The following is a 57,671-nucleotide window of genomic DNA, read 5'->3' on the forward strand; positions in this document are numbered from 1 at the left end:
CCTTCCGACATGGCCTCCAGTCCTTCAAATCCATCGCTCAGGGCTGGGCCCTGAAAAATGTGTGAATCTCCTAGGGCCTCCGCCGGGGCGACGGGTTGTTCTAACGGAAGCGCGATCAATTGACACCTAAGCCCGGTCCGCTCAGCCTTCCGGGCGAAGGGGACTCGTCATGGTCGACCGCAAGCTGTTCTGTGCCGCTCTGTTCGGAAGCGTTATCGGCGGTCTGGCCGTCGGTGCGCTCCACGCCGCGGATATGCCCCCGTCCAAGGCCTATGTCGTCGCCGAGATCGCGGTGACCGATCCGGTGGGTTTCAAGACCTATGCCGACGCGACGCCGCCGGTGCTCGCGAAGTTCGGCGGAAACTATGTCGCGCGCGGCGGGAAGACCGTCGCGGTCGAGGGGGCGCCGCCGGCCGGGCGGATCGTGCTCATGGAATTTCCGAGCCTCGCTGCGGCGCAGGCCTATGAGGCGTCGCCCGATTATCGGGCGCTCGCGGATATCCGGCACAAGGCGGCGACGTCGCGGGTGTTCATCGTCGAGGGCGTGGGCGGAGGATCGGGGCTGAAGACGACGTCGTGAGCTTCTCGATCCTCCCCATGCGAAGCATGGGGAGGATCGAGAAGCTCAGAACCAGCCCCTGATTCCCGCCACCAGCGCGAAGCCGCCGGGGGTGTCGCCGGCGGCGCGGGCGAGGCGGGCGGTGGCGCCGAGTTTGCGGTCCCACGAGACGCCGACATAGGGGGCGAATTCGCGGGCGGTTTCGTAGCGCAGGCGCAGGCCGATCTCGGCGTTGGTGAGCCCCGTGCCGAGGCCGGTCGCGGGGATGCGCTGGGCGGACAGGTTGAGCTCGACGCGCGGCTGGAGGATCAGCCGCTGGGTGATGCGCTGGTCGTAATAGGCTTCGACCCGGCCGAGCAGATCGCCCTTGGTCGACAGAAAGGCGGCGGCTTCGACCTCGAACCAGTAGGGTGCCAGCCCCTCGATGCCGATCGTCGCGAAACTGCGGCCGGGGGTCGGGCGGATGTCGTGGCGGATGCCGGCCTGGAGGTTGAAATAGGGATCAATGGCGTGGGCATAGAGCGCCTGGACCTCGGCCGATTCGACCGGGCCGCGGAACTTGCCCTCGCCCTCGCTCTTGACGACGAAGCGATCGATGTCGCCGCCGAACCAGCCTTCGCCTTCCCAGCGATAGCCGCGGCCGTTCCCGACCTGGGCTTCGGCGAGGTTGACCATGATCTGGGCGAAGCGCCGGCCGCCGCCTTCGTCCTGCATCATCACGTCGCGCGACCGCGCCATCGCTACGGAGTCCCAATATATGTCCGCCAGATGCGGCATCGGCGGGACCGGGGCGGGGGCGTTGCCGGGGGGCAGGTCGGTGCCGGCCTTCTCGCCGGCTCCCATCGCCGCCATGTCGTGGCCTTCATGGTCGGCGCCCATGTCCATGTCGGGCATGGCGCCATGATCCATCTGACCATGGTCCATCGCGCTATGGTCCATCGTCCCATGATCGGCAGGGGGCTCGGGGGCCGTAGGCATCGCCATGCCCGGCATGGCGTGCATGCCGTGATCCTGCGCGAGCGCGGGGGGCGCGACGAGGAGCGCGGCGGCCAGCGCAAGCGATGAGCGGATCATGCCGCGTCTCCGCGCGGGCGGACGCTGACGATCCGCATCATCCCGGCGAGCATGTGGTAGAGCATATGGCAGTGGAACGCCCAGTCGCCGACCGCGTCGGCGGTGAGATCGAAGCTGACCTTCCCGCCCGGCTGGACCAGCACGGTGTGCTTGCGCGGGGCATGGTCGCCATGGCCGGTGACCAGCTCGAAAAAATGGCCGTGAAGATGGATCGGGTGCGCCATCATCGTGTCGTTGATCAGGTTCACCCGCACCCGCTCGCCCTCGACGAAGGCGAAAGGGATATGGGTGTCGGACATCTTCACCCCGTCGAACGACCACATGAAGCGTTCCATGTTGCCGGTCAGGTGGATGTCGAACTGGCGGCCGGGGGCGCGGATATCGGGGTTGCGGTCGAGCGCGATCAGGTCGCGATAGGTCAGCACCCTGTGGCCGACACCCTCGAGGCCCTGGCCGGGATAATCGGTGCGGTCGGCCGGCATCGGTGCGATCGTCTGGACGCCGGGACCTTTGCGGACCTGCGGCGCATTGGCGAAGTCGCGCATGCCCATCGAGCCTGCGCCCATGTCCATTGCCATGGCGCCATGGTCCATACCGGGCATGTCGGACATGTCCATCGCGCCATGGTCCATGCCCCCATGGTCCATTCCCCCCATCGCACCCATCCCCATGTCGGTCATGGTGGCGAGCGGGCGCGGGCGCAGCGGCGGGACCGGGGCGGTCATGCCCGCGCGCGGCGCGAGGGTGGCGCGGGCCATCCCCGACCGGTCGACGCTCTCGCCGACCAGGGTGAAGGCGCGGTCCTCGGTCGGGGTGACGATGACGTCATAGGTTTCGGCGACGCCGATCTGCAATTCGTCGACGGTCACCGGCCGGACGGCGAGCCCGTCGGCGGCGACGATCGTCAGCGGCAGGCCGGGGATGCGGACGTTGAAGCTGGTCATCGCCGCGGCGTTGACGATGCGCAGCCGCACCCGCTCGCCGGGCACGAACAGCCCGGTCCAGTTGTCGCGCGGGCCATGGCCGTTGACGAGATAGGCGTAGGCGGCGCCGGTGACGTCGGCGATGTCGGCGGGGTCCATCCGCATCGCCCCCCATTCGCGCCGTTCCTTGGCCGGCTGGTCGCGGCCGGCGAGCAGCCCGGCGAGGGTCTGGCGCTGATAATTATAATAACCGGGCTGGACTTTCAGCTTGCGGAAGATCGTGTCGGGGCTCTGCGCGCTATGGTCGGACAGCATCACGACATGGTCGCGGTCGCAGGCGATGCTATCGGGGCCGGCGGGGTCGATGACGATCGGGCCGTAGAGGCCTTCCTGCTCCTGGCCGCCCGAATGGCTGTGATACCAGTAGGTGCCGCTCTGCCGGACCGGAAATTCATAGACGAATTCGGCGCCGGGGGCGATGCCGGGGAAGGACACCCCGGGGACGCCGTCATATTGGAACGGCACCAGCAGCCCGTGCCAGTGGAGCGAGCTGTCGCGGTCGAGCGCGTTGATCACCCGCAGGCGGGCGGTCCGGCCCTCGCGCAGGCGGATCAGCGGGGCGGGGGCGGTGCCGTTGATGCCGATCGCGCGCGACGGGCGGCCGTCGATCGTCATCGTCTGGCGGGCGATCCGCAAAACGATCTCGTCGGTGGTTGCGGTCGGCGCGGCGAGGCCGGGAGCGATGGTCTGCGCCCAGCCGGGGTTCGCGCGGCCGAGCGCGAGGCCGGCACCGCCGAGCGCCGCGGCGCGCAGCAGGGCGCGGCGATCGAGCCGGGTTTCGGTCACATCGCCACCATGTACAGCGCCATCGCCACCATCATCAGATTCTCGGTGAGCGACACGAAACCGAGTGGCACCTTGCTCGACCCGCCGACGCAGGCGCATGTGATGTCGCGCCGGTCGATATAGACCGCCTTGACCACCGAGACGGCGCCGATCCCGCCGATGAACAGCGCGATCGGCGCCGACAGCCAGGGCAGGCGGCCGGCGGCCATCAGGAGTCCGGCGAGCGCCTCGGCAAAGGGATAGAGATAGGCATAAGGGACCCAGCGCCGGGCGAGCAGGTCATAGCCGAGGAACATGCTCGAGAAACGCTCGATATCCTGGAGCTTGAGGATCGCGAGCACGCACATGCTGAACGATATGAACCAGATCGCCGCCTGCGCGGTGACGGGCGCGCCGAGCCGCGCGGTGCTCGCGGCCAGCGCCATCAGCGCGGTCATCGCGAACAGGGCGATCACCGGGCGATAGCTGGCGGCGTTCGGATCATGGACCGGCTTGCCGAGGAAGCGGCGCAGATCGTCATGGCCGCCGATGCGGACGCCGTCGATGAAGATCTGCGGGGTGGTCTTCACCCCCTGTTCGGCCTTGAAGCCATCCGTTTCGGCGCGGGTGGTGAGCCGGCGATCGTCGACCGCATAGCCGTTGCTGCGCAGCAGATGGAGCGCCTTCACCCCGAACGGGCAGACATGGTCGGGCATCACCATGCGGTAGAGGGTGGCGGTTCTGGGCTTTGCGGGATCGGTCATTCGCGCTGTATAGCCGCCGTACCATGGTACGGAGTCAAGGCATGTCGGGAGCGATAACGATCGGGGCGCTGGCGAAGGCGGGTGGGGTCGGGGTCGAGACGATCCGCTATTATCAGCGGCGCGGGCTGGTGACCGAACCGCCGCGCGCCGGGGCGATCCGGCGCTATGACGGCGAGGATCTGCGGCGGCTGCGCTTCATCCGCTCGGCGCAGGCGGCGGGTTTCACCCTCGACGAGATCGGCGAGCTGCTGTCGCTCGACGCCTCGGAGGACCGGGCGCGGGCGCACGCGCTGGCGACCGCGCGGATCGCCGCCCTCGATGCGAAGATCGCCGAGCTCGAAGGGGCGAAAAGGTGGCTGGCGCGGCTGGCGGAGGATTGTGGGGGCGGCGTTGGAAAGGGGCCGTGCCCGATATTGACGGCGTTCGAGGGGGCGGGGGGATGCGGGGTGTCCGGCTGCGATTGAGCGCTGCCCCATAATCGTCGCTCCAGCGCAGGCTGGAGTCCATGTCTCTCTCCTCCTGAGATGGCATTTCCTGTCGAACGAGACATGGCTCCCAGCCTTCGCTGGGACGACGTGCAGGGGATGTACCTCTCCTTGCTCCGCTTGCTATGCCTCGGCCATGCCCAACCGACGGATCATGCTCACCGGCCTTGGCGCGCTCGCGGCGGCCGCCCTGCTTCCTCCACCGACCGCCGCCGCGCGGCCGGGCTGGCGCAAGCCGCCGCGGCTGCGGCCGGGGGACGTGGTCGGGCTGGTCGAGCCGGCGGGGTTCACCGACGACGGGTATGACCTCGATGCGGTCAAGGCGTCGATCGTCGCGATGGGGCTGGTGCCCAGGCTCGCGCCGCATCTGATGGCGCGCAACGGCTATCTGGCGGGAAGCGACCGCGACCGGGCGGCCGATCTCCAGGCGATGTACGCCGATGACGATGTGCGGGCGGTGTTCGCGGTGCGCGGCGGCTGGGGCTGTGCACGGATCCTGCCCTATCTCGATTTCGCCAGGATCGCGAAGACTCCCAAGCTGCTGATCGGCTTCAGCGACATCACCGCGCTGCACCTCGCCTTCGCGGCGCGAGCCGGTTTCACGACGATCCACGGGCCCAATGCGGCGAGTTCATGGGGCAAGCTGTCGTGGGATTCGTTCCGCGCGGTGGCGTTCGACGCGCAGGCGCCGCGCTGGCCGATGCCGGTGGGCGGCGAGGACCGGCTGGCACAGCGGATCGGGGTGCCGCGGGTCTTCGGCCCGGGCAAGGCGCAAGGGCGGCTTCTCGGCGGCAATCTGACGGTGCTGTCGGCGCTGGTCGGCACCCCCTATCTGCCCGATTTCACCGGCGCGATCCTGTTCATCGAGGATGTCGACGAGGCGCCGTACCGGATCGACCGGATGTTGACCCAATTGTCGCTCGCCGGGATATTGGGGCGAGTGAAGGGGGTGGTGTTCGGCCAGTGCACCGACTGCAAGGCGAGCGGGCCGTCTTATGGCGGCTTCACATTGTCCGAGGTGCTCGCGCAACATCTGGCGCCGCTCGGGGTGCCGGCGTTCCAGGGCGCGCTGTTCGGGCATGTCGCGAACCAGTATAGTTTGCCGGTGGGGATCGCGGCGGAGATCGACGCCGAGGCGGGGACCATCGCGATGCTGGAGAGCGCGGTGGGTTGAGCGATATAGGTGTTTCAAACTGCCGCATTCGCCTCTCTTGCGGGCATTCAATCGATGGTCGATGCTGGGTGCATGCCCTTATACCGATTCATGATTCACGGTAGCGACCCATGTGCATCCGAGGGGGAGCGCGGCTTCTATACGACCCGCCATGCCTATGCTGCCACACAAGCCAAGGCAGCCAACAAGGTGCTACGCCGTCTTGAGCACGAGTTCACACAGGGCGCTTCTGCTTCGATTTGGCGTAGCGATACTCCGATCATGTCAATCGAAGACGCTTGGCGGATTGGGTTTCATCAGCTTCTAGCCGCGCCGAACAAGGGAAGCACTTTCTACAGTCCATGACCGGCAGCTAGCCGCCCATTCAGCCGTTTATCAGTCCCAGATGTGCAGCCTCTGCAACCGGCGTTAGCGGTCGCCTTTCCCCGAACCAGCCCGTCAGATTGTCGACCACCAACTGCCCCATTGCGGCGCGGGTGTGGACCGAGCCCGAGGCGATGTGCGGGAGCAGCACGACATTGTCGAGGTCGACCAGCGCCTGCGGCACCTGGGGCTCGTGCTCGTAGACGTCGAGGCCGGCGGCGAGGATCGTGCCCGAGCGCAGCGCGGCGATCAGCGCGGTCTCGTCGACGACGCTGCCGCGGGCGACGTTGATCAGCACGCCGTCGGGGCCGAGCGCCTCGAGCACCGTCGCGTCGATCAGGTGGCGGGTGGCGGCGCCGCCGGGGACGATCGCGATCAGCACGTCGGAGGCTTTGGCGAGGCCGAGCAGGGTCGGGTGGCGGGGCCAGGAGACATCGGGCTGGGGATGGCGGCCGTGCCAGGCGATCGCGACGTCGAAGCCGGCGAGACGGCGGGCGATCGCCTTGCCGATCGCGCCGAGGCCGACGATGCCGATCGTGCGGCCGCGCAGGGTCGGCGAGAGCGGGAAGTTGGCGGCGGGCCAGCGGCCGTCGCGCAGATAGCGGTCGGCCTGGGGGATGCGGCGCAGGGTCGCGAGCAGCAGGCCGATCGTCAGGTCGGCGACCTCGTCGTCGAGCACGCCCGGGGTGTTGGTGACGATGATCCCGCGGCCGGCGGCATAGGCGGCGTCGACATTGTCGTAGCCGACCCCGAAGCTCGCGACGATCTCGAGCGCGGGCAGCTTGTCGAGCAGGCGCGCGTCGACCCGGCCGTAGAGGGTGCTGGTGGCGACCCCGCGGATGCGCGGGCCGAACTCGGCGAGGAACGCGTCGGGGTCGGGGGCTTCCCAGAGTCGGTGGAGGGTGAAGGCGGCGTCGAGCGCGGCGACGACCGACGGCAGCATCGGCGCGGTCATGAGGATGTCGATTCGGTCCATGGCGTCCGGCTATAGAGGCTGGGCGGGCGATGCGCGCGGGGCGTCGTCGGGTTTGGGGCACGGGGTGCCGCCGGGGGCGGACGAATAAGGCATAGTGTCCCGACATTAAGGGGTGCTTTACAGGAGTAAGGCACCGGGGCATGTTCGGGGAAATTTCAGGGGCCGAATATGCTGGAAATCCGCGATCTCACCCATGTCTATGCCAATGGCACGCGCGCGCTCGACGGGGTGACGCTCGACGTGCCGCGCGGGATGTTCGGGCTGCTTGGGCCGAACGGCGCGGGCAAGTCGACGCTGATGCGGACGATCGCGACGCTGCAGACGCCGACATCGGGGACGATCGTCTTCGACGGGCTCGACGTGATCGCCGAGCCCGAGGCGCTGCGGCGGACGCTGGGCTATCTGCCGCAGGATTTCGGCGTCTATCCGCGGGTGTCGGCCTATGACATGCTCGATCATATGGCGGTGCTCAAGGGCATCGGCGACCGCGCCGAGCGCAAGGCGGTGGTCGAGGCGCTGCTCAACCAGGTCAATCTGTGGGCGGTGCGCAAGAAGGCGCTGGCGGGCTTTTCGGGCGGGATGCGCCAGCGCTTCGGAATCGCCCAGGCGCTGATCGGCAATCCGCGGCTGATCATCGTCGACGAGCCCACCGCCGGGCTCGACCCAGAGGAGCGCAACCGCTTCCTCAACCTGCTCGCCGAGATCGGCGAACAGGTGGTGGTGATCCTGTCGACCCACATCGTCGAGGACGTCGCCGATCTCTGTCCGCTGATGGCGGTGCTCGCGGGCGGCAGGATATTGCTGCAGGGGGCGCCGGTCGCGCTGATGGCCGAGAGCCGCGGCCAGGTGTGGCAGAAGGTGATCGACCGTAGCGAGCTCGATGCGCATGCCGCGGCGCATATGGTGATCTCGACCCGGCTGTTCGCCGGCCGCACGGTGATCCATGTCCTGTCGCCGACCTCGCCCGGCGAGGGGTTCAGCCCGGCCGAAGGCGGGCTCGAGGACGTCTATTTCTCGACGCTCGCCGCCTCGCGCCGCGCGGCCTGAACGGAGACGCGCGCATGTTCGCCAAGATCGCGGGCTTCGAGTTCCGCTACCAGCTCCGCAACCCGGTCTTCTGGGTGACGGTCGGTATCTTCTTCCTGCTGACCTTCGCGTCGATCACGATCCCGCAGGTGCAGATCGGATCGGGCGGCAACACCCACAAGAACGCGCCTTATGCGATCGTCCAGATCCACCTGATCTGGAGCCTGTTCTTCATGTTCGTGACGACCGCCTTCGTCGCCAACGTCATCGTCCGCGACGACGAGAGCGGATTCGGGCCGATCGTGCGGACGACGCGGATCACCAAGGCCGCCTATCTGTTCGGGCGGTTCGCCGGCGCCTATGGCGCGGCGCTGCTCGCCTTTCTGAGCGTGCCGGCGGCGATCGTCGTCGGATCGTGGATGCCGTGGGTCGATCCCGACACGCTGGGGCCGAACCGGATCGGCGACTATGCCTTCGCCTTCTTCGTGTTCGCGGCGCCGAACATCCTGACGACATCGGCGCTGTTCTTCATGCTGGCGACGGTCACCCGGTCGATGATGGCGACCTATGTCGGGGTGGTCGCCTTTCTGATCCTGTTCTTTCTGGCGACCGGCGTGCTCGGCAAGCTGCCGCAGTTCGAAACCCCGCTCGCTTATGGCGAGCCGCTCGGTTTCGGCGCGTTCGAGCTGGCGACCAAATATTGGACCGCGACCGAACGCAACACGCTGTTGCCGCCGCTGACCGGCATCTTCCTGTGGAACAAGGCGCTGTGGATGGGCATCGCCGCCGCGTCGCTTGCCGGCGCCTTCGCGCTGTTCCGCTTCGGGGTGAAGGGGAAGAAGCCATCGAAGAAGCAGGCGCTCGCCGAGCTCGCCGATGCCACGCCGCCGCAAATGCCGGCCGGTCCGCTGCCGGCGCCGCGCTTCGATGCCGTCACCGCCCGCGCCCAGCTCGCGGCGCGAACCCGGATCGAGTTCGTCCAGGTGTTGAAGAGCCCGGCCTTCGTCGTGCTGATGGCGCTGGGCCTGCTCAACGCGATGGGATCGCTGCTGTCGCCGGGCGACCTGTTCGGTACCGAGGCGCTGCCGGTGACGCGCGAAGTGATCGACACGCTGCGCGGCGCCTTCGGCATCATCCCGCTGATCATCGCGATCTATTATTCGGGCGAGCTGGTGTGGCGCGAGCGCGACCGCAAGACCCATGAGATCATCGACGCGACCGCGCTGCCCGACTGGGCGTTCGTGGTGCCCAAGACGCTGGCGGTGATGCTGGTGATGCTGTCGGCACTGGCGATCAGCATGGTCGGCGGCATGTTCGCCCAGCTGATCCGCGGCTGGACCCAGTTCGAGATCGGCCATTATCTGCTCTGGTACATCCTGCCCGAAGCGATCGACTTCACCCTGCTCGCGGTGCTGGCGGTGTTCGTCCAGGCGCTCTCCCCGCACAAGTTCGTCGGCTGGGGCATCATGGTGCTCTACCTGATCGCGACGATCACGCTGACCAATATCGGCTGGGCCGACAATCTCTACCAATATGGCCGCGGCCCGCAGGTGCTGATCTCGGACATGAACGGGCTCGGCAAATTCTGGATCGGGGCGAGCTGGTTCCGGCTCTATTATGGCGCGATCGCGCTGGTGATGCTGGTCGCGGCGCATGTGCTGTGGCGGCGCGGCACCGAGACCCGGCTGATGCCGCGGCTTCGCCGCGCGCCGCGCCGGCTCAAGGGGACCGCGGGCCTGATCGGCGCAGCGGCGCTGCTGGTCGCGATCGGCACGGGCGCGTGGATCTATACCAACACCCATGTCTGGAACGACTATCGCACCGGCATCGACGACGAGCGCTGGGCGGCCGATTATGAAAAGGCACTCTACCCGTTCCACAGCGTGCCGCAGCCCGAGGTGACCGACGTCAAGCTGGTGGTCGACGTGCGGCCGCATGTGCCGTCGCTGCGCACCCGGGGCAGCTATCGGATGGTCAACCGCACCGCCGCGCCGATCGCCGAGCTCCATATCCGCAGCGCCAGCCGCGATCTCGAGATCGTCCGGCTCGACATAGCGGGCGCGACGCTGAAGCGCGAATGGCCGCGCTTCGGCTATCGCATCTATCGCCTCGCGACCCCGCTGGCGCCGGGCGCGGCCATGACGGTCGGCTTCGAGACGCTGCGCGCGCAGCGCGGCTTCCGCAACGCCGGCAACGAGCGGCGGGTGGTCGACAACGGCACCTTCGTCAACAACAGCGAATTCGCGCCGCAGATCGGCATGACCCGCGACGCGCTGCTGACCGATCGCACCAAGCGGCGCAAATATGGGCTGCCGCCCGAACTGCGCCCGGCCAAGCTCGAGGATATGGCGGCGACGCGCTTCACCTATGTCGGCCATGCCGGCTGGGTGAATGCCGACATCACCGTGATCACCGACGCCGACCAGACCCCGATCGCGCCGGGCAACCGGGTGTCCGACGTGACCGCGAACGGCCGGCGCACCGCCCATTTCGTCACCGACGCACCGGTCCTCGATTTCTTCTCGGTGCAGTCGGCGCATTATCAGGAGAAGCATCGCCGGCATGGCGATGTCGACCTGGTGGTCTATTATGACGCGCATCATCCGATGAACGTCGACCGGATGCTCGACGCGCTGGCGGCGGGGCTCGATTATTACGAGCCCAATTTCGGGCCTTATCAGTTCAAGCAGGCGCGGATCATCGAATTTCCGGGCTATGAACGCTTCGCCCAGGCCTTTGCCGGGACGATGCCCTATTCCGAGGCGATCGGCTTCATCGCCGATCTCTCGGACCCCGAGAAGATCGACTATGTCACCTATGTGACCGCGCACGAACTGGGCCATCAATGGTGGGCGGATCAGGAGATCTCGGCCGACATGCAGGGCGGGACGATGCTGGTCGAGACGCTCGCCCAATATTCGGCGCTGATGGTGATGGAGAAGAAATACGGCCCCGACCGGATCCGCCGCTTCCTCAAATATGAGCTCGACCGCTATCTGCGCAGCCGCGGCGGCGAGGCGATCGAGGAACTGCCGCTCTACCGGGTCGAGGACCAGGGCTATATCCATTACCGCAAGGGTTCGCTGGTGATGTATCTGCTCAAGGACGAACTGGGCGAGGCGAAGGTCAATGCCGCGCTGCGTCGCTTCCTCGCGCGCTTCCGCTTCAAGGGCGCCCCCTATCCGCGCTCGCTCGACCTGATCGCCGAGTTCCGCAAGGAGGCGACCACCCCGGCGCAGCAGGCGCTGATCACCGACCTGTTCGAACGGATCACCCTGTACGACCTCAAGGCGCACGACCCGAAGGTGACCAGGCGCGCCGACGGCCGCTACGACGTGGCGATGACGGTCGACGGGAAGAAGCTCTACGCGACCGGCAAGGGGGTCGAGACCGAGGCGCCGATGGCCGAGGCGATCGAGGTCGGGCTGTTCACGGCGATGCCGGGGCGCGCGAGCTTCGACGCGAAGAATGTCCTGTCGATGCAGCGGGTGCCGATCCGCTCGGGCAGCCAGGTGCTGCACTTCGTGACCGCGAAGGCGCCGACCTATGTCGGGGTCGATCCGTATAACAAGCGGATCGACCGGAACTCGGACGACAATGTCGTGGCGGTGGAGTGAATGAGGCTCCGGCCGCCTGGTGAATTAGCTATGGCGTCCCCGCATCAGAGGCGGAAGCCGGTGGAGACCGCGTAGGCGAGGGCGGCGGCCAGGGCGATGCCGGTCAGGGCTTTCCACGGGGAGGCGCCGAGGGGCTCGGCAGTGTCGCCGGCGGCGATGCGGCGGCGGCCGTGGATCATCGGGGCGATCAGGTTCTGGCGCAGGGCGATGAGGTAAGCGAGGATCGCGAGGATGTGGAGCGCGACGAGGCCGAGCAGGATGTTGAAGATCAGGCCGTGGATGTCGGCGGCGGTGCGGCCCTGGTCGAAGCTGACATAGTCGGCGAGCGGGCCCGATTCGAGGCCGTCGACATCGACCGCGAACAGGCCGGCGACGACCATCGCGCCGAGCGCCGCGAGCATCAGCACCACGCTCCAGCCGCCGATCGGGTTGTGGCCGGGGCCGGGCCGGTAGGGGCGCCGGCCGAGGCTGCGCAGATAGGCGAAGGCGGTGCGCGGACCGCGCAGGAAATGGCTGAAGCGCGCGGTGCGGCCGCCGGCGAAACCCCAATAGAGGCGGAAGACCACCAGCGCGAGGATCGCGTAGCCCGAGCGGCGATGCCAATCCATGTCGTGCTGTTCGCCGCTCCACCAGGAGAAGGCGAGCAGCGCGACGAGCAGCCAGTGGAACAGGCGGACGGGCAGGTCCCAGATGGGAGCGCGGCGGGGCTGCGTAGGGGCTTCGGCGGGCGGCATCGAGGGCTCCGGGCGGGTGTGCAGAATGTCGACGATGGTTCCGGCCTCGAGGTCGGAGACCCCTCCACCACCCTGCGGGTGGTCCCCCTCCCCATCTGCGATGGGGAGGATCTAGTGGGTCAATTGTCGGCGCGGTAGGCGCGGTGGCAGGCGGCGCAGGTGCCGCCGGTTGCCTTGGCCTGGACGCGGATCGCGGCGATGTCGCCGGTGGCGGCAACCGTCTGGAGCTTGGCCGATTCGGTCAGCAAAGCGGTCATCTTGGCGTCGAAGTCGGCGCGGCTGGTCCAGATCGCCGGCAGCGCGTCGGTGGGGACGCCGGCCGAGGCGCCGCTGCCGGCGGGGAACAGCCGGGGCTGTTCGCGCGCGGTGACCGCGACGGTGCGGGCGGCGTCGAGGATCACCGGCTTGGCCGGGGCGTCGGTCTTGAGCTGGTCGTTGAGCGCCTTCATCGCCGCGCCCATCTTCTTGTAGCCGGCCTGGCGCGCGGCGACCGCGGCCTTGCCGGTCGGCGCCGGCGCCGGGGCGGCGGCGAGCGGGCCGGTCATCGCCAGCGCGGGGACGATTATGGCGAGGGCGGCGGCGAGCAGGATCCGGGCAGGGCGTGGTGCGATCATCTTGGGTCTCTTATGGCTGTTTTGGGGACGAGCGGCGGCCGGGATCGGCCGCGGTGAGCTTGAGCGGTTCGCCGGCGGGAAAGACCTCGAGGAAGATCGTCCTGACCTCGGTCAGGCCGTCGGCGGCCATCGCGGCGGCGGTGACGCCGCGCTTGCTCTTGATGTCGGGGCGGGCGCCATGCGCGGCGAGCAGGCGCAGCATCGCGCCGAGTTCGGGGGTGACCCCGCCGCCGACGAGGAGGTGGAGCGCGGTCAGCCCGCGGGCATTGGCGACATTGGCGTCGGGGGCGATCGCGAGCGCCGCCTCGAGCGCCGCGGCGCTGCCGCCGCGGGCGGCGGCGAGGACGATGTTGGTGCCGTCCTCGGCGACGAAACGCGGATCGGCGCCGGCGGCGAGCAGCAGCTTCATCACCCCGGCATGGCCGGCCGCGGCGGCGAGCAGCAAGGGCGGGGTCGGCGGCACCGGTGGCGGCGGCATGCCGAAATTGGCCTCGGTCACCCAGTGGATCCGTGACGGGCCGGTGAGCGCATTGGGATCGGCGCCCTTTGCGAGCAGCAGCGCGACGAGCGCGGTATCGCCGCCCTCGGCGGCGGCGTGGAGCAATTGTTGGCCGGTGCGGTCGCGCTCGGCGAGGTCGGCGCCGCGTTCGACGATCAGGGCGGCGGCGGCATAAGCATGCTGGTAGAGCGCGAGCTGGGCGGCGCTGGTGTTTTCGGGACCGCGATAGTCGCTGCGCGCGCCGGCGGCGAGCAGGGCGGCGACCGCGGGGGCGGCGCCGCTCTTGATCGCGAAGAACAACGGGGTGAAGCCGGCCTTCGTCACGCGATTGGGGTCGGCGCCGGCCTTGAGCAACAGGGCGATCGCCTCGACCCGACCGGCGGCGGCCGCCCACATCAGCGGGGTCTGGCCGCGGCTGTCGGGACGGTCGGCGGCGGCGCCGGCGGCGAGCATGCGCGCCACCGCATCGGCGGGGCCGAAGCGCGCGCAGACCATAAGCGTGGTGGTGCCGTCGGGGCGGGCGGCGCGGACATCGGCATGGGCGTCGAGCAGCTTCGTCACGATCGCGGGATCGCCGAGTTCGCAGGCGAGCGCGAGCGGGGTGACCCCGTCGATATCGGCGACGCTGGGTCTGGCGCCGCCGGCGAGCAGCGCGGCGACGAGATCGGGATTCTGGGTGTCGACCGCCCAGCCGAGCGGAGTCGCGCCGAAGGCGAGCCGCTGGTTGGGGTCTTCGCGGCGGTCGAGCGCGGCCTGGACGGCGGCGACGTCGTTGGCGCGGATCGCGCGAGGGAGGGCGTCGGAGGTGGCGTGGGCTGGGGTGGTGAGGAGGAGGGTAAGGGCCAGTCCCTTCATCGTCATCCCGGCGGAGGCCGGGATCTCGTGCGGATATCGCGCGCGCTTGCCGACTGAGATCCCGGCCTCCGCCGGGATGACGTGTGGGGCGGCGTCCGGGTGTGTGTTTGCCCGCCTAGGCATCGGTGAGTTCCTTGAGCGGACCCGTGCTGTCGCCGAACGCCGTGTCGGGCACGTCGAGGACATGGAGCGCGGCGAGGAGGAGGTTGGACATGGTCGTGCCCTTGGGCACCGCGATGTGGCGGTCGCCGGGGACGAGGCCGCCGGCGACGATCACCGGCAGGTTCATATGGTCATGCTCGTTGGGGTCGCCGAACGCCGAGCCGCGCAGCACCAAAGTGCGGTCGAGCAGCGAGCCCTCGCCGTCCTTCACCTCGCCCATCCGACGCAGATAATACGCGAAATAGTCCATATGGTGGCGGTTGATCCGCCCGAGCTTGGCGATCTTCTCCGGGTTATTGCCATGGTGGCTGAGCATATGGTGCGAATCGGGGACGCCGATCTCGGGATAGGTGCGGTTGCTGAGCTCGCGGCCGATCATGAAGCTGCCGATGCGGGTGATGTCGGCCTGCATCGCCAGGACCTGGAGGTCGATCATCATCCGGACATGCTCGTCGAACGAGTCGGGGATGCCGGCGGGGCGTTCGAGGCCGGCCGCCTGCGGGCCCGCGGTCGAGGTCGCGGCCTTCTGGATGCGCTTTTCGATGTCGCGGGTCGCCTCGAGATATTCGTCGAGCTTGTGGCGGTCACCGGCGCCGAGCTGGTCCGACAGGCGCGCGGTGTCGGCCATCACGAAATCGAGGATGCTCGACTGGCGGCGGAGCTGAGCCTGGCGGCTGGCGGCGTCGAGCGCGTCGCCGTCGCCGAACAGCCGTTCGAACACGTCGCGCGGATTGGCGGTGACCGGCAGCGGCACGGTCGGGTTCCGCCACGAGATGCCGTTGGTGTAGGCGCAGCTATAGCCGATGTCGCAGCTGCCGAGCAGGCTCGCCTGGTCGATGCCGAGTTCGAGCGAGCTAAGCATGGTCGCGTCGCCGAGATGGCGGGCATAGACCTGGTCGACCGAGATGCCGCAGCGAATGTCGGTGCCCTCGGTCTGGCGGACATGGGTGCCGGTGAGGAAGGCCGGGCACGAGCGGCCATGGCCGGCGGGGCGGTCGCCCATCGCCGCCGCCATCGGATGGCCGAGGCCGCTGATCACGCTGATCGCCGCGCGGTGCGGGGCGAGCGGTTCGAGCGTCGGCGGCAGCGCGAAGCCCTTGCCGCGGGTCGCGGGCAGGAAGCCGTCCATCATCATGCCGTTGGGCGAGTAGAAGATCTGGAGGCGCTTGGGCCGGGCGGCGAGATCGGCGGCGTGCGCGGCGGGCATCATCGCTTCGAGAAAGGGCAGGGCCATTGTCGTGCCGACGCCGCGCAGCATCGTCCGACGGCTCAGGGGCTTGCGCAAAATCCTCATCGGGCCGGCCTCATTTCGGGGGCGTCTTTCGCAGGGTGAAGGGATCGCTGGTGGCGATGCCGCGGACGATCGTCTGGATGCGGTAGCCGTCGGCGGCCGCGGCGCGGGTGATGGTGCGGACCGCGGGCATGTCGCGCGCGCCGACGCCGCGGGCGAGCGCATAGGTCAGCAGCCGTTCGGTGAAGGCGGCGGTGAATTCGTCCTTGCGCGCCATCAGCACCGCCTGGAGCCCGGAGAGGCCGGCGAACTTCATCCCGTCGGGCATCGTCGCAGAGACGTCGATCGGCTGGCCGGCATCGGTGCGGCGGAAGCCGCCGATCGCGTCGAAATTCTCGAGAGAGAAGCCTAGCGGGTCCATCTTGACGTGGCAGGCGGCACAGACCGCGTTGGTGCGGTGGAGTTCGAGCTGCTCGCGCGCGGTGAGCAGCCGGCCGTCATGATGGTCCTGCAGCGCGGGGACGTCGGGCGGCGGGGGCGGCGGCGGCGCGGCGAGCATATTGTCGAGGATCCACTTGCCGCGCTTCACCACCGAGGTGTGGTTGCCATAGGAGGTGACGGTGAGGATGCTCGCCTGGCCGAGCAGGCCGCCGCGGTGCGACGCGGGGTCGAGCGCGACCTGGCGGAAGGCGGTGCCGCTGACCCCGGCGATGCCATAATGTTCGGCGAGCCGCTGGTTGAGGAAGGTATAATCGGCGGCGATGAAATCGAGCACGCTGCGATTGCTGCGCAGGACATGGCCGAAGAACATCTCGGTCTCCTGCGCCATCGCCAGGCGCAGGCGGGTGTCGAATTTCGGGAAGACCGCGATGTCGGGGCGCTGCTGGTCGAGATTGCGCAGATAGAGCCACTGGCCGGCGAAGTTGCGGGTCAGCGCGTCGGCGCGCGGATCGGCGAGCATGCGGCCGACCTGCGCCTCGAGCCCGGCGCGGTTGCCCAGATCGCCCTTCTCGGCGGCGGCGAGCAGCGCTTCGTCGGGGATGCTGCTCCACAGGAAGAAGGACAGGCGCGAAGCGAGTTCGAGATCGGAGACGCGGTGGACGCTGCCGGGGGCCGCGCCCGCCGGGTCCTGTTCGACGAGGAACAGGAAATGCGGCGAGACCAGGATCGCCTCGACCGCGGCCTCGACGCCATGGTCGAAATCGGAGGCGGCGCGCTCGGCGGCGTAGACCCGCATCAGCGGGGCGAGATCGGCGTCGCCGACCGGGCGGCGATAGGCGCGCCGCGCGAGGGTGGCGACGATGCGGCGGGCGCAGTCGGCCTCGGCCGAGGCGCGCGCCGGCCGGCACAGGAAGATGCGGTCGCGGCTGGGGGTGTTGCCAGCGCCGCGCGGGGCGAACGGGCCGCTGATGTCGATCTGGAGGACGTCGCGCGGGAAATTGGCCTGCGAATAGCGCGGCGACATCCGGTAGGACGGGACCTCGATCGTCCGCACCCGCACCCCGTCGACCGACAGGTCGAGCGGCAGCATCACCGGGGCCGCGGTCGGCACCGGCACCTTGTCGAGATCGTTGCGCAGAGTCTGGACGCTCTCGTCGGGGGCGAGCCGGCGGCGGAAGGACAGGCCGATCCGGTGCGAGCCGGCCTTGAGCGGCACCCGGATCGCGACGCGATCCTCCTTGAGCCGGTCGGTCTCGTTGTTGGTGTTGGCGTTGAGGAAGGCGGCGACCTCGTAGGTCGCGTCGTAGCGGGCGTAGAAGGGCACCGCGCCGCCGCCGCGCGAGCCGAGCGGCAGCTCGTCGGAGGCGCGCTCATTATAGGCGGGGCGGCCGCTGTTCATCACCGAGCCGTCCTTGGGCAGCTCGAACGAGGTGGTGAAGGCGCGCGGCGAGGTGAGTCCGGTCGCCATCCGGCCGATCTTGCCGGCGACCGCGACATAGCGGTCCATCAGCGTCGGCGAGACGCTGAGCACGTCGGCGATATTGTCGAAGCCATAGCCCGAATTGTCCTGCGGCAGCTCGCGCGCGACATCGACGTCGAGCGCGAGCAGGTCGCGCACCGCATTGGCATATTCGACCCGGTTGAGCCGGCGGATCGTCGCGCGGCCGGGATCGGGATGGGCGGCGGCATAGGCGTCGAGCGAGCCCTGGAGCCACTGGACGAACGCCGCGCGCATCGCCGGATCGGGCTGCGGCTTGTTGAGTGGCGGCATCTCGCCCTGGCTGGTGCGGCGCAGGATCTTCTCCCACGCGTCGGCATGCTCGCCGATCAGCAGGTCGGCGCCGCGCAGATCGTCGATCGACAGGTTGGCGACCTTGTCGTCGTCATTGTGGCAGCGCGAACAATATTGGTCGAGCAAGGCGGGCGGGCCGTTGGCCGAGGCGGGACGGGCGGCCGGCGGGAGTTGCGGGCTGTCCTGTTGCGAGCGGGCGCCGACCGAGAGGAGGGCGACGGCCGCGCTCAACGCGAGCGCGCTGCTGCGAAGAAAACGCCGAGTCACTGCACCGAGTCCGATCCCCCTGGTCGAACCTCTCCGCGAAATTTTATTGTCGTTGGCGCGAGCCTATCGGCCGGCAGCGTGCCCGTCCATTGCCGTGAAGTGGGCAGGGGCGACGCAAAATGCGAACACTTTGGGGTGGCGGGCGGCTTCGGGCGGCCGAATTAGATATGGTGCCCCCGCATTAGGCAGGCTGCCAGCCATAGCGGGTGTCGAGTTTGGAGAGCTGGCTGGTGAAGCCTTCGAGCTGCATGCCGGTGGTGGCGAGGTCGTGCATCTGGCCGAGGGTGACGATCATCCGGACCCGGCCGTCGGGCTGGGGCAGGAAATCGACCGCGATCCGGCTGTCATAGGGAGCGACGCCGGGGAGGAAGTCGATCGTCTGGACGAGCAGCAGCCGCCGGTGGGGCTCATATTCGGCGAAGCGGCCGCGGCAGGGTTGCGACAGCGGAGCGCCCATATCGTTCATCGCCGCGATCGCCGCGGGGGTGTCGGCGACCATGTCGTAATGGAGCGCGCCGCCCAGGCGCGCTTCGATCCGGTGGACGTCGGCGCGGAAGTCCTGGGGGCCCCACCAGGATTCGAAACCGTCCCTGGTGGTCCACAGCGCCCAGAGATCGGCGAGGTCGGCCCGGTAGGTCCGCTCGACGACGAGGCGCGATTCGATGGGGTCAGTCATGGTCGGTCCTTCCTTGCTGGCGGGCCTCGAGCGCGGCGCCGAACCGGTCGAGCCGCGCTTCCCAGAGTGTGCGATATTGCGCGAGCCAGGCGTCGAGTTCGCGGAACGGGTCGGGCTTCAGCGAATAGAGCCGGCGCTGGCCGTCGGGGCGCATCGCGACGAACCCGGCCTCGTGGAGGATCCGCAGATGGCGCGACACCCCCGACTGGTGGATGCCGATCTCGTCGACCAGATCGTTGACCTGGCGTTCGCCGCGGGCGAGCGCCTCGACCATGCGGCGGCGGGTCGGATCGGACAGGGTCTGGAAGGCGTCGAGTTGCATGAACATGTATATGCATATTCATGCATATGTCGTCAATCCGCGACCTTTGAGCATGATGGTTTTGCGCCTGCCCAATATTAGCCCCTCCCTTTCAAGGGAGGGGTTGGGGTGGGTCGCGAGCGAAGCGAGCGTCTACGCCCGCACCAAGGGCGCCTTCAGCGGCGTCGAGCCGCTTCAGTCGCACCCCACCCCAACCCAGTTTGGCAGCTCTTTGTCCTGTCCGGGGGACAGGGCTGCCGCCAAACTCCTGAAGGGGAGGGGCTTAAGAATTTAAATCATCATGCCTTAACTCACGATCTCGGCCGGTTGGTCGATGATCCCCGATTGCCGTTCGAACAGCGCGCGGTAGCGGCCGCCCTCGCGGGCCAGCAGCGAAGCGTGATCGCCATCCTCGACGATCGCGCCGCGATCGAAGACGAGAATGCGGTCGAGCGCGCGGACGGTCGACAGCCGGTGGGCGATGACGATCGCGGTGCGGCCGACCAGCAGCCGCGCCATCGCCTGCTGGATCAGCGCCTCCGATTCGGCGTCGAGGCTCGAGGTCGCCTCGTCGAGGATCAGGATCGGCGCGTCGGCGAGGAAGGCGCGGGCGAGCGCGACCCGCTGGCGCTCGCCGCCCGACAGCTTGACCCCGCGCTCGCCGACCAGGGTGCGGTAGCCGCGCGGCAGCGCCGCGATGAAGTCGTGCGCGTTGGCGAGCCTGGCCGCCGCCTCGATCTCGGCCTGGGTCGCGTCGGGGCGGGCATAAGCGATATTCTCCGCCAGGCTGCGGTGGAACAGGATCGGTTCCTGCGGGACGATCGCGATCTGCCGCCGCAGCGATATCTGGGCGGCGTGGGCGATGTCCTGGCCGTCGATCAGCACCCGGCCGCCGCTGACGTCGTAGAGCCGCTGGACGAGCTTGACGAAGCTGGTCTTGCCCGAGCCCGAGCGGCCGACCAGCCCGACCCGCTGGCCAGCCGGGATCACGAGGTCGAGATCGGTGAACAAGGGGTTGGTCTGGCCGCCATAGCGGAAGGCGACATGGTCGAAGCGGATCGCGCCCGCCTCGATCCGGATCGGGGCGGCGTCGGCGCGGTCGGCGATGCCGAACGGTTCGTGGTGGAGGCGGACGAGATCCTCCATCTCGTTCACCGCGCGCTGGAGATGGTGCACATGCTGGCCGACGTCGCGCAGATAGCCATGGACGACGAGATAGGTGGTCAGGACATAAGTGAGGTCGCCGGCGGTGGCGCGGCCCTGCCACCAGAGCGCGAGCGCGGTGGCGGTGACGAGGGTCCGCACCAGCCAGAGCAAGGCGAGCTGGCCGGTGCCGCTATAGGTGTGGCGCATCCAGGTGCGCGCGGTCCGCCGGCTCCATTTGCCGACGACCGCGCGCAGCCGCGCATCCTCGCGCGATTCGGACGCGAACGCCTTGACCACCGCGTTGGTGCCGATCGCGTCGGCGAGGACGCCGCCGATCTTGGTGTCCCACTGGTTCGACAGCCGCGAGGCGGGGGCGATGACGCGGGTGGCGAGCGCGACGGTCAGCGCGACATAAGCGAGCGAGCCGAGGGCCATCACCAGTCCCATCACCGGCCAATGCGCGGCGAGCATCAGCATCGTGCCGACCAGCACCACCACCGACGGCAGCAGCGCGAGGATGATGACGTCGTCGAGCGTGTCGAGCGCCCACATGCCACGGGTGATCTTGCGGACCACCGAGCCGGTGAAGCTGTTGGCGTGCCAGTCGGTCGAGAGCCGCTGGACACGGTGGAAGGCATCGGCGGCGACGTCGCGCATGATGCCGAGGGTGAGCGGCACCACCCCCCACCAGGCGAAGTGGCGCAGGACGACCATCGTCAGGCCGAGCGCGGCCATCGCGACGAAGGCGGCGAGCGCGGCCGGGCGGCCGGCGACCCCCTGCCCGAGCGCGTCGATCAGCCGGCCGGCATAGAGCGGCACGAAGATCTCGGTGACGGTCGCCAGCGAGATCGCGGCGCCGATGCCGAGGACGAGCGGCAGCCGCCGCCGCCAATGGTGGAAGGTGAAGGCGAGAACGAGACGCATCGCGCTCGGACCGCTGCGGGCCGTCGGTTCGGTCATGTCGTGCTGCACGCGGGCGCGTGCACCTCTGTTGGGAATGTCAGGTGGGACGAAAAAGGCGACCGGTGGGTCGCGGGCCGATCAGGGTCGGCGATATCCCCGAACACGGGGAAGGCGTTTGCCGGATGCCGTCATCTATGCCCTCCCTGGTTCGCTGCGTCGCGGTTCGATAGCAGAAGTCGCGATCTGGCGCGAGTCCGTCCTTTTTGTCTTCCACGAACGGCGCGGCACGGGGCATCATGCGGCATGGCATTGCAGCGCGCGCGAACCGATTTCTGGGGCGAGGGGCCGCCATGGCGCGAGGCCGACCGCTTCAGCTTCCACCACCTCGCCGCCGACGCGCCCGAGGAGGAGGTCGAGCAGCATGTCCATGCGGAAGCGCATTTCGTGCTGGTGCTGTCGGGCGGCTATATGTCGTTGGCGGCCGGCGCGCCGATCGTGTCGGCGACCCCGATCCTGATCCACAACCCGCCCGGGACCGAGCATCGCGACCGCTTTCATGGCGGGCGCGGGCGCTTCCTGGCGGTGTCGGGCGGGATGGCGGGCGAGGAAGGGGCGGCGACCTGCCTGCGCGATCCCTATGCGCTGTGGACCGCGCGCAGCATCGTCGGCGATCTCCACGCGGCGAGCGGGCTGTCGCTGGCCGGGCGGGCGTTGCAGCTCCATGCCGCGGTCGTGCGGCCGTCGTCGGACGAGAGCGTGCGCGCGGCCGATCCGCCGGGCTGGCTGCGGCGTGCGGTCGAGATGATCTTCGCGAGCGACGAGCCCGACCTGTCGATCGCGGCGGTGGCCGCCGACGCCGAGGTCCATCCGGTCCATCTGGCGCGGGTGTTCCGCCGCTATCTGGGCTGCGCGCCGGGCGAATATCTGCGCGGGCGGCGGCTCGAGCGCGCGGCGGCGCTGGTCGGCGGCGGGGTCGCGTCGCTGGCGGACGCGGCGTGCGCGGCGGGCTATGTCGACCAGGCGCATCTGACCCGCAGCTTCCAGCGCCGGCTGGGAACGACGCCAGCCAAGTTCCGCGGACGGGGCGATGTTGCGCGGATACAAGACGGCGGATTCGCGCCGGGCTAGCAGCCCCGCCATCGGCACTATGCGGAGGACGAAATGGCGTACAGGATCGGACTGGCGGTGCTCGCACTGGTCGCAGGGGCGGCGCGGGCGGAGGCCGGGCTCGACGCGCTGCTCGCGGGCTGGGACACGGACCCGCATGGCGACCTGAAAGGGGTGATCGTGCTGCGCGACGGCAAGACCGTCGCCGAGCGCTATTATGGCGGCGCCACCGCCGACACGCTCCACGATGTCCGCTCGGCAGGCAAGAGCATCACCTCGCTGCTGGTCGGGATCGCGATCGACCGCGGCGGGATCAAGCGGGTCGACGACCCCGTCGGGCGCTATTGGCCCGCGGCCAAGGGCAGCGCGATCGGCGATGTCGCGATCGCCGATGTGCTGACGATGCGGTCGGGGCTGGCGGCCTATGACGCGGATCCGGCGTCGCCGGGGCAGGAGGACAAGCTCGACGAGGCGGCCGATCCGCAGGCGTTCATCCTGGGGGTGCCGCGCGCCGACCCGCCGGGGACGCGCTATCGCTATAATTCGGTCACCGCCTCGGTCGCGGGAATGCTGGTCGCGAAGGCGTCGGGCGAGACGATGGCTGATTTCGCCAAGGCCCATCTGTTCGCGCCGCTGGGGATCACGAGCTGGAAATGGGCGAGCGATGCCGGCGGCTACACCAAGGGGCAGGGCAATCTGTCGTTGCGGCTGCGCGACTTCGCCGCGATCGGCGAGATGGTGCGCGCGGGCGGGGTCTATCGCGGTCGGCGGGTCGTCAGCCGGGGGTGGATCGACCGGTCGCTGGCATCGATCGTACCGATCGGAGAGGGGGACCGCTATGCCGATTTCTACGGCTATTTCTGGTACGCCAAGACCCAGGATATTGGCGGAAAGCCGGTGCGGGTGTCGTTCGCGTCGGGCAATGGCGGCAACAAGATCTATATCGTGCCCGCGCGCCACATGGTGGTCGCGATCCAGTCGAGTGCCTATGGCCGCGGCTATGGGCAGAAGCGGTCGGAGGATATTTTGAAGGCGATCCTCGCGCAGTAGCTCAGCTCAGCGCACCGGCACGAAATCGAGATGCTGATAGTCGTAGCTGAAGTCGGCGAGCGGCGAGAGCGGCTTCATCGTCACGCCGGCGACCGCGCCCTTGTCGACCGCGAACCGCACCACCGCATCCTCGCCGGCGCCGTCGGGGAAGCGGGTGCGGAAGCTGTCGGGACCCCAGGGGAGCAGCGGTCCCTTGAAGGCCGGGGTCGGCTCGAACGCGATCGCGAGCCCGGCATCGGCGCGGGTGACGAGGATGTCGCCATACCAGGGATCACGGTAGCGGCCGGCATAAGCGGCGAGGTCGAGCGAAGGGCCGCCGGCGGGGCGCGTGGGGCCGGTGGCGCCGACCTGGGCGAGGGCATCGGCGTTGAGCGTGTCGACCCGCCTGGCGGTGGCGGCGATCCAGTCGAAGCCGGCGGTGCCGACGAGATGGTCGAGCAGCGCGTTACGCAGACCGAGGGTCGGCACCCGCTCCTCGATATTGGTGTAGAGCGCGAGCGCACAGCCGAGCTCGGGGAGCAGCGCCTGCTGGGTGACCTGGCCGGTCAGGGCGCCGCCATGGTAGAGCAGCCGGTGGCCGCGATAATCCTGGACGTTCCAGCCGAGCGCATAGCCCGCCATCACCGGGCGATCGGGGCGGTCGGGGGCGGGGCCCTCGCCATCGGCGGTGATGATCTGCGGGGTCCACATCTCCTTCGCCTGGGCCGCGCTCCATAGCCGGCGGCCGTCGGGGAGCAGCCCCTTGTTCAGCTGGGCGTGCAGCCAGGGGGCGATGTCGGCGACCCCGGCGTTGATGCCGCCGGCGGCGGCCATCTTGTCCTGATCGTCGGCGGGGACGACCTTCACCGGCCCCATCCCGCGCAGCGGCGGGCCGAGCCGGGCATGGCGTCCGGCGATATTGGCGGTCGTCACCCGCGAGCGGGTCGGCACCGCGCCGCGCATGCCCAAAGGCGCGAACAGCCGGGTCGAAACGAAATCCTCCCAGCTGGCGCCGGCGACCCGCTCGATCAGCAGCCCGGCGACGATGTAGAGGACATTGTCATAGGCATAGCCGGCGCGGAAACCGCGCTCGGGCTTGAGATAGCGCAGTCCGCGCAGGATATCGGCGCGGCTGTGGCGGGTCTCGGGAAACAGCATCAGATCGCCCTGGCCGAGGCCGAGCCCCGAGCGGTGGACGAGCAGGTCGCGCACCGTCATCATCTGGGTGACCGCGGGATCGTACATGCGGAATTCGGGCAGATAGCGCACCACCGGCTCGTCCCAGCCGATCCGTCCCTCGTCGACCAGGATCGCGAGCGAGGCGGCGGTGAACGCCTTGCTGTTCGAGGCGATGCCGAACAGGGTCGCGGCGTCGACCGCGCCGGGCGCATGCAGGGTGCGCACGCCATAGCCGCGCAGCAGATCGGGCCGGCCGGGGCGGACCAGCGCGACCGCGACCCCGGGGATGTCGAAGCGGGCGAGGAAGGCGTGGATGATCGCATCGACGGCATCGTCGTCGGATCGGGGCTGCGCGGCGGCGAGCGGTCGGGCGGCGACCAGGGCCGAAGCGAGGCCCGCCACCATCGTCTGCCGCCGCGTGAATCCCGTTAGCATCGCCGTGCCCTCCCCTTCGCGCAGCAGGATAGCCGCCGATCGCGATGATCGCCAGCCGGCCGAAATCGGCGGATTTTCAAGATTTTTTACAGTTGTGCGCTGGGTCACACGTGCTGTCGCGCCGGGGTGGTTAAGGGGGCGTAACCAATTGGGGCTGTGACGTTATGGGGTTTGGACAGATGATCGGACGCGCCGAAGAGATTGGCGGCGAAATCCACATATTCTCGGATCGTGGATCGGTTTTGACGAAGGTGCGGCTGGACGACGGGCTGGTGGGGTGGACCCGCGATCGGGTGACGATTCGCCGCGGGAGTTTCCTGGTAAATTATGACGAGCGGGGGATGGTGGTCGATATCGACCATGTGCCGCCACGCGGTTGAGAGATGCGCCTTTGGCGCATGCCGCCACAAAAATGCGCTCTTCCGCGCATTTTTCGAACGACTCTCAGGGGCGACCGGGCTGTAGCTGCTCGCCAGTGAGGGCGCTGATCTTCGACTGGTAGAAATCGGCGAGCTTCAGGTGGCTGGCGCGTGCTTCCGCGGAGGCCGCGAGGCGGGCGGCGATGATCTCTTCATAATAGCGGCGGCGATAATAGTCGTCGTCGCCTCCGCCTTCGATCGTGATCACTGTTATCTCGATAAATGTCTTGAAAACTCCGATCCTGTTTAATGGGGCGTAAGTTAAGTTGCCACGGCAAATGCGACGTTTTGCAATAGGTCACAATTGGCGATATATTGGAATGTTCGTCATATATATCCGATATCGGGGATATTATATTGCGCTGCAACGAAAGCGATCATTCGATTCTGATTCGCTCATGGGTTGCTCTACTCGATAACGATTGTGCACTAATGGACGGATGATGCGCATGGCATATCGTCGCGGCCTTTCGCGATGCATATGACGATCGCCCTGTCGCAAAGCGGGGCATAAATGGCGGAAACGCCGCGATTCCATCGCTGCGGCCCTCTCATTTTTACCCAAGCTTAACGATGTCCGCCTACCCGAGGGGGTGCCCCCGGATTGCCGGAGGCCCGCTGAAACAGGGGTCTCGTGAGAGTCGAAACGACGAACAGCCATGATGTCCTGCACCGCGATCGCGGTGTCGGACTCGATGGGCTGCCGAGGGGCGGCAGGTCGCACCATCGCAGGATGGTCGCGGCACGCACGGAGACCGGCTGGCGGGCGCACACAGCGAAGGCGCGCATGAGGATGGCCGAACAATGAACATGATGGCGAAGATCGCGAATCACGCCGAACTTTCGCGCCAGGCCGGGATCATGCGCGAGCTGGGATCGCCGTTCGTGGCGGACGTGCTCGAGGCGGGACAGCGCCAGCTGCGCCAGGCGCCGCGCACCGCCGCGCTGATCGCCGACTGGCCGGGCAATCCGGCCGCGGCGGCGCTGGCGATGCGCTTCAACGGCGCGCTCCATGCGCTGGCGCGCAAGGGCAGCCTGCCGGCGCTGAGCGCGCTCTACCGGCGCGAACATCAGGATTTCGACGGCGCGATCGGCCGGGCGCTGGCGGCCGAGGACGGCTTCGTCGCGACCTGGATGCGCGATCCGCCGCAGACCAACGAGGTCGCGCGCGCGGCGTCGATCGTCGCCGCGTTGATGGTCGCGCGCCGCGCGACCGGCTGCCCGGCCGAACTGCTCGAGCTCGGATCGAGCTGCGGGCTCAATCTCAATCTGGCGCGCTATCGCTACGATCTGGGCGGCGTGTCCGCGGGCGTGGCCGATTCGCCGGTCCATATCGCCCCGAGCTGGACCGGCGGTCCGCCGCCGGCGGCACCGGTCGAGGTTGTCGGCGCGACCGGCGTCGACCTCAGCCCGCTCGACCCTGCCGACGCGCCGACGCGCGAACGGCTGCTGTCGTTCGTCTTCGCCGACCGGCGCGACCGTGCCCAGCGGCTCGAGGAGGCGCTCGCGCTCGCCCAGATCCACCCACCGCGGGTCGATCGCGCCAATGCGGTGAGCTGGCTCGCCGAGCAGCTGCACGCGCCGCAGCGCGAAGGCGTGTGCCGGGTGGTCTTCCACTCGATGGTGCTGCAATATCTGGCGCCGATCGACCGCCGCGCGGTCGAGGACATGATCCGCCGCGCCGGCGAACGCGCGTCGAGCGACCGGCCGCTGGCCTGGATCAGCTTCGAATGGACCCCCGACCGCCGCGAGGTGCGGCTGATGCTGACCTGCTGGCCGAGCGGCGAGGCGCGCCATCTGGCGACCTGTCATCCGTATGGCGACTGGATCCGCTGGTTCGGCTGAGGCCGCTTGCCATTGGGCTCATGCTGGGCTGCAAATGGCGTCCTTCTTCGCTTCCGGTGCTCACGTACATGAAGTACGCTGCGCTCCGGGTCTCGAAGTCCACCATTTTCGCCGCAGCCTGAGCCCAATGGCAAGCGGCCTGCGCCAGCTACGCATCTCTGATCAATCCGCGCGACAAGTCGCAGCGGTCGAATATTGCGGTTCCCATTCGCGACTCCTCGCCGATCGTGCGGATCGAATCTCACCTTCATAGCAGCCATGCATGGCCGCGCGTTTAGCGCGGGGCCGGGACGCGCTTGGCCTTGGGCGGCTTGCGCGGCGTTGAGAGGCCCGTGCGGCGCCTGTACTCGACGAAACATCCCCATTCCGTTCGTGTCGAGCGTAGTCGAGACACCCCGCGCGCAGGGTGTCTCGACTACGCTCGACACGGACGGCTGAGAGGCTTGACGCGCTACGTTCGCTTCAAGGGCCCTTGGGTTGATGGCGATCGCTGGCTTCGCGCGGCGTGCTGGATAGCGCTCCGCTTGCCGCTTGCTCCGCCCCCTGCAAGCCACCGTCCCCCCAAACGCAATGGGCGCCTGGCCAGGGATGTCCCCGACCAGACGCCCAGGCGCCGGATTTCACGATGCGATCAGAATTCGGACCAGTCGTCCTCGTCCATCTTGACCGCGAGGTTGCCCGAGGAGCGCGGGGCCGGAGCCGCGCGGCGAGCGGCCGGGGCCGGCGTCGCGTGGCGGACGGGCGCGCGGGCCGCGACCGGGCGCGACTGCTGGCCGGGCTTGAGCTGGAAGCGGGCGACCAGCGAGGCGAGCTCGTCGGCTTCGGCGGCCAGGCTGCGCGAGGCCGCCGTGCTTTCGTCGACCATGCCCGCATTGTGCTGGGTCATCTTGTCCATGTCGGCGACCGCGCCATTGACCTCGCGCAGGTTGGTCGCCTGCTCGTCGGTGCTCTGGGCGATGCTGGCGATCAGGCCGTTGACCTCGCCGATCTTGGTGACGATCCGCGCGAGCATCTTGCCGGTGTCGCCGACCAGGCTGACGCCATGGCTGACCTGCTTGCTCGAGGTGGTGATCAGGCCCTTGATGTCCTTGGCGGCATCGGCCGACCGCTGGGCGAGCGCGCGCACCTCGTTGGCGACCACCGCGAAGCCCTTGCCGGCGTCGCCGGCACGGGCGGCCTCGACCCCCGCGTTGAGCGCGAGCAGGTTGGTCTGGAAGGCGATGCCCTCCATCACGTTGATGATCTCCTCGATGTGCTGCGAGCTCTTCTCGATCGCGTCCATCGCGTTGACCGCCTGGCTGACCACCGAACCACCTTCGGTCGCATGACGATGCGCTTCGTCGATCGCGCCGCGCACTTCGCTGGCGCTGCGGGCGGTCTCGGCCACCATGGTGGTGACCTGGTTCATCGCGGCGTTGGTTTCTTCGAGGCTGGCGGCCTGCTGTTCGGTGCGGTGCGACAATTCTTCCGAAGCCGACCGGATCTTGGTCGAGCCCGAGTGGACGCTCTGCGCCGAACCGGCGACCCGCGACAGGCTCTGCTCGAGCCCTTCGACGGTGCGGTTGAAGGTCTGACGCAGGCGGTCATAGTCGCCGTCGAACGGCTGATCGATCGTGTAGGTCATGTCGCCCGAGGCGAGCGCCTCGAGGCCGTTGCCGAGGGCTTCGACGACATGGACCTGCGCGGTGTCGGCATGCGACTTGGCGACCGCGGCGTCGCGGAACACGAGCACCGCACGCGCCATGTCGCCAAGCTCGTCGGCGCGATCGGCATCGGGCAAGGCGATGTTGTTCTGGCCGGCGGCGAGGTCGCCCATCGCCTTGGTCAGCCCGCTGATCGGACGCGCGATCATGCGGCCGAGCATCAGCGCGAGGGTGATCGCGACGCCGATCAGGGCGATGCCGCCGATGACGAGGGTCATGATCGCGGTCGAGATCGACTTTTGCTGGCTCTCGCTGTTCTGCTCGATCAACTTGGTCTCGCCGTCGCGAATGTCGCGCAGCGGCAGCACCGCGGCGCTGACGAACACGGCCTTGCCGGCGTCGCGGACCTCGGTCTGCGCTTCCTCGCGCTGGCCGGCCTTGACCCGCTCGATCAGGCGGTCGCCCCAGTTCTTGCGCCAGGCGAGCGTCTCGGTGCGCGACTTGAGCACCAGATCGCGCCGGGCGGCGTCGGGCAGCAGTTCCTCGAGTTCCTTCGAGGTGCTGTCATATTCGTCGCGCCCCTCATAATAGGATTTGAGGTAGCTTTGATCCGCCGTGACGAGATAGCCGCGGAGCTGGCTGTTCTGGCGCAGGACCGCCGTGTCGAGCGCAAGCGCCTTCGCGTAGATCGACTGGCTGAGATTGTTGCGGTCGGTCGAGGTCCGGATCATCGTGATGGTCACGAAGAAAATCATCATCATGACCGCGGCCGAGGCACAAATCACGAAGAAGGACAGACCCAGCTTCCTTGGGATGTTCAGGGATTTGAACATGTGACTGGCTTTCGCAGGAGGATATCGGGAAGAAGGTCCGGACGCAGCCTGGAAGGCGTTGCCCGGACCGGCACAGTTAGAAGTCGAACTTCAGCGAACTGGAGATCGTGCGGCCGTTGATCGCCTTGGCCGTCACGATGCCGGTCGCGGGAATCGCTCCCTGATCAGCCTCGATATAGCCTTTGGTGTTAAACAGGTTGTTACTGTTCAGCGAAATCTGCACCCGGTCGGTGGCGCGGAACTGGAGGAAAGCGTTGACCTGGGTGAAGCCGGGCAGCTTGAGCTGGTTGGTGTCCTGCGCATAGCTGCTGGTGGTGCCGATGAAGTTCGCGCCGACCGTGAAGCGGCCCGTTTCGATCTGCGGGGTCGCCTGGAAGATCAGCTTGGCCTGGTCCTTGGGAACATTGCCCTCGAGCGCCGGAGTCAGCGCGTCGCGGACGATCTTGGCATCGGTGTAGGTGGCCCCCGCGGTCAGGCTGAAGATCCCGACCCGGTAGCCGCCCTCGAACTCGGCGCCGACCGCGCGATAGCTGCGGTTGAGGCCGATATTATGCTCGCGGGTCTTGGCCCAGAAGCCGGTCAGGTTGAGCGTCAGCCCGTCCTTGCGGAACTTGCCGCCGATCTCGGCCTGCTTGACGGTGTCGAAGCCGTCGCCCTTGCTGGCCAGATCGCCGGTGACCGGGCTGACATAGCTGCTGAACAGGATCCGGTCGGCATTGGCGCGGGCGCCGCGGCTGTAGCGCGCGAACACCGAGGCGGGCTCGACGAAGTGATAGTTGATGCCGGTCGAGTAGGACAGATAATGATAGTCATAGTCGACCGGCGCCGGCCGCGTCAGCGGATAGACCGACACGCGCTGCTCGGTCGGCGAGATCACGCCGTCGCCATTGATGTCGAACGGCGCGGTGTTGACCCGGCCGCCGCCGAGATCGGCACCGACCAGCTCGCCGTTCGCCGAGCCATAATCATAGCGGATGCTGGCGCCGATCGCGACCTTGCCGACATGATAGTTGAACGAGCCATAAGGCGCGTTGACGTTATATTTGACGTCGTAGATCGAGCGGCGGACGCCGCCGATCCCGGCGGTGCCGTAGGACAGCACGCCGTCCTGGGTGATCGGCACGCCGCCGGCGGTGCGGATGTTGACCAGCGCGGCATTGCCGCCGCCGTTGACGTCGAGCAGCACCACATTCCACTGCCAGGCGGTGTCGATCGTCTGGCTCGCCTTGTAGAAGCCCGCGGTGGTGGTCAGCTTGCCGTTGCCGATGTCCCAGACCCGGCTGGCGCGCAGATCGTTGGTGACGTTGTCGAGGCTGTTCAGCTTGGTGTCCTGGGCGATCGTCATCGCGAGCAGGCCGTTGCCGTTCAGCGCCGACGGGTTCGCGATCACCTGGCCGCTGTTGGGACCGCTGGCATAGCTGAGGACCGCGCCGGGACCGCCGAACGCGGTGGCGAGCGCCGCTGCTGGCGCGGCATTCGCAACGAAGTTGGTCCGGAACGCGCCCGAGTTCTTCGAATAGCGGAAGCGCTCGCTGATCGACCAGCCGGCCACGTCGAACGCGGTCTCGACACCGATCGACTTGGCGATCGAGTGCATGCCGTCGGTCATATCGTCGCGGACGACATTGTTGTTCTGGTCGAGGGTCACGTTCGAGGTGAAATAGCGCGACAGCATCGTGTCCTTGCTGGCGTCGAGACCCGGCACGTTCGAATATTTCGGATCGTCGTTGGTGCCGGTGACCTTGACCGGGACCGCCAGATAAGCGGGCGTGCGATCATCGAGATATTTGCCGTAGACGCGGATATAGCCGTCGCCGGCGAGGTCCTTGGTGATGTTGAACTTGAGCTGGCCGCCCTTGTACGCGTCGTAGCCGACCGCACGCGGACCTTCGCCCTGACGGTAGAAGCCGCCGAAATGGAAGCGCAGCGTATCGCTGAGCTTGGCGCCATAATCGAAGTCGAGGCGGTAGGTCTCGTAATCGAGGCCGGTGGTCGCCTGGACCGATCCGCCTTCGACGTCGCCGGTCTTCGAGATCAGGTTGATCACGCCGCCGGGCGAGTTGGAAGCGAAGGTCGAGGCCGAGCCGCCACGGATCGCCTCGACCTGGGCGAGGTTGAGGTCGGCGCGCAGGAAGTCGTCGGGGGTACCGAAGGCGATGTCGCCGAATTCGAGAACCGGCAGGCCGTCTTCCTGAAGCTGAAGGAACTTGGAGCCGCCCAGCGCCAGCGGCAGGCCGCGGATCGAGATGCTGGCATTGCCTTCGCCGCCGGGGCTCAGCGAGCGAACGCCGGGAATGTTGCGGAAGATCTCGCCGAGCGAGCGCGGCGCGAACTTCTCGATCTCGCTTTCCTTGATCGAGCTCGTCGAGGTCGCGCTGTCGAGGCGGTCGCGCCCACGCGCGACGCCGGTGGTGACCATGTCGCTGTCCGCAGCCTTCTTGGCCGCAGGCGCAGCATCGCCCGCTTCGGACGCGGTGTCGTTGACTTGCGCGCCCTTGACCTTGGCGGCCGCGGCAGGCGCCGTTTCGGCCAGAGCCGGAGCGGCGAGTGCAAGCGGTGCAACGGTCAGCAGAAGATGCGAAATTTTCATTAGTGCCCCTGGGTTCAAATATTCCTGTTGGGGCGGAGCTACGCGGCAATAGTTAATATATTCTCGATGCGGCGGTCGCGATCGGCGCTTATCTGCCGATCTTTCGGGATTTGCGGGACGACATTAGGCTAATCGAAAAGATGAACCGCCGTTGATCATGGCATTACTGCGATCAGTACTGCACGGTCGATCGCCTGGGCGATGGGTGATTCGCAAAGCCGGTTCGGCCGCAGGAAAGTGATTCGGAAGTGAAGGTGTCGCATCTTTTTCACGCGGTGATCGCCGGCGGTTATTTCACCACCGGATAGCTGATGATCAGCGCGAGCGGCGCGGTCCCGGTCTGGCGGATCGCGACCTCGGCACCGGTATAGAGATAGGCGGCCATGCCGGGGCCGACCTTCCTGGTGACGCCGTCGGAGGTGACCTCGCCCTCGCCGTCGAGGACATAATAGACCTCGTCATGCGCGATCGGATGCGGGCCGATCGCCGCGCCGACATGGAGGATGCGCTTGCGGAACTCCATCGTGCGCGGTTGCGGCACCGCGTCGCTGATCCGATAGGCGGTGCTCATGCCGATCCTGCCATGCGGCGGCGCTTCGTCGCGCAGCACCGTGCGCTCGTCGATCACCGCCATCGGCGGGGCGGCGGGCGCCGCGGCGGCGGCTGCGAGGGCGAGCTGGATGATCATTTCTTGTCCCCTTGGCGCATCATCTTGTCGCGATCGGACAGATGTTCGGCGATCTCGTCCTTCTGGCCCGGATAACGACCCGATTTCGGTTCCATCGTGTCGAGGTCCCAGTCGGCCGCGACGAACGGGGCGCGGGTGGGGGCGAATTTCGGATAGCCGCCGACGGTCTTCTCGTCGTCGATGATCTCGCCGCGGCCCTCGGCGACGAAGAACAGCACGCGCAGATCGTCGGCATCGCGATCCCAGGGACGCGCCCCGGCGCGCCACAGCACATGGGTCTCGACGTCGCGCGAGGGCAGCACGTCGAGTCCGTCGGGCCAGGTCGGGGCGCTCTTCTCCTCGATCAGCTTCGCGCGGGTCTCGCCATAGCGGCCGAACATCGGCAGCGGCGCGCCGAACTTGTCGACCGCGATATTGTCCTTGCCGAAGTAGCGCAGGTCGCCGTCGCCGCCGAGGGTGAGGAAAGGCAGGCCGACTGCTGTCGAGACGCCGCCGCGCAGGACGTTGCCGACCGCCGAAAGCTCGCCGTCCTGATAGGGGTGCTCGCCCCATTCGAGCGCCATCAGGTTGTAATGGATCGCGCGCTCGCCCGGATCATAGATGATGTTGTTGACCACCGCGGCATGGACCCCGCCCTTGAGCAGCGGGTTGCGCTCGAGATTATGCGCATAGACGTTGCGGTAGATCAGGATGTTGGTGGCGTTGTCGTGGATCAGCGAGCCCTTGCTGTGCTCGCCCTTGGGGTGGCTGGCATTGGCGAGCCCCTCGGCGGCGAGGTTGTACGAGAAAGTGACGTCGTGCGACGTGTTGCGGCGCCATTCCTCGACGGTCGCGCCGGTGAAGCGCGGGCCCGAGGCCGACATATTCTCGTCGATCGCCCAGCCGAAGGTGCAATGGTCGACGATGATGTTCGCGCCGGCGACGGTCGACAGCGCGTCGGCCTCCCAGCCGCTCAGATGCGGCTGGCCGTCGACCCCGGTGCGTACGCGGATGTGCCGCATGATCACGTCATGGGTCTTGATGTCGATGCCGGTGCGGATGAGGGTGATCCCCGGCGATGGCGCGGTCTGGCCGGCGATCGTGACATAAGGCTCGGTGATGGTGAGCGTGGTCCGGCCGAGGTCGATCACCCCGCCGACCTCGAACACGATGATCCGCGGACCCTTCGCCTCGATCGCGGCCTTGAAGCTGCCGGGGCCGTCGGCGGCGAGACTGGTCACCTTGATGATTCGGCCGCCGCGTCCGCCAGGGGTAGTCGCGGCCCAGCCGACGGCGCCGGGAAAAGCCAGTTTCGCCGCCGGAGCGGCGGTGGCGGGTGTCGGTTTCGCGGCGGCGACGGGTGCGGCCAGCAGACCCGCGGAGAGCGCGATCGTGGCGAGCAGGGGGCGGGGGCGGGGCATTTTCATTCTGGGGAAGCTCCTCTCGACACCTTCTTGACATCGCCCGAAAGCGGCTGCAAGTAGGTTGTGACACCGGTGTCCAAAACCAGCGCGGCGATCAGAACCGCGAACGGGATGGACGGCATGCCAGGCCGGTCAAAGGAAGGGATGGATAGAATGAGGGGATTTTCTGCATCGCCGCGCCCAAATGCCGGGCGCCATTGGTCGGCCACGGTGTCGCTCGCCGCGCTCGCGCTGACGTCGGGACCTGCCTTCGCACAGCAGGCGGCGGCCCCGGCCCCGGCCGACGCCGCCCCGCAAGCGGCCTCCACAGCCGAAAATGAAGAGATCATTGTTACCGGTTTCCGCCAGTCGCTACAGGCCGCGCTGAACGTCAAGAAGCAGACGATTTCGGCGGTCGATGCGATCGTCGCCGAGGACATCGCCAAATTCCCCGACCAGAATCTCGCGGAATCGTTGCAGCGCATCCCCGGCATCTCGATCCAGCGCGATGGCGGCGAAGGCCGCGCGATCACGGTGCGCGGTCTTGGCGCGCAGTTCACCCGCGTCCGCGTCAACGGGCTGGAGACGGTCGCGACCTCGAGCGACGGTGCGTCGGCCAATCGCGATCGCGCGTTCGACTTCAACGTGTTCGCATCCGAGCTGTTCAGCAGCCTGGTCGTCCACAAGACCGCCGAAGCGTCGCTCGACGAAGGATCGCTGGGTGCGGTCGTCGATCTCAACACCGGCAATGCGCTGGCGGGCAAGAGCGGCATTCACGGCGCGCTGTCGGTGGTCGGTTCGTATAACGATCTGTCGAAGGATCTCGGGCCACGCGTCGCGGGCCTCCTGAGCTGGAAGAACGACGCGGGCACCTTCGGCGCGACGGTGTCGGCGGCCTATTCGAAGCTGCACACGCTCGAGCTGGGCAATAACAGCGTTCGCTGGGCGCAGGCGGCGTTCGACTCGGTCAACGGCACGCCCTGCTACTACACCACAGCGACCAGCAACGTCGCGGCGCTCAACCGCGGCGGCGTCTATCGGTCGAGCGCGGCCTGCGACAAGGCGGCGACCGCGTTCCATCCGCGCATCCCGCGCTACGGCCGGATCGATCATGACCGCGAGCGGCTGGGCCTGACCGGATCGCTGCAGTTCGCGCCGACCGAATCGACCAAGCTGGCGATCGACGGGCTGTTCTCGCGCTTCCGCGAAACCCGCGAGGAGCGTTATGCCGAGGTGCTGGCGCGCTCCAACGAGCGGTCGATCGACCTGGTCAATCCGGTGTATGATTCGAACAACAACATCATCTCGGCGACGCTCAATGACGCCTATGTGCGGACCGAGCATTACAAGCGCCAGTCGGAGACCAAATTCTATCAGCTCGGCGCGACGCTGGACCAGGACATCACCGACACGCTGCGCATCACCGCGGTCGCGGGCCTGTCGAAGTCCGAGGCCGATATCCCGGTCGAGACGACCGTGGTGTTCGACGACCGTGACGCGGCGGGCTACAAATACGACTATACCAACATGAAGAGCCCGGTGCTGACCTTCGGCACCAGCGTGACCGACCCGGCCAATTTCCAGCTGGCGGAGATCCGCGACCGTCCGTCCAACACCACCAACAGGTTCAAGACGGCGCAACTGCGCGCCGAGTGGGACGTGGTGCCCGACGCCTTCACGGTGAAGGCGGGCGGGGTGTGGCGCCGGTTCAACTTCGACTCTATCGCCTATATGCGCGACACGGCGGTCTGCGGGAATGGTGGCACCGATCTGGTGCTCGGGACGCTGGCCTGCTCGGCCAACACCGTGTTCGGGCCGAGCGCGGTCTATGGTTTCCCGGTGACGAGCGCGCTGAGCGAGACCGTCAATCTGGGCAAGGCCGGCCAGCCCGCAGGGACGACGACCCAGTGGATCGTCGCCAACCTGCCGGCGGCGACCGCGTTCACCAAACTCTACTCGCGACCGTTGCTGCTCGACACCGGCAACAACCGGTCGGTGCAGGAGACGACCTCGGGCGGTTATCTGCAGTTCGACGTCAAGGGCACGATCTTCGGCCTCGAATATGCGGGCAATGCCGGCATGCGCTATGCGCACACCCAGCAGTCCTCGACCGGTATCCTGAGCGGCACGGTCGTGACCGTGGACCGCAGCTATGACGACTGGTTGCCTTCGGTCAACATCGCTTTGTACCCGTCGGAGAAGTTCATCATCCGCGCCGCGGTGGCGAAGGTGATCACCCGGCCGACGCTGGGCAACCTGACCCCCGGCGGATCGATCGACGGCTTCAACTACCGCATCACCTTCGGCAACCCGAACCTGCAGCCGTATCGCGCGACCAATTACGACCTGGCGTTCGAATATTATTTCGCGCCGCAGTCGATCTTCTCGGTCGCGCTGTTCCGCAAGGAAATCGCCAGCTTCCCGATTTCGCAGTCGTTCACCGGGACCTTCGCATCGACCGGCCTGCCGAAGGAAGCACTGCCGACCAGTTCGCCGGCGTTCATCAACTTCGACCCGAACCAGCTCTACACGATCGTCGCGAACGTGAACGGTGCGGGTGCGAAGCTGGACGGGATGGAAGTGGCGCTGCAGCTGCCGTTCAAGTTCCTGCCGGGCGCGCTCAGCAATTTCGGCATGCTGGCGAACGCGACCTTCATCAAGTCGAACGCCGATTATAATGTGCAGGGGCCGGGCACGCTCAACACCGCGACGGGCGCAATCACGCTGACCAGCCTAGTCCGCAGCTCGACGCTGTTTCAGGTGTCGAAGCGTGCCTATAACGGCACGCTCTATTATGACGACGGCCGGTTCAGCGCGCGGGCCTCGGTCAGCTACCGGAGCGGGTATAACGACCAGAACAGCGGCACCGGCAATATCTTCGAAGGCTATGCCTCGACGGTCAACGTCGATGCCTCGGTCCGCTACAAGCTCACCGACTGGGTCGAAGTGTCGGTCGAGGGCACCAACCTGACCGACGAATATCGCTATCGCTTCACCGATGCCGACGCGAACCGCAACTATGAGAACAACCATTTCGGCCGCACCTTCCTGGTCGGTGCGCGATTCAAGATGTGATCAGGCCAGGTGGTGCTAGCCTGATCATCAAGGGGCCGATCGCCGTCATGGCTGGTCGGCCCCTTTCCCTTTGGCGGTGCGGAGAGATTTTGGGATGACGGAGATCGATCGCAGGTTGCTGATGCTGGGCGGCGCGTTGGCGATGGCCACCGCCGCGGGCGCGCAGACGCCGCCACCCGGGATCGCCGGCACCGCGCCGGCGCTGCCGCAGCCCGACGAGACGATCGACCTGTGGCCCAAGGGCGCGCCCGGCATGCCGGCCACTGCGCTCACCGAAACCGTCAAGGAACGCAGCACCGACAGCGCGGTGAACGACCGCGCGGTGTGGGGGATCAGCAAGCCCCGGCTCGCGGTGTTCCGGCCGCTGCGCCCCAATGGCGCGGCGATCATGATCACGCCGGGCGGCGGCTATAATTGGGTGGTGGTCGACAAGGAGGGCTATGAGCTCGCGGCGCTGTTCGCGGCGCAGGGCATCACCTGCTTCGTGCTGTTCTACCGGCTGCCGCACGAAGGCTGGAAGGCCGGCCCCGATGTCTGCCTGTCCGACGCGCAGCGGGCGATGCGGCTGATCCGCGCCCAGGCCGACCGCTTCGCGATCGATCCTGCGCGGGTGTCGGCGATGGGCTTTTCGGCGGGCGGGCATCTGTGCGCCGACCTCGCCGCGCGCTTCGACACGCCGACCTATGATGCGGTCGACAAGGCCGACCGGCTGTCGGCGCGGCCGTTCGTCGCGGCGCCGATCTATCCGGTGATGTCGATGAGCCTGCCGGTCGCGCATCCCGGATCGCGCAAGAATCTGATCGGCGAGCAGGCCGGCGCGGCGCTCGAGGCCGCGCATTCGCCCGACCGCAACGTGCCGGCCAACGCACCGCCCTGTTTCCTCGTCCATGCCGAGGACGACGATGTCGTCCCGGTCGAGAACAGCCTGCTGTTCCGTGCAGCATTGCGCAGCAAAGGGATCAGGGTCGAGACCCATTTGTTCACCAATGGCGGCCATGGTTTCGGGATTCGCCGGGCAATGGGCAAGCCGGCGGCGCACTGGCCCGAGCTGTTCCTGTCCTGGGCGCAGACCCAGGGGCTGTTCCGCGCATGACGATCTCGCGACGCGAGCTGATCGCGGCAGGGGCCGCTGCCGCCGCGCTGCCGGCGGCGGGCGAGGCGGCGCCGAAGGCCGCGATAACCCAACCGACGACCCGACCGTCCCAGCCGACCTTCGCCGACAATTGGCGGCGCGGGTTCGATGATCAGCGGATCGCCGACCTCGGCGACGGGCATTTCCTCAACCCGATCATGGCGGGCGATCATCCCGATCCGACCATCCTCAAGGATGGCGCCGATTATTACATGACCTTTTCGACCTTCGACGCCTATCCGGGGCTGCTGATCTGGCATTCGCGCGACCTGATCAACTGGCGGCCGGTCGGGCCGGCGCTGACCCGCAATATCGGCGCGGTCTGGGCGCCCGACCTCTGCAAGCACAAGGGGCGCTATTATCTCTATATTCCGACCAAAGGATCGCCCGACGGGGCGGCCCCGGGGGCGAAGCGCGCCAATACGAGCTGGGTGATCTGGGCCGACCGGATCGAGGGGCCGTGGAGCGATCCGGTCGACCTCCATCTGCCCGATCATATCGATCCGGGCCATGCGGTCGGCGAGGACGGGTCGCGCTGGCTGTTCCTGTCGGGCGGCGACCGCGTGCGGTTGACCGACGACGGCCTGGCAACGGTCGGCAAGCCCGAACATGTCTATGATCCCTGGCATTATCCCGACGACTGGTCGGTCGAGGGCTTTTCGCCCGAGGGGCCGAAGATCACTCGCCATGGCGGCTGGTTCTACCTGATCACCGCGGTCGGCGGCACCGCCGGCCCGCCGACCGGCCATATGGTGATCGCGGCGCGATCGCGGTCGATCCACGGGCCCTGGGAGCATCATCCCGGAAATCCGCTGGTGCGCAGCGAATCTTCGGCCGAGAAATGGTGGTCGCGCGGCCACGCCACATTGGTCGAGGCGCCCGACGGCGGTTGGTGGTCGGTCTATCATGGCTATGAGAATGGCTATTGGACACTCGGCCGGCAGACGCTGCTCGATCCGGTCGAATGGACCGCCGATGGCTGGTTCTGCATGCGCGGCGGCGACCTGTCGCAGCCGATCGCGGCGCCGAAGGGTGGCAAGGCGGGGCCGCACGGCCAGAAACTCTCCGACGATTTCACGGCCCCCGCGCTCGGCCGCCGCTGGAACTTCTTCCGGCCGGGGCCCGACGAGGCGAGGCGGCTGACGGTGGCGGACGGGACCTTGTCGCTCGAGGGCGCCGGCAGCGGCCCGATCGACGGGGCGCCGCTGCTGCTGATCGCCGGCGACCAGGCCTACCGGTTCGAATGCCGGATCGAGGTACCCGAGGAGGGCCATGCCGGGCTGCTGCTGTTCTACGACGACAAGCTCCATTGCGGGCTCGGCTTCGACGCGGCGAAGTTCCGCACCCATCAATATGGCATCGAGCGCGGCAAACCGGCGCATGGCTATGGCCGGCAGATGTGGATGCGGCTGACCAACGACCGCCATATCGTCACCTTCCACGTCAGTGCCGACGGCCGGAACTGGAAGCGCTTCGATCGCGGCATGGAGGTGTCGGGCTATCATCATAATGTCCGCGGCGGCTTCCTGATGCTGCGGCCGGGCCTCTATGCCGCGGGCAAGGGCGCGGCGCGGTTCAGCGGGTTCCGCTTCACCGCGCTGGGGTGATTTTCCGCGCTATGCGGGGTATCATACGCGATCTCGAAGATGCTGGCGCATCCTCGATCGATATGCTCAAGCGCCGCACGGGCTGTTATCGGTCGCCAGACATGCCCGTGGTCGCCCGGCGGTTGGAGAAGAATATGCCAAGCACGCGAAGCTGGATCCTGGCGTCGGCGCTCGCGCTCGCCGCGACGTCGGGCCGATCGGCACCGGTTGCGTCTCCCCCGACGCCCAGGAATATTTCGGTCGAGGCGAAGGAGGCCGCGCCGGAGCTCAAATCTTCGGTGCCGATCTTTATCGACATGGTCGGTCAGGCGTTCGCCGCCAAGGGATTCACGACCATCGAGGCGCCCGGGCGCGCCGGCCTCGTCGCCGATCTGGTGCTGAGCCGGGATCGGGTCGGGACCGGGACCGCGAAGGTCACGCCCGCAGGCTCGGGCGCGGCCGGCGGCGCGGGAAGCGCGGTCGGCGTCGGCATGAACGTCATGCTTCCGACCGCGAAGACGCGGGTGGTCCCGCTCCAGCTCACCCGATTGGAAGTCCGCATCCACAACCGCGACGAGCCCGGCATATTGTGGCAGGGGACCGCCATAACCGTGCGACCGGCGGGCACCCCCAAGGGGCAGGATGCGGTGGTCGCGTCCGATCTGATCGCAGCGCTGCTTCGCGAATATCCTGCGATGCCCGAAAGCGTGATCAGCGTTCCCTGAAGCAGGCGCCCAGTGCCCGTCGGGCGGGCAGTGCCGATTGTCCAGCGGATCCCGAATAAAGCCTCGCGCGGCTTCGTCATTGACTGGTGCCGTAAAGCGCGATCAAGAGCGGGTCGTCGACCATGCGGGACTATATCATGTGGTCGGTGCAAGTTTACGGCTTGTTAAGTCTTAACGGCGATTAACATGTTGGTGATCACGGTCGATGCACGCTGTTCGGACCATGGCGGCGGCGAAGATGCCGTCATTTCACGATATTGGAGCGGGACAGCATCCGGTTGCATAAGATGGCGTGCTCCAAGTTTTTGATTTCCGGCGACTTATGAGCCATCAGATGAGTCCGACCGATGACTCGGGTCGCTGTAGAGGCAGTGGAACATGACGCGCGTTCCGGCAGTCAGCATTTCCGAATCGATCGCGATCGATTCGGCGCTCGAGAGCGAGGTTCGCGCCGCGCTCGTCGAAACGCTGTTCGCGTCGCAGCGCTCGCTGATCATCGGCGCGCTGACCGGCGGGGCGATCGCCCTGCTGGTCGCCCAGGCCGTCGCCGATGTCGGGCTGTGGATCTGTGCCGGGCTGGTGGTGCTGGTCGGCGGCCTGCGCATCGTCGCATCGCTGCGTTCGACCCGGCCCGCCCTCGCATCGGCACGTGAAAGCGGCTTTCGCGTCGGCGCCTGGTTCTATTCCGGAGCGCTCGGCCTGTTCGGTTGCGCGACCTTGATCCGTGCCCAGGATCCCACGCTGCATCTGCTCGCCGTTGCGACCGTCATCGGCTATGCGGCAGGCATCGCATCGCGCAATGCCGGCCGGCCGACGATCGCGATCGGCCAGGTCGTGCTGGCGCTGGTGCCGGTCGTCGTCGGCCTCGGCATTTCCGGGAACCCGCTCTTATGGGCGCTGGCGGTCATCATCCTGCTGTTCGGGATGGCGATGCTCGAAATCATGATGACCCTGTACCGGATCATCCTGAAGGCGATGGCCACGGTCCAGAAAAGCGCCGCCGAAGCCGATATCAACGCCATGTTCGCGCGCCTCGACAGCCTGACCGGGCTGGCGAACCGGTTCGCCTTCAACGAGCGGCTCAACCAGCTGCTCGGGGATTGCGGGCCGCAGGCGCGCCTGTGCTTGCACTGGTTCGACCTCGACAAGTTCAAGGAGGTCAACGACACCCATGGCCATATGATCGGCGACGCGCTGCTCGCCGAGATCGGCACGCGTCTGCGCGGGGCCTTCGCCGAATCGGTGATCGTCGCCCGGCTGGGCGGCGACGAGTTCGCGCTGGTCAGCAGGATGAGCGATATCGACGAGCCCGCGGTCATCGGCGAGCGGATCAAGGCGCTGGTGCGCGCGCCGTTCATGGCCGGCGACGCCAAGCTGCTGGTCACCGCCTCGGTCGGGGTCGCGATCGCCCCCGATGACGGCGCAACCGTCGACGACATGTTGCGGCACGCGGACCTCGCGCTCTACCGTTCGAAGGCGCGCGGGCGGCACCTGGTCGGTGCCTATGAGCCCGGTACCGACGCCGGGCGCGACCGCCGGCTGGCGCTCGAATATGAGCTGCGCCACGCGCTGACGCGGGGCGAGTTCGAGCGGCTGTACCAGCCGATCCGCGATCTGCGGACGGGGGCGATCCGGTCGTGCGAGACGCTGCTGCGCTGGAACAGCGCGCGATTCGGGGCGGTGTCGCCGTCCGAATTCATTCCGATCGCCGAGGATATCGGCATGATCGGCGCGATCGGCGAGTGGGTGCTGCGCGGGGCGTGCCGCGATGCCGGCGACTGGCCGCACGATGTGCGGGTCGCGGTCAACCTGTCCGCCGCGCAGGTCCGCGGCGCGCTGCTGCCGACGATGATCATGTCGGCGCTGCAGGAGGCGGGGCTGGCGCATGAACGGCTCGAACTCGAGATCACCGAGTCGGTGTTCCTGCAGGACGCCGAAGGCGCGCTGTCGATCCTCCAGTCGATCAATGCGGTGGGCGTGCGGACGATCCTCGACGATTTCGGCACCGGCTTCTCGTCGCTCAGCTATCTGACCCGCTATCCGTTCCAGGCGCTCAAGATCGATCGCTCGTTCGTGTCCGGGCTCGACCGGAATCCCCATGCGATCGCGATCATCCGGACCGTCGTCGAACTGGCGCGGACGCTGGGCCTCGAGACGATCGCGGAAGGCATCGAGACGGCGTCGCAGCTCGAGCAGGTCGGTCTCGCCGGATGCGTGGCGGGCCAGGGCTATTTGCTCGCGCGCCCGTTCACCGCGGCGGAGGTGCGGGAATGGCTGGCCGCCACCCCGCCCTCGCCGATCGGCGCCGGGCGATCCCCGGCCAACGCCTCAAGCCGGCTTCATTAGACGATCCTGCGCGGACACGAGCCGCTGCATGAGCTTGAGGTCGGTCTCGGTCAGTTCGAGCGCGGCATCGGCCCAGCTTTCGACGACTTCCTCGAGCTCGGCGAGCGCGAGCGGGCTGACGATCCGCGAGGCGGCGTAGATCGCGCGATGGCCGTTCTGGCGGCGGCTTTGCCGGGCGATATACTCCTCGGCGGCGGCGCGGCCCTCACCCGGCGATGCGAGCACATGGACGAGGCCGAGCTCGTACATCTCCTCGGCGGAATAGGTCTTGCCGCTGAGGATGAGCCGCTCGGCCTGCGCGGTGCCGAGCCGGCGCGACAGGAAGCAATGCGCGCCCATGCCGGGGAAGAGCCCGAACAGCGTTTCCGGCAGGCCGAACTTGGCGCCGCGTTCGGCAATCACGACGTTGAACGACAGCAGCGCCTCGAAGCCGCCGCCCAGTGCATCGCCTTCGACCAGCGCGATCGTGACGAGCGGCAGGTCGAGGCCGAGCATGTTGCGGTGGAGGACGCGGACGCAGGCGCGGCCATAGGACAGCAGCGCGTCGCGATCGCGGGCGCGGATCTTGTTCGCGAACAGATCGAGATCGCCGCCGAGCGAGAAGACGCCGGGATGCTTCGAGCCGAGGACGAGATAGCGTATGTCGATCTCGCCGCCATGATGCGCATCGACGATCGCATCCTGCCATGCGGCGAACTCGCCGAGCAGCGCGGGGTTGAAGCTCGGCCGGTTGCGGGCGGCCATCGCGGTCCACAGGGTCTTTGCCCCGGCATCCCAGCGCGTTTCGAGCTGTTCGAAGCCGAACAGCGGCGCGGGGCGCGGCGGGCAGGCCGGCGAGGGGGTATCCGCCGGGGTCGGGAGAAGGCGGTCGGCGTTGCGAAGATGGGGGGAATGTTTGAGCATGGGCTGGGCTCCGTCAGGGGGTCGGGAGCCCATGGTTAACATCATATGATGTAATAACACTTCGCTGCTGCGCGGTCGGGTGCACGAAATGCGAATCGGGCGAACGGCGCGGTCGTGGCGCCGGCTTCATCGGGCGGTGGAAGCGATCCGCCGGCGTCGGCCGGAAGCTCGCTAAAAGTGCACTGTCACCGAATTGATGCGGATCATGGGGTCCAGCCGCCGCCCATGGCGCGGTAGAGCTGGACCCGTGCGGCGAGGGCGTCGGAGCGGAGCTGGACGAGGCCGAGTTCGGCCGAGAGCAGGCCGCGCTGGGCGTCGAGCTGTTCGAGATAGGCCGAATAGCCTTCGCGGTAGCGGTTGGTGGCGAGGCGCAGGCCCTCGGCGAGGGCGTCGCGCTGTTTCACGGCGAAGGCGAGCTGTTCGTCGGTGCGCTTCACCGTGGCGAGCGCGTCCTCGACCTCGCGCAGACTGCCGAGCACCACCCCGCGATAGGCGAAGGCGGCCTGGTCGCGCTGGGCGCCGGCGGCCTGGGCTTGGGCGGTCAGCCGGCCGCCTTCGAAGATCGGGGCGAGGATGCTGCCGCCCGCCGACCAGATCGTGATCGGATCGTCGAGCAGCGACGAGATCGCCGCGCCGAACGCCCCGGTCAGCCGCAACTGGGGCAGGAAGCGCTTGCGGGCGGCGGCGAGCGCCTTGTCGGTGGCCGCGAGCTGATATTCGGCCTGGGCGATGTCGGGGCGGCGGCGCAGCAGGTCGGAGGGTAGGCCTGCCGGGACCGGCGGGTCGACCAGCCGGTCGAGCGGGGCGCCGCGGTCGATCGCATGCGGGGCGTCGCCGGTGAGCTGGCTGAGGCTGTTCTCGGTGCGGCTGATCGCGAGTTCGATCTGGGGGATGATCTGCGCGGTCGCCTGATATTCGGCCTCGGCCTGCTGCAGGTCGAGCTTGGGCGCATAGCCGTTGGCGAAGCGCGATCGGGCGATGCGCAGCGAGTCGGTGCGCGCGGTCAGCGTGCCGCGGGCAACCTCGAGCCGCGCGTCGAGCCCGAGCAGGGTGATGTAACCGGCGGCGGTGGCGCTCGCGATCGACAGCCGCGCGGCATCGCGCGCGGCCTGGCTGGCGAGATAGAGGCTGCGTGCGGCCGAGCGCTGGTCGGCGATCCGGCCGAACAGGTCGAGCTCCCACGCGACCTGGAGCTGCGGCTGGGCGAAATTCTGCTCGGCCGGCAGGCCGAAGGCATTGACCGAGCGCGAGCGGCCACCGGCGACCGCGGTGTCGAGGGTGGGCAGGAGCTGGGCGCGGACGAGCTGCTCGTTGGCGCGCGCCTCGCGCACCCGGCCGGCGACGACGCCGAGATCGGCATTGTTGGCGAGCGCCCGGTCGACGAGCGCGGTGAGAGCCGGGTCGCCGAAAGCCTGCCACCAGGCGCGGTCGATCGGGGCCGATGCGGAAGCCCCGGCGTCGGTGCGCCAGGCGGTGGCGGTCGATATGGGGGCGACCTGCGCGGTTTCGATCGCGGGGCCGGCACAGCCTGCGAGGAGGAGGGGGAGAATGGAAAAGTGGACCGTCCGCATCAGGGCAGGCCGCTGGTGTGGATCTTCGCCTCGACCGACATGCCGGGACGCAGTCGCGCGGCCGCCTGCTGGCCGGGGTCGATGCGGATGCGCACCGCGATGCGCTGGGCGACCTTGACGAAATTGCCGGTAGCGTTGTCCGACTTGATCACCGCGAATTCGGAGCCGGCGGCGGGCGAGATATTCTCGACATGGCCGATCAGGCGGGTGCCGCCGAGCGCGTCGACCTTGAAGCTGGCGCGCTGGCCGATCGCCATGTCGCGGGTCTGGCCTTCCTTGAAATTGGCGACGATCCAGACGTCGTGCGGGACCAGGAACATCAGCTGGGTGCCGGCGGTGACATAGGCGCCGTTGCGCACGCCGATCTCCGACAGCTGACCGGTCACCGGGGCGCGGATCACGGTGTTGTCGAGGTCGATCCGCGCGAGCCGCAGCGCCGCCTTCGCGCCTTCGACCGCGGCCTCGAGCCCGCTGCGGCCGACGATCACGGTGCGGACATCCTGGGTGCCGATCGCGCGCCCGGCCTCGGCCTGGCGCACCGCCGCCTCGGCGGCGAGCAGCCCGGCGCGGGTCTGGTCGCGCTCGCGCGCCGAGATCGACCCGTCGGCGACCAGCGCGTCGGCGCGGCGCATGTCGGCCTGGGCGCGGACGAGCTGGGCACGGGCATTGGCGATGCCGGCATCCTGGCTCTGGGTCGCGACCTCGCGCGAGCGCTGCGACTGCGACGAATTGGCGAGCGCGGCTTCCTGCGCGGCGACATTGGCGGCGGCCTGCGCCACCTTCGCGCGGTAGATACGGTCGTCGATCGTCGCGAGGATCTGCCCGGCCCGGACCTGGGCGAAATCCTGGACGGGGACGCTGGTGACATAGCCGCTGACCTGCGGGCTGATGATCGTCACCCGGCCGCGGACATAGGCATTGTCGGTGCCTTCGGAGAAGCCGGTGAAGGGCGGGAGCCGCCAGGCATAGAGGATCGCCAGCACCGCGATCAGCCCGATGACCACGATCGCGACGATCGTGACCGGGGTCTTTTCGGGCGGGCGCCAACCGCTGGGCGGCTGGATCTGGGGATCGGCGGCGGGGGGCGGGGCGGCCGGAGGATCGGCAGGCGGTGCGCTGCTCGTGTCGTTCATGCGGTCGGTCCCTGTTTGGCCTGGGCGGCGGCTGCCGCTGCCGCGGCCATTTTCTGCAACATGATGACGGGTGAAAGCTCGCCGCGGCGGCGGATCGAAAAGCGGATCGCAAAGCTCCACAGCACCACCGCGATCGACGCGACGCCGAGCAGCAGGAAGACGTCGTTATAGGCGAGGATATTGGCCTCGCGCGCGACCTGCTGGGCGAGCAGCACCGCGCCCTCGGCGCCCCGATAGGCCGGGTCGCCGACGACGCCGGCGACCGCGCCGCTGCCCGCGCGCATCCGGGCGGCGACCAGCGGATCGGTCATGACGATGGCCTGGACGATCTCGTGCGAATGATATTTCTCGCGGACCACCTGGAAGGTGCCGAGCAGCGCGGTGCCGATCAGGCCGCCGACGCTCTGGCTCAGGCTGAACAGGACGATGAAGCTGACGAAATTCTTCGTCCCCGCGACCAGGGTGCGGGCGATGCCGATCACCATCGTCTGCGCCATGAAGATCAGCGAGGCGAAGCCGATCAGCGCCTGGCTGAAATAGAAGCTGCTCGGCCGGGTGAGGTTGGTGGCGTCGGCATCGAGGAAACAGCCGACGGCGATCAGGATCACCGCGATGCTGAGCGGCCGTGCGACATTGTCGGGGCGGAAGGTCAGCACCGCGACCACGAGGCCGGCGATCGACGCCGCGACGATGATCAGGTTGAGGACCACCATCTGGTCGTTGAGCATGCCCAGCGTGGTGAGCAGGCCGACCGAGCCGAAGGCCTGTTCGGACAGGAGGATGCGGATCGTCGCGGCGACCGTCATCAGCCGCGCCATTTCGCGCCCCGCCAGCCAGCGGGTGTTGAGCAGCGGGTTGGCGCGGCGATGCTCGACGACGAGCGCGGCTGCGATCAGCGCGACCCCGCCGGCCAGCGCCCAGCCGATCCAGGCGCGTTCGGTCCACCACTGGATCCGCCCCTGGGACAGCACCGCGACCATCAGCCACAGCCCGGGCGCGAGCAGGCCGAAGGTCAGGAAGTCGAGTTTCTCGAACACCTTCTCGCGCTCGCTGGGGGGCAGCGGCAGCGCGAGCACCGCGGCGAGCGTCGCCAGCGCCAGCCCGAGCTCGAACCAGTAGACCATGTGCCAGTCGCCCCAGTCGAGGATGCGCGGCGACAGCGCGCGGGCGAGCGGGGTGGCGAGCTGGGGGATGCTGATGCCGATCATCACCCCCCACAGCCGTTTCGGCGCGGGCATCGACTGCATGAAATAGAGCACGGTCAGCGTCGACAGGCCGCTGGCGGCGATGCCGCTGGCCGCGCGCACCGCCACCGAAGTCCAGAAACCATGGAGGAACAGGTGCATGATCGTGGTCAGCGCATAGGCCGCAAGCATGTAGCGGATGAACGGCTGCAGCCCATATTGCTGGCGATATTTGACGAGCAGCAGATTGCCGGTGACGTTGGTCATGAAATAGGCGGCGGTCAGCCAGGCGGCCTGATCGGGGGTGAGCGCGAGCGTGCCCTGGGCGAAGACGAGATTGACCGTGACCAGCGCGTTGCCGAGCCCGCCGGTGATGCCGATCAGGCAGCCGATCGCGAAATAGGCCTGCCGCCGCCGCGCGGGATGATCGGGGTTGGCCGGCGAGCCCGGCAGCGTCGGCCGCTCGTGCGGCTTGAAGATATAAGGCGCCTCAGCCACGGGTCGGGTTCGCGTCCATGCGGCCTGTCTATTTCGGAGCCGCATCGTACCGCAACCTCCCCGATCGGGTAAGCTCTGCTGTGCTGCAGCAAAATCTTGCCTTTGCGACGGCCACGCCCGATAATCATCATTACGCGATGGGAAGATGCGGCGGCGCTGGGGACAAGTTTAGTGAAGAATATTTCGGCCTGGGCGATCCGTAATCCACTGCCGCCGATCGTGCTGTTCGTCGGGCTGATGCTGGCCGGGATCATCAGCTTCGGCCGGATGGACATCAACCAGATGCCCGACATCAGCTTCCCGGGCGCGCAGGTGACGGTGAGCCAGCCGGGCGCCGCCCCGCCCGAGCTCGAGACCCAGGTCACCCGCAAGATCGAGGCGTCGCTGGCGTCGGTCGGCAATGTGAAATCGATCTCGTCGACGGTGTCGGAAGGGTCGAGCGCGACCTTCGTCGAGTTCCAGCTCGGCACCCCGGTCGACCGCGCGGTCAACGACGTCCGCGACGCGGTCGCCAAGATCCGGTCGGACCTGCCCGAGGGCATTCTCGAGCCGCAGGTCCAGCGCATCGACGTCGATGGCGGGCCGATCGCCTATTATTCGGTCGAGAGCGTCGACATGACGCTCGAGCAGCTGAGCTGGTTCGTCGACAACACCGTGATCAAGCGGCTGCTGTCGATCAATGGCATGGCCGGGGTGTTCCGCGGCGGCGGCGTCAGCCGCGAGATCCGGGTGATCCTCGATCCCGCGCGGATGCAGGCGCAGGGGGTGACCGCGAGCCAGGTCAACGACGTGCTGCGCCGGGTCAACCTCAACGCCGCCGGCGGCCGTGCCGAAGTGGCGGGCGCCGAACAGTCGGTGCGCGTGCTCGGCAATGCCCGCACCGCCTATCAGCTCGGCGAGACCCAGATCTCGATGGGCATGACCTCGACGGGGATGGGGCGCACGGTCCGCCTGTCCGACATCGCCACGGTTCGCGACGCCTATGCCGAACAGCGCAACATCTCCGAGATGGGCGGCCGCCAGGTGCTGTCGTTCGGTCTGCAGAAGGCCAAGGGATCGTCGGACGTCAAGGTGTTCGACCAGGCCGCGAAGATCGTCGCCGAGATCGAGCGCGAAAATCCGCGGGTCCATTTCGGGCTGATCTACAACGGCGTCACCTACACCAAGCGCAGCTATCATGCCGCGATCCATTCGATGATCGACGGCGCGGTGCTGGCGGTAGTGGTGGTCTTCCTGTTCCTGCGCGACTGGCGGGCGACCGCGATCTCGGCGCTGGCGATCCCGCTGTCGGCGATCCCGACCTTCTGGTTCATGGACCTGATGGGCTTCACGCTCAATTCGATCTCGCTGCTGGCGCTGAGCCTGGTCGCGGGCGTGCTGGTCGACGATGCGATCGTCGAGATCGAGAATATCGTTCGCCATATCCGCATGGGCAAGACCGCCTATCAGGCGTCGATGGACGCCGCCGACGAGATCGGGCTGGCGGTGGTGGCGACGACGATGGCGATCGTCGCGGTGTTCCTGCCGGTGTCGTTCATGCCCGGCATCGCCGGCCAGTTCTTCAAGCAGTTCGGGCTGACGGTCGCGGTTGCGGTGCTGGTGAGCCTGGCGGTGGCGCGGCTGATCACGCCGATGATCGCCGCCTATTTCCTGCGCGCCGATGGCCCCGAACATGTCCATGACGGCTGGCTGATGCGGCGCTATATCGCGCTGCTGTCCTGGTCGCTCAGCCATCGCTGGAAGACGATCCTGATCGGCGTCGGCTGCTTCGTCGCGACGATATTCCTGTTCGCGACGACCCCGCAGGAATTCCAGCCGGCGCGCAACACCGACACCGCGGTGGTGAAGATCGAGCTCGCGCCCGGGGTCAGGGTGCGCGACAGCAAGGCGGTCGCCGACAAGGCGATCGCGATCCTCGCCGGGCAACCCGAGGTCGACAAGATCTTCGCCGACATCGGCGACAACGACCCGCGGCTGACATCGCTCTATATCAGCCTGAAACCCTATGATCAGCGCGATCGCACCAGCAGCGAATTCGAGCGGGCGATGGCGCCGCTGCTCCAGGCGATTCCCGACGCGCGGATCAACTTCCAGTCGCAGGCGGGCGGGACCGGGCGCGACCTGACGATCATGCTGGCCGGCGACGACCCCGACCAGCTCGAGGCCAGCGGGCGCGCGTTGCTCGACCAGATCCGCGGCCATCCGCTGATCCGCGACCCGCGCATCGAGGGCGAGATCCAGCGGCCCGAACTGCTGATCAAGCCGCGGCTCGACATCGCCGCCGACCTGGGGGTCACCACCGCCGCGCTCAGCCAGGCGATCCGGATCGCGACGCTGGGCGATATCGAGCAGAATATGGCGAAATTCTCGCTCAGCGACCGGCAGATCCCGATCAGGGTGTCGTTGAGCGAGGCGTCGCGGCGCGACCTCGCCACCATCCAGAACATGCCGGTCGCGACCAGCTTCGGCGGCAGCGTGCCGCTCAAGGTCGTCGCCGACATCCGGTTCGGCGCGGGGCCGTCGCAGATCCGCCGTTACAACCAGGTCCGCCGGCTGGTGGTCACCGCCGACCTGCCCCCGGGGGTGATCAGCGGCGAAGCCTATAAGGCGATCTATGCGACGCCGGCGATGCGCGACCTGCCGGCCGGGATCCACCGCGTCGAATATGGCGAGCGCGAGGTCCAGCAGGAGCTGGTGTCGGGCTTCTTCATCGCCGCGCTGTCGGGGATATTGCTGGTGTTCGCGGTGCTGGTGCTGCTCTATCGCCGGGTGTTGCCGCCGTTCGTCAACATGGGCTCGCTGCTGCTGGCGCCGCTGGGCGGGATATTGGCGCTCAAGATCGCCGGGCTGCCGATCTCGATGCCGGTCTATATCGGGCTGCTGATGCTGTTCGGGATCGTCGCCAAGAATTCGATCCTGCTGATCGACTTCGCGATCGAGGAGATGCGCGCTGGGGCGAACCGTTTCGATGCGATCCTCGAGGCCGCGCACAAGCGCGCCCAGCCGATCGTGATGACGACGGTGGCGATGATCGCCGGCATGGTGCCGAGCGCGCTGGGCCTGTCGGGCGACGGCGCCTTCCGCACGCCGATGGCGCTGTGCGTGATCGGCGGGCTCAGCCTGTCGACGCTGCTGACGCTGGTGATCGTGCCCGCGGCGTTCACGCTGGCCGACGACATGGAGAAATGGATGGGGCCGCGGCTGGCGCGGATGCTGGTCAACGACGAGCCCCACGCGCTGCCCAAGCCGGCCGAATAGCTTTGTGACAGCGCCGGGACAGGACGGCTTCTCAGGAGCCGCCGGTCCACGTTAAGCATCGGCCAGTTTTCGCAAGGAGTTCGACCATGCCGATCCAGAGCCCGTGGCAGCATCACAAGAGCAGCGGCGCCGCCGACGATATCGACTTCGAGATCAAGGGCCAGGAACTGCAGTTCGTCGAGATCGAACTCGATCCCGGCGAGAGCGCGGTGGCCGAGGCCGGAGCGCTGGTGTGGAAGGACGCCGCGATCACGATGACGACGGTCTTCGGCGACGGCAGCGGCGGCGCCGATGGCGGCTTCATGGGCAAGCTGCTCGGTGCGGGCAAGAGGCTGATCACCGGCGAGAGCCTGTTCACCACCGTCTTCACCCATGAGGGCCGCGGCAAGGCGCGGGTCGCCTTCGCCTCGCCGACCCCCGGCGCGATCCTGCCGCTGAAACTGTCCGACCTCGGCGGGCAGCTGATCTGCCAGAAGGACAGTTTCCTCGCCGCCGCCAAGGGCGTCGCGATCGGGGTCCATTTCCAGCGCAAGATCATGACCGGGCTGTTCGGCGGCGAAGGCTTCATCATGCAGAAGCTCGACGGCGACGGCTGGGTGTTCGTGCAGATGGGCGGCACCGTCGTCGAGCGCGAGCTGGCGCCGGGCGAGGAACTGCATGTCGACACCGGCTGCATCGCCGCCTTCACCCCGAGCGTCGATTTCGACCTGATCACCGCGGGCGGGGTGCGCAGCGTGCTGTTCGGCGGCGAGGGGCTGTTCTTCGCGCGGCTGCGCGGGCCGGGCAAGGTGTGGATCCAGTCGCTGCCCTTCTCGCGGCTGGCCGGGCGGATGCTGGCGGCGGCGGGGAGCCGGGGCGGCCAGAATCGCGGCGAGGGATCGGTGCTTGGAGGCCTGGGCGACTTCATCGGCGGCAACAACTGATTTGTGTCATGCCGGGCTGCAAATGGCGCCCTCCTTCGCTTCCGGTGCGGGCCTTTGTTTGAGCCCTCAAACGCCGGGCGGGCCGCATCCGCGTCCCTGGGCTTCCTCGCAATAAGCTCGGGCGGCCGTTCGGCCTTGCGGAGGCTGCGCCTCCGTTGGTTCGCTTCCTCGATCTGATGGTGAGAAGGAAAAGGCCGCCACGTGCAGGGGCGATGCGCGTGGCGGCCTGAACGGGCCGGAGTGGCCCGAACCTCGATATGTCGGCCTGGTCCCCCACCCGGCCATCCCCAAAGCAACACGGGACAGGTCGGGTGGAGGTGAGGCGGTGCCGCCGGTTAGGGCATCAGCACCGTATCGACGACGTGGATCACGCCGTTCGACTGGATCACGTCCTTGATCGTTACCGTCGAATTGCCGCCCTTGGCATCGGTGAGGACGAGCTTGCCGCCCTTCATCCAGGCAGTGAGCGGCTCGCCCTGGACGGTGGTGAGGGTCGCCTTGCCGCCGCCCGCCTTGATGGCCTTGGCGATGTCGGCCGAGGTCATCCGGCCGGAGACGACATGATAGGTGAGGATCGTGGTCAGCGTCGCCTTGTTCTCGGGCTTGACCAGCGTCTCGACGGTGCCGGCGGGAAGCTTGCCGAAGGCGGCGTTGGTCGGGGCGAAGACGGTGAACGGGCCGGGGCCCGACAGCGTGCCGACGAGATCGGCGGCCTTCACCGCGGCGACCAGGGTGGTGTGATCCTTCGAATTGACGGCATTGTCGACGATCGTCTTGGTCGGGTACATCGCGGCACCGCCGACCATCGGATTGGCGGTCGCGATCGCCGGCGCGCACAGGAGTGCCATCGCCGCCGCAGCAGCGCGCAGATTCAGCTTCGTCATGAGTCTCGTTCCTCTCAAGCATCTTCATGTCGTGATGCATCCGGAGATACGGGTACGACTTCGTTAAGGATGCAGCCGACTTTGCCAGCATGATATTTTTTGTGGGAAATAGTGTGACGCTATCGTGAATCCCCGGATTTTATTGTGGTTTCGGGCGATGCCGATCCGCGGATGGCAGCCGTGATGAAAAGGCTTCGGCGGACGGCCGGCACCATGATAGGGCGCGCTTCCCCAATCGATGGAGATGTGACGATGCGTGGCTGGCTGCTGGGATTTGCGCTGCTGTCGGGCACGGCATCGGCCGCGACGACGATCGACCCGGCGGCGATGTCGGCGACGGTCAAGGCGCTTGCCTCCGAGCCGTTCGCGGGCCGCGCGCCGGGCGGGGCTGGCGAGACCCCGACGATCGACTATCTGGTCGGCCGCTTCAAGGCGCTGGGGCTGCAGCCGGGCGGCCGCGACGGCAGCTGGACCCAGACGGTGCCGCTGGTGCGCACCCAGATCGGCAAGGGCGGCAGCATCGCGGTGTCGGGCGACAGCCTGGCGATCGGCCGCGACGTCTATGTCAGCACGGTGCGCCCGGTCGACCGGATCGCGATCGCCAAGGCGCCGCTGGTCTTCGTCGGCTATGGCGTGACCGCGCCCGAGCGGCAATGGGACGATTTCAAGGGCCAGGATCTCAAGGGCAAGGTCGCGGTGATGCTGGTCAACGACCCCGATTTCGAGGCGGGGCCCGGCGACGATGCCGTCGGCAAATTCGGCGGCAAGCGGATGACCTTCTATGGCCGCTGGGTCTATAAATATGAGGAAGCGGCGCGGCGCGGGGCGATCGCGGCGCTGATCGTCCATGACACGCCCGGTGCTGGCTATGGCTGGAACACGGTGGTGGCGCCGGGGGGCGAGAATTACGACATCGTCCGCAAGGATCCGACCAGCCGCATCCTGATGCAGGGCTGGATCGAGGGGGCCGCGGCCGACGCGCTGTTCAAGCGCGCCGGGCTCGACCTCGCGGCGTTGCGTGCGAGCGCGCGCCGGAGCGACTTCCGCCCGGTGGCGATGACGGGGCTCAGCCTCGATGCCGACCTGCCGGTCAGCCATGAGGTGGTGCAGAGCCATAATGTGCTGGCGAAGATCACAGGCGCGAAACGGCCCGACGAGGTGGTGATGTACGGCGCGCACTGGGATGCCTACGGCGTCGGTGCGCCCGACGCGCAGGGGCGGACGATCCGCCCGGGCGCCAATGACGACGGGCTCGGCGTCGCCGGGCTGATCGAGATCGCCAAGGGGATGGCCAAGGGGCCGAAGCCCGCGCGCAGCGTGGTGTTCGGGCTGTGGACCGGCGAGGAGCGCGGGCTGCTCGGGTCGGAGGCCTATGCGACCGACCCGGTCTATCCGCTGGCCAAGACCGTCGCCAACATCACCCTCGACGTGCTCCAGACCGCGGGGCCGGCGCGCGACGTGATCCTGGTCGGCGACGGCCAGAGCGATCTCGAGGACGATCTGGCGCGGCTGGCCAAGGCGCAAGGCCGCACGATCACCCCCGAGACGCTGCCCGAGCGCGGGCTGTTCTACCGCGCCGACCATTTCTCGGTCGCGCGGCGCGGGGTGCCGTCGATCCTGCTGATGGCGCTGGGCGGCGAGCCCGACCTGGTCGCGGGCGGCAGGGCCGGCGGCGCGGCGTGGCTCAAGGATTATATGGCCTGCTATCACCAGACCTGCGACCTGTGGGACGCGAGCTGGGATCTGCGCGGCGCGGCGCAGGACACCGCGCTCGCCTATGAGCTCGGGCTGGGGCTCGCCAATTCGACGCGCTGGCCCGACTGGCGGGCGGGGTCGGAGTTCAAGGCGATCCGGGCGGAGAGCGCGGCGGCTCGGAAGTAGGAAATAGCGGCACCCACCTTCCGTTCGTGTCGAGCGCAGTCGCGACACCCTGTGCGACGTTGCGTCAGGTGTCTCGACTTCGCTCGACACGAACGGTGGTTATGTTGGTGCGGAGCTCCTTCAGATCGCTTCGAGCGCCTGTTTGAAGTCGGCGATCAAGTCGTCGGCATCCTCGACGCCGATCGAGATGCGGACGAGATTGTCGCCGATGTCGAGCGCCTTCTTGCGCTCGTCGGGGACCGAGAGATGGGTCATGCCGGCAGGGTGGCTGGCCAGCGTCTCGGTGCCGCCGAGGCTGACCGCGAGCTTGGCGATCTTGAGCGCGTCGAGAAAGGCGAAGGCCTCGCGCTCGCCGCCTTTGAGGTAGAGCGAGAAGGTCGATCCCGCGCCCGAGCAATGGCGGTCGAAAATATCGGCCTGGCGGCTGCCGAGTTCGAGGAAGCCGAGATAGGCGACCCGGTCGACCTTGGGATGGCCGCGCAGATAGGCGCAGACCTTGGCGGCATTCTCGCCGGCGCGGGTCATGCGCAACTCGAGCGTCTCGAGGCTGCGCAGCAGCATCCAGGCGGTGTGCGGATCGGTGATCGTGCCGATGGTGTTGCGCATCGCCCGGATCGGATCGATCATCGCCTTGGCGCCGACCGCGGCGCCGGCGACGAGATCCGAATGGCCGCCGACATATTTGGTCAGGCTGTAGAGGACGAGGTCGGCGCCATGGCGCAGCGGCTGCTGCCACAGCGGCCCGAGGAAGGTGTTGTCCATGACGATCGGCGGGCGGGTGTCGCCGGGCAGCGCGTCGCGCGCGTCGCGGACCGCCTCGATATCGACCAGCGCGTTGGTCGGGTTGGCGGGGCTTTCGAGGTAGATCATCGCGATCCGGCCCTGCGCGCCGGCCTTGGCCATCACCGCGTCGATCTCCTCGCGGGTGGCACCCGCCGGGAAGTCGAGCCAGGTGACCCCGAAGCGGCCGAGGATCTTGCCGATCAGCCCCTCGGTCGCGGCATAGAGCGGCGCCGAATGGACGATGACGTCGCCGGGCGAGGCCAGAGCGAGCAGGGTGGTCGCGATCGCCGACATGCCCGAGGAGAAGGTGAGCGAATCCTCGGCATCCTCCCAGATCGCGAGCCGGTCCTCCAAGATTTCCTGGTCGGGGCCGTTGAAGCGCGAATAGACGAGGCCCTCGGCGCCGCCCGGGCGCTTGCCGGTCACCCCCTCGAAGAAGCGTTTGCCGGCGGCGGCATTCTCGAACACGAAGGTCGAGGTCAGGAAGATCGGCGGCTTGAGCGACCCTTCGGACAGGGTCGAATCATAGCCATGGCCCATCATCAGCGTCGACGGCTGGAGCCGGCGCCCGCCGACCTCGCGAACCTCGGGTTTGGGGCGGCGCCGGCGGGTGGTGCCGGTGAGTTCGGCCTCGTTCTGGTTCGCATCTTCGGCCATCATGCTCTCCGTAAAACTGGTTTCTATTGAAACTATCTACGCCTGGCGATCGTCCGGGGTCCAGTCGCTTATCGCGCCGTGCTGCCATTCCCCGTGGCGTAGACGTCCTGCAGCGACCGCGAATGGTCGATGAATTCCGGCGTCGCGGTCTTCGGAAAATCGGGTTCGTCGGGGAAGCGGACGCGGACGGTGGCGTCGATGCCGGTGGCGCGCAGCGGCAGCGCGAAGCTGCGCTCGACCGCGCGGCGGGTGGCGTCCTTGGCGAGCGCCATCGGCACCGGCGCGCGCGCCTGGCGGAGCAGCTCGATCTGGCCGGCCTTGCGGTTGGTCTGGTCGAGGGTCTTTTCGATATCGGTCAGCCGCACCAGCAGCCCGCCGCTGCCATATTCGCGGATCCGGGTGAGATCGACCTGCGGCCCGACCAGTTCGACCGGGGGCAAGGTGACGAACAGCTGGCGCGCCTGGCCGTCCCAGCGGACGTCGCCGGGCTGGAGCCGCGCCATGTCGACCTCGTAGCGGACGAGGCCGGGCATGATCAGGGTCTTGGCGGTCGACAGGCCGAAGCGCGACTGGGT

Annotated in this window: 42 protein-coding genes (1 of these 42 running past the window's edge); 17 read left to right on the plus strand and 25 right to left on the minus strand. The window is 67.9% G+C overall.

All coding sequences use genetic code 11. The features are described from left to right. Positions 1 to 169 precede the first annotated feature (169 nt). Complete coding sequence (locus AC1RM6_RS28435; RefSeq protein WP_493107665.1) at positions 170 to 580, plus strand: DUF1330 domain-containing protein; 411 nt, start codon at positions 170 to 172, stop codon at positions 578 to 580. 45 nt (positions 581 to 625) lie between these two features. On the opposite strand, the gene AC1RM6_RS28440 is transcribed toward AC1RM6_RS28435, so the two are convergent. The 3 genes from AC1RM6_RS28440 to AC1RM6_RS28450 are packed head-to-tail and all read right to left on the minus strand — an operon-like array spanning position 626 to position 4,145. Further along, a complete protein-coding gene (locus AC1RM6_RS28440; RefSeq protein ID WP_493107667.1) occupies positions 626 to 1,633 on the minus strand; it encodes a copper resistance protein B in 1,008 nt (335 codons plus the stop codon). Next, complete coding sequence (locus AC1RM6_RS28445; protein ID WP_493107669.1) at positions 1,630 to 3,402, minus strand: copper resistance system multicopper oxidase; 1,773 nt, start codon at positions 3,400 to 3,402, stop codon at positions 1,630 to 1,632. The genes AC1RM6_RS28440 and AC1RM6_RS28445 overlap by 4 nt, the downstream gene beginning before the upstream one ends. Further along, positions 3,399 to 4,145 carry a MauE/DoxX family redox-associated membrane protein gene (locus AC1RM6_RS28450; protein WP_493107671.1) on the minus strand — a complete coding sequence of 249 codons (747 nt, stop codon included), beginning with the start codon at positions 4,143 to 4,145 and terminating at the stop codon, positions 3,399 to 3,401. Before AC1RM6_RS28450 ends, AC1RM6_RS28445 begins: the two co-directional genes overlap by 4 nt. Before the next feature lie 41 nt (positions 4,146 to 4,186). Here AC1RM6_RS28450 and AC1RM6_RS28455 point away from each other — a divergent pair, with 41 nt between their 5' ends. Beyond that, on the plus strand, positions 4,187 to 4,609 hold the full coding sequence (locus tag AC1RM6_RS28455; protein ID WP_493107673.1) for a MerR family transcriptional regulator: 423 nt from the start codon (positions 4,187 to 4,189) through the stop codon (positions 4,607 to 4,609). 157 nt (positions 4,610 to 4,766) lie between these two features. Then, positions 4,767 to 5,804: a S66 peptidase family protein gene (locus AC1RM6_RS28460; RefSeq protein ID WP_493107675.1), complete on the plus strand. Its 1,038-nt coding sequence runs from the start codon at positions 4,767 to 4,769 to the stop codon at positions 5,802 to 5,804. A 364-nt stretch (positions 5,805 to 6,168) separates the two neighbouring features. Here the strand turns inward: AC1RM6_RS28460 and AC1RM6_RS28465 are convergent, their stop codons facing one another. Further along, positions 6,169 to 7,143, minus strand: coding sequence for a 2-hydroxyacid dehydrogenase (locus AC1RM6_RS28465; protein WP_493107677.1), 975 nt, complete (start codon positions 7,141 to 7,143; stop codon positions 6,169 to 6,171). Positions 7,144 to 7,311: 168 nt separating this feature from the next. Between AC1RM6_RS28465 and AC1RM6_RS28470 the strand changes: the two genes are divergently transcribed. Together AC1RM6_RS28470 and AC1RM6_RS28475 are read left to right on the plus strand one after the other, a co-directional pair. After that, complete coding sequence (locus tag AC1RM6_RS28470; RefSeq protein WP_493107679.1) at positions 7,312 to 8,190, plus strand: ABC transporter ATP-binding protein; 879 nt, start codon at positions 7,312 to 7,314, stop codon at positions 8,188 to 8,190. Between the two features lie 14 nt (positions 8,191 to 8,204). Continuing rightward, a complete protein-coding gene (locus AC1RM6_RS28475) occupies positions 8,205 to 11,786 on the plus strand; it encodes an ABC transporter permease/M1 family aminopeptidase (RefSeq protein WP_493107681.1) in 3,582 nt (1,193 codons plus the stop codon). Between the two features lie 44 nt (positions 11,787 to 11,830). Here AC1RM6_RS28475 and AC1RM6_RS28480 read toward each other — a convergent pair whose 3' ends face one another. From AC1RM6_RS28480 to AC1RM6_RS28515, 8 genes are all read right to left on the minus strand, one after another. Then, positions 11,831 to 12,520 (minus strand): cytochrome b/b6 domain-containing protein, encoded by a 690-nt coding sequence (locus AC1RM6_RS28480; protein ID WP_493107683.1) that lies wholly within the window; start codon positions 12,518 to 12,520, stop codon positions 11,831 to 11,833. Positions 12,521 to 12,639: 119 nt separating this feature from the next. Then, positions 12,640 to 13,134, minus strand: a complete 495-nt coding sequence (locus tag AC1RM6_RS28485) for a c-type cytochrome (protein WP_493107685.1) — start codon at positions 13,132 to 13,134, stop codon at positions 12,640 to 12,642. A 10-nt stretch (positions 13,135 to 13,144) separates the two neighbouring features. After that, on the minus strand, positions 13,145 to 14,488 hold the full coding sequence (locus AC1RM6_RS28490; RefSeq protein ID WP_493107687.1) for an ankyrin repeat domain-containing protein: 1,344 nt from the start codon (positions 14,486 to 14,488) through the stop codon (positions 13,145 to 13,147). A gap of 115 nt (positions 14,489 to 14,603) precedes the next feature. Continuing rightward, entirely contained in the window at positions 14,604 to 15,944 is a 1,341-nt protein-coding gene (locus tag AC1RM6_RS28495; protein WP_493107689.1) for a DUF1552 domain-containing protein, read from the minus strand. Between the two features lie 10 nt (positions 15,945 to 15,954). After that, the gene (locus tag AC1RM6_RS28500; protein ID WP_493107691.1) at positions 15,955 to 18,345 is read right to left on the minus strand and encodes a DUF1592 domain-containing protein; all 2,391 of its coding nucleotides are present in this window, start codon (positions 18,343 to 18,345) and stop codon (positions 15,955 to 15,957) included. A gap of 217 nt (positions 18,346 to 18,562) precedes the next feature. Beyond that, positions 18,563 to 19,057 carry an SRPBCC family protein gene (locus AC1RM6_RS28505; RefSeq protein WP_493107693.1) on the minus strand — a complete coding sequence of 165 codons (495 nt, stop codon included), beginning with the start codon at positions 19,055 to 19,057 and terminating at the stop codon, positions 18,563 to 18,565. Further along, positions 19,050 to 19,385 carry an ArsR/SmtB family transcription factor gene (locus AC1RM6_RS28510; RefSeq protein WP_493107695.1) on the minus strand — a complete coding sequence of 112 codons (336 nt, stop codon included), beginning with the start codon at positions 19,383 to 19,385 and terminating at the stop codon, positions 19,050 to 19,052. The genes AC1RM6_RS28505 and AC1RM6_RS28510 overlap by 8 nt, the downstream gene beginning before the upstream one ends. Before the next feature lie 279 nt (positions 19,386 to 19,664). Then, entirely contained in the window at positions 19,665 to 21,464 is a 1,800-nt protein-coding gene (locus AC1RM6_RS28515) for an ABC transporter ATP-binding protein (protein ID WP_493107697.1), read from the minus strand. Positions 21,465 to 21,710: 246 nt separating this feature from the next. Between AC1RM6_RS28515 and AC1RM6_RS28520 the strand changes: the two genes are divergently transcribed. Both AC1RM6_RS28520 and AC1RM6_RS28525 read left to right on the plus strand, forming a co-directional pair. Then, positions 21,711 to 22,535, plus strand: coding sequence for a helix-turn-helix transcriptional regulator (locus AC1RM6_RS28520; protein WP_493107700.1), 825 nt, complete (start codon positions 21,711 to 21,713; stop codon positions 22,533 to 22,535). A gap of 33 nt (positions 22,536 to 22,568) precedes the next feature. Continuing rightward, the gene (locus AC1RM6_RS28525) at positions 22,569 to 23,564 is read left to right on the plus strand and encodes a serine hydrolase domain-containing protein (protein WP_493107702.1); all 996 of its coding nucleotides are present in this window, start codon (positions 22,569 to 22,571) and stop codon (positions 23,562 to 23,564) included. 6 nt (positions 23,565 to 23,570) lie between these two features. Here the strand turns inward: AC1RM6_RS28525 and AC1RM6_RS28530 are convergent, their stop codons facing one another. Then, positions 23,571 to 25,157, minus strand: coding sequence for a serine hydrolase (locus tag AC1RM6_RS28530; RefSeq protein ID WP_493107704.1), 1,587 nt, complete (start codon positions 25,155 to 25,157; stop codon positions 23,571 to 23,573). A 242-nt stretch (positions 25,158 to 25,399) separates the two neighbouring features. Here AC1RM6_RS28530 and AC1RM6_RS28535 point away from each other — a divergent pair, with 242 nt between their 5' ends. Further along, on the plus strand, positions 25,400 to 25,537 hold the full coding sequence (locus tag AC1RM6_RS28535; protein WP_493107707.1) for a hypothetical protein: 138 nt from the start codon (positions 25,400 to 25,402) through the stop codon (positions 25,535 to 25,537). 64 nt (positions 25,538 to 25,601) lie between these two features. Here the strand turns inward: AC1RM6_RS28535 and AC1RM6_RS28540 are convergent, their stop codons facing one another. Then, positions 25,602 to 25,784 (minus strand): hypothetical protein, encoded by a 183-nt coding sequence (locus tag AC1RM6_RS28540; RefSeq protein WP_493107709.1) that lies wholly within the window; start codon positions 25,782 to 25,784, stop codon positions 25,602 to 25,604. A gap of 596 nt (positions 25,785 to 26,380) precedes the next feature. Here AC1RM6_RS28540 and AC1RM6_RS28545 point away from each other — a divergent pair. Then, on the plus strand, positions 26,381 to 27,421 hold the full coding sequence (locus AC1RM6_RS28545) for a DUF2332 domain-containing protein (RefSeq protein ID WP_493107711.1): 1,041 nt from the start codon (positions 26,381 to 26,383) through the stop codon (positions 27,419 to 27,421). Between the two features lie 631 nt (positions 27,422 to 28,052). Here the strand turns inward: AC1RM6_RS28545 and AC1RM6_RS28550 are convergent. From AC1RM6_RS28550 to AC1RM6_RS28565, 4 genes are all read right to left on the minus strand, one after another. Beyond that, entirely contained in the window at positions 28,053 to 29,807 is a 1,755-nt protein-coding gene (locus AC1RM6_RS28550) for a methyl-accepting chemotaxis protein (RefSeq protein ID WP_493107713.1), read from the minus strand. 166 nt (positions 29,808 to 29,973) lie between these two features. After that, positions 29,974 to 32,487 (minus strand): TonB-dependent receptor domain-containing protein, encoded by a 2,514-nt coding sequence (locus AC1RM6_RS28555; RefSeq protein WP_493107715.1) that lies wholly within the window; start codon positions 32,485 to 32,487, stop codon positions 29,974 to 29,976. 289 nt (positions 32,488 to 32,776) lie between these two features. Beyond that, complete coding sequence (locus AC1RM6_RS28560) at positions 32,777 to 33,175, minus strand: cupin domain-containing protein (protein WP_493107717.1); 399 nt, start codon at positions 33,173 to 33,175, stop codon at positions 32,777 to 32,779. After that, positions 33,172 to 34,581: a pectate lyase family protein gene (locus AC1RM6_RS28565; protein ID WP_493107719.1), complete on the minus strand. Its 1,410-nt coding sequence runs from the start codon at positions 34,579 to 34,581 to the stop codon at positions 33,172 to 33,174. Before AC1RM6_RS28565 ends, AC1RM6_RS28560 begins: the two co-directional genes overlap by 4 nt. A 150-nt stretch (positions 34,582 to 34,731) precedes the next feature. Between AC1RM6_RS28565 and AC1RM6_RS28570 the strand changes: the two genes are divergently transcribed. The 5 genes from AC1RM6_RS28570 (at position 34,732) to AC1RM6_RS28590 (ending at position 43,421) form a co-directional block, all read left to right on the plus strand. Further along, positions 34,732 to 37,632 carry a TonB-dependent receptor gene (locus AC1RM6_RS28570; protein WP_493107721.1) on the plus strand — a complete coding sequence of 967 codons (2,901 nt, stop codon included), beginning with the start codon at positions 34,732 to 34,734 and terminating at the stop codon, positions 37,630 to 37,632. A gap of 94 nt (positions 37,633 to 37,726) precedes the next feature. Continuing rightward, a complete protein-coding gene (locus AC1RM6_RS28575) occupies positions 37,727 to 38,725 on the plus strand; it encodes an alpha/beta hydrolase (protein ID WP_493107723.1) in 999 nt (332 codons plus the stop codon). Continuing rightward, a complete protein-coding gene (locus AC1RM6_RS28580; protein ID WP_493107725.1) occupies positions 38,722 to 40,371 on the plus strand; it encodes a family 43 glycosylhydrolase in 1,650 nt (549 codons plus the stop codon). The genes AC1RM6_RS28575 and AC1RM6_RS28580 overlap by 4 nt, the downstream gene beginning before the upstream one ends. 134 nt (positions 40,372 to 40,505) lie before the next feature. Beyond that, the gene (locus AC1RM6_RS28585; RefSeq protein ID WP_493107727.1) at positions 40,506 to 41,075 is read left to right on the plus strand and encodes a hypothetical protein; all 570 of its coding nucleotides are present in this window, start codon (positions 40,506 to 40,508) and stop codon (positions 41,073 to 41,075) included. A gap of 378 nt (positions 41,076 to 41,453) precedes the next feature. Beyond that, on the plus strand, positions 41,454 to 43,421 hold the full coding sequence (locus tag AC1RM6_RS28590) for a putative bifunctional diguanylate cyclase/phosphodiesterase (RefSeq protein WP_493107729.1): 1,968 nt from the start codon (positions 41,454 to 41,456) through the stop codon (positions 43,419 to 43,421). Here the strand turns inward: AC1RM6_RS28590 and AC1RM6_RS28595 are convergent. The 4 genes from AC1RM6_RS28595 to AC1RM6_RS28610 form a co-directional block, all read right to left on the minus strand. Then, positions 43,404 to 44,324: a crotonase/enoyl-CoA hydratase family protein gene (locus tag AC1RM6_RS28595; protein ID WP_493107731.1), complete on the minus strand. Its 921-nt coding sequence runs from the start codon at positions 44,322 to 44,324 to the stop codon at positions 43,404 to 43,406. The two genes, AC1RM6_RS28590 and AC1RM6_RS28595, sit on opposite strands and share 18 nt — an antisense overlap. Before the next feature lie 203 nt (positions 44,325 to 44,527). Continuing rightward, positions 44,528 to 45,895: an efflux transporter outer membrane subunit gene (locus AC1RM6_RS28600; protein WP_493107733.1), complete on the minus strand. Its 1,368-nt coding sequence runs from the start codon at positions 45,893 to 45,895 to the stop codon at positions 44,528 to 44,530. Continuing rightward, positions 45,895 to 47,028 (minus strand): HlyD family secretion protein, encoded by a 1,134-nt coding sequence (locus tag AC1RM6_RS28605; protein ID WP_493107735.1) that lies wholly within the window; start codon positions 47,026 to 47,028, stop codon positions 45,895 to 45,897. The genes AC1RM6_RS28600 and AC1RM6_RS28605 overlap by 1 nt, the downstream gene beginning before the upstream one ends. Then, positions 47,025 to 48,710 carry an MFS transporter gene (locus tag AC1RM6_RS28610; protein ID WP_493107737.1) on the minus strand — a complete coding sequence of 562 codons (1,686 nt, stop codon included), beginning with the start codon at positions 48,708 to 48,710 and terminating at the stop codon, positions 47,025 to 47,027. Before AC1RM6_RS28610 ends, AC1RM6_RS28605 begins: the two co-directional genes overlap by 4 nt. Positions 48,711 to 48,881: 171 nt before the next feature. Here AC1RM6_RS28610 and AC1RM6_RS28615 point away from each other — a divergent pair, with 171 nt between their 5' ends. Both AC1RM6_RS28615 and AC1RM6_RS28620 read left to right on the plus strand, forming a co-directional pair. Beyond that, the gene (locus AC1RM6_RS28615) at positions 48,882 to 51,968 is read left to right on the plus strand and encodes an efflux RND transporter permease subunit (protein WP_493107739.1); all 3,087 of its coding nucleotides are present in this window, start codon (positions 48,882 to 48,884) and stop codon (positions 51,966 to 51,968) included. Between the two features lie 86 nt (positions 51,969 to 52,054). Further along, entirely contained in the window at positions 52,055 to 52,891 is an 837-nt protein-coding gene (locus AC1RM6_RS28620) for a TIGR00266 family protein (protein WP_493107741.1), read from the plus strand. A gap of 335 nt (positions 52,892 to 53,226) precedes the next feature. On the opposite strand, the gene AC1RM6_RS28625 is transcribed toward AC1RM6_RS28620, so the two are convergent. Further along, on the minus strand, positions 53,227 to 53,775 hold the full coding sequence (locus AC1RM6_RS28625) for a fasciclin domain-containing protein (protein ID WP_493107743.1): 549 nt from the start codon (positions 53,773 to 53,775) through the stop codon (positions 53,227 to 53,229). A gap of 252 nt (positions 53,776 to 54,027) precedes the next feature. Between AC1RM6_RS28625 and AC1RM6_RS28630 the strand changes: the two genes are divergently transcribed. Beyond that, positions 54,028 to 55,656 (plus strand): M28 family metallopeptidase, encoded by a 1,629-nt coding sequence (locus AC1RM6_RS28630; RefSeq protein ID WP_493107745.1) that lies wholly within the window; start codon positions 54,028 to 54,030, stop codon positions 55,654 to 55,656. 120 nt (positions 55,657 to 55,776) lie between these two features. Here the strand turns inward: AC1RM6_RS28630 and AC1RM6_RS28635 are convergent, their stop codons facing one another. Together AC1RM6_RS28635 and AC1RM6_RS28640 are read right to left on the minus strand one after the other, a co-directional pair. Further along, positions 55,777 to 57,096 (minus strand): cystathionine gamma-synthase family protein, encoded by a 1,320-nt coding sequence (locus AC1RM6_RS28635; RefSeq protein ID WP_493107747.1) that lies wholly within the window; start codon positions 57,094 to 57,096, stop codon positions 55,777 to 55,779. Between the two features lie 68 nt (positions 57,097 to 57,164). Beyond that, on the minus strand, positions 57,165 to 57,671 hold the 3' portion of the coding sequence (locus AC1RM6_RS28640; protein ID WP_493107749.1) for a DUF4230 domain-containing protein. Its footprint extends 204 nt past the window's final position; only the last 507 of its 711 coding nucleotides appear in the window; its start codon lies beyond the right edge, outside the window; its stop codon occupies positions 57,165 to 57,167.

The organism is Rhizorhabdus sp. GW822-FHT03C02, assembly GCF_058801765.1.

Bases quoted from the DNA above. Each gene is read 5' to 3' on its own strand.
- AC1RM6_RS28525 (WP_493107702.1), top strand. From the start codon at position 22,569: ATGGCGTACAGGATCGGACTGGCGGTGCTCGCACTGGTCGCAGGGGCG.
- AC1RM6_RS28580 (WP_493107725.1), top strand. From the start codon at position 38,722: ATGACGATCTCGCGACGCGAGCTGATCGCGGCAGGGGCCGCTGCCGCC.
- AC1RM6_RS28485 (WP_493107685.1), bottom strand. From the start codon at position 13,134: ATGATCGCACCACGCCCTGCCCGGATCCTGCTCGCCGCCGCCCTCGCC.
- AC1RM6_RS28545 (WP_493107711.1), top strand. From the start codon at position 26,381: ATGAACATGATGGCGAAGATCGCGAATCACGCCGAACTTTCGCGCCAG.
- AC1RM6_RS28480 (WP_493107683.1), bottom strand. From the start codon at position 12,520: ATGCCGCCCGCCGAAGCCCCTACGCAGCCCCGCCGCGCTCCCATCTGG.
- AC1RM6_RS28565 (WP_493107719.1), bottom strand. From the start codon at position 34,581: ATGAAAATGCCCCGCCCCCGCCCCCTGCTCGCCACGATCGCGCTCTCC.
- AC1RM6_RS28590 (WP_493107729.1), top strand. From the start codon at position 41,454: ATGACGCGCGTTCCGGCAGTCAGCATTTCCGAATCGATCGCGATCGAT.
- AC1RM6_RS28555 (WP_493107715.1), bottom strand. From the start codon at position 32,487: ATGAAAATTTCGCATCTTCTGCTGACCGTTGCACCGCTTGCACTCGCC.
- AC1RM6_RS28635 (WP_493107747.1), bottom strand. From the start codon at position 57,096: ATGGCCGAAGATGCGAACCAGAACGAGGCCGAACTCACCGGCACCACC.
- AC1RM6_RS28575 (WP_493107723.1), top strand. From the start codon at position 37,727: ATGACGGAGATCGATCGCAGGTTGCTGATGCTGGGCGGCGCGTTGGCG.
- AC1RM6_RS28515 (WP_493107697.1), bottom strand. From the start codon at position 21,464: ATGACCGAACCGACGGCCCGCAGCGGTCCGAGCGCGATGCGTCTCGTT.
- AC1RM6_RS28625 (WP_493107743.1), bottom strand. From the start codon at position 53,775: ATGACGAAGCTGAATCTGCGCGCTGCTGCGGCGGCGATGGCACTCCTG.
- AC1RM6_RS28630 (WP_493107745.1), top strand. From the start codon at position 54,028: ATGCGTGGCTGGCTGCTGGGATTTGCGCTGCTGTCGGGCACGGCATCG.
- AC1RM6_RS28465 (WP_493107677.1), bottom strand. From the start codon at position 7,143: ATGGACCGAATCGACATCCTCATGACCGCGCCGATGCTGCCGTCGGTC.
- AC1RM6_RS28620 (WP_493107741.1), top strand. From the start codon at position 52,055: ATGCCGATCCAGAGCCCGTGGCAGCATCACAAGAGCAGCGGCGCCGCC.
- AC1RM6_RS28510 (WP_493107695.1), bottom strand. From the start codon at position 19,385: ATGTTCATGCAACTCGACGCCTTCCAGACCCTGTCCGATCCGACCCGC.
- AC1RM6_RS28595 (WP_493107731.1), bottom strand. From the start codon at position 44,324: ATGCTCAAACATTCCCCCCATCTTCGCAACGCCGACCGCCTTCTCCCG.
- AC1RM6_RS28585 (WP_493107727.1), top strand. From the start codon at position 40,506: ATGCCAAGCACGCGAAGCTGGATCCTGGCGTCGGCGCTCGCGCTCGCC.
- AC1RM6_RS28505 (WP_493107693.1), bottom strand. From the start codon at position 19,057: ATGACTGACCCCATCGAATCGCGCCTCGTCGTCGAGCGGACCTACCGG.
- AC1RM6_RS28460 (WP_493107675.1), top strand. From the start codon at position 4,767: ATGCCCAACCGACGGATCATGCTCACCGGCCTTGGCGCGCTCGCGGCG.
- AC1RM6_RS28475 (WP_493107681.1), top strand. From the start codon at position 8,205: ATGTTCGCCAAGATCGCGGGCTTCGAGTTCCGCTACCAGCTCCGCAAC.
- AC1RM6_RS28605 (WP_493107735.1), bottom strand. From the start codon at position 47,028: ATGAACGACACGAGCAGCGCACCGCCTGCCGATCCTCCGGCCGCCCCG.
- AC1RM6_RS28530 (WP_493107704.1), bottom strand. From the start codon at position 25,157: ATGCTAACGGGATTCACGCGGCGGCAGACGATGGTGGCGGGCCTCGCT.
- AC1RM6_RS28600 (WP_493107733.1), bottom strand. From the start codon at position 45,895: ATGCGGACGGTCCACTTTTCCATTCTCCCCCTCCTCCTCGCAGGCTGT.
- AC1RM6_RS28440 (WP_493107667.1), bottom strand. From the start codon at position 1,633: ATGATCCGCTCATCGCTTGCGCTGGCCGCCGCGCTCCTCGTCGCGCCC.
- AC1RM6_RS28490 (WP_493107687.1), bottom strand. From the start codon at position 14,488: ATGAAGGGACTGGCCCTTACCCTCCTCCTCACCACCCCAGCCCACGCC.
- AC1RM6_RS28450 (WP_493107671.1), bottom strand. From the start codon at position 4,145: ATGACCGATCCCGCAAAGCCCAGAACCGCCACCCTCTACCGCATGGTG.
- AC1RM6_RS28470 (WP_493107679.1), top strand. From the start codon at position 7,312: ATGCTGGAAATCCGCGATCTCACCCATGTCTATGCCAATGGCACGCGC.
- AC1RM6_RS28455 (WP_493107673.1), top strand. From the start codon at position 4,187: ATGTCGGGAGCGATAACGATCGGGGCGCTGGCGAAGGCGGGTGGGGTC.
- AC1RM6_RS28435 (WP_493107665.1), top strand. From the start codon at position 170: ATGGTCGACCGCAAGCTGTTCTGTGCCGCTCTGTTCGGAAGCGTTATC.
- AC1RM6_RS28560 (WP_493107717.1), bottom strand. From the start codon at position 33,175: ATGATCATCCAGCTCGCCCTCGCAGCCGCCGCCGCGGCGCCCGCCGCC.
- AC1RM6_RS28520 (WP_493107700.1), top strand. From the start codon at position 21,711: ATGGCATTGCAGCGCGCGCGAACCGATTTCTGGGGCGAGGGGCCGCCA.
- AC1RM6_RS28570 (WP_493107721.1), top strand. From the start codon at position 34,732: ATGAGGGGATTTTCTGCATCGCCGCGCCCAAATGCCGGGCGCCATTGG.
- AC1RM6_RS28495 (WP_493107689.1), bottom strand. From the start codon at position 15,944: ATGAGGATTTTGCGCAAGCCCCTGAGCCGTCGGACGATGCTGCGCGGC.